This is a genomic window from Roseovarius aestuariivivens, from assembly GCF_004761875.1.
In the GTDB taxonomy this organism is placed as follows: domain Bacteria; phylum Pseudomonadota; class Alphaproteobacteria; order Rhodobacterales; family Rhodobacteraceae; genus Roseovarius; species Roseovarius aestuariivivens.
Genome location: NZ_SJEY01000003.1, coordinates 335937 through 389309, shown reverse-complemented (window position 1 = coordinate 389309; position 53373 = coordinate 335937). Strand labels below are relative to the sequence as shown.

The 53373-nt window shown below is 65.3% G+C and carries 61 protein-coding genes, 1 other RNA gene and 1 riboswitch (2 of these 63 running past the window's edge); of the genes, 33 read left to right on the top strand and 29 right to left on the bottom strand.

Features of this window, described 5'->3' with window-relative positions; translation table 11 throughout:
- On the top strand, nt 1-783 hold the 3' portion of the coding sequence (locus tag EZV60_RS07455; RefSeq protein WP_135503856.1) for a S8 family serine peptidase. It extends 510 nt beyond the left edge of the window; only the last 783 of its 1293 coding nucleotides appear in the window; its start codon lies beyond the left edge, outside the window; it ends in the stop codon at nt 781-783.
- 9 nt (nt 784-792) lie between these two features.
- Here EZV60_RS07455 and EZV60_RS07450 read toward each other — a convergent pair whose 3' ends face one another.
- Both EZV60_RS07450 and EZV60_RS07445 read right to left on the bottom strand, forming a co-directional pair.
- Nucleotides 793-2025 (bottom strand): mandelate racemase/muconate lactonizing enzyme family protein, encoded by a 1233-nt coding sequence (locus EZV60_RS07450; protein WP_135503854.1) that lies wholly within the window; start codon nt 2023-2025, stop codon nt 793-795.
- Between the two features lie 270 nt (nt 2026-2295).
- Nucleotides 2296-2616, bottom strand: a complete 321-nt coding sequence (locus EZV60_RS07445) for an ArsR/SmtB family transcription factor (protein WP_135503852.1) — start codon at nt 2614-2616, stop codon at nt 2296-2298.
- A gap of 50 nt (nt 2617-2666) precedes the next feature.
- Here EZV60_RS07445 and EZV60_RS07440 point away from each other — a divergent pair, with 50 nt between their 5' ends.
- Nucleotides 2667-3479: an alpha/beta fold hydrolase gene (locus EZV60_RS07440; protein WP_135503850.1), complete on the top strand. Its 813-nt coding sequence runs from the start codon at nt 2667-2669 to the stop codon at nt 3477-3479.
- Between the two features lie 25 nt (nt 3480-3504).
- On the opposite strand, the gene EZV60_RS07435 is transcribed toward EZV60_RS07440, so the two are convergent.
- The 4 genes from EZV60_RS07435 to EZV60_RS07420 form a co-directional block, all read right to left on the bottom strand.
- Nucleotides 3505-4590: a zinc-binding dehydrogenase gene (locus tag EZV60_RS07435; RefSeq protein WP_135503848.1), complete on the bottom strand. Its 1086-nt coding sequence runs from the start codon at nt 4588-4590 to the stop codon at nt 3505-3507.
- A gap of 56 nt (nt 4591-4646) precedes the next feature.
- Nucleotides 4647-5882: a TCR/Tet family MFS transporter gene (locus EZV60_RS07430; protein WP_245306244.1), complete on the bottom strand. Its 1236-nt coding sequence runs from the start codon at nt 5880-5882 to the stop codon at nt 4647-4649.
- 5 nt (nt 5883-5887) lie between these two features.
- Nucleotides 5888-6682 carry a 3-oxoadipate enol-lactonase gene (gene pcaD, locus EZV60_RS07425; RefSeq protein ID WP_135503846.1) on the bottom strand — a complete coding sequence of 265 codons (795 nt, stop codon included), beginning with the start codon at nt 6680-6682 and terminating at the stop codon, nt 5888-5890.
- Between the two features lie 561 nt (nt 6683-7243).
- Nucleotides 7244-7966: a THxN family PEP-CTERM protein gene (locus EZV60_RS07420; RefSeq protein WP_210115066.1), complete on the bottom strand. Its 723-nt coding sequence runs from the start codon at nt 7964-7966 to the stop codon at nt 7244-7246.
- A gap of 531 nt (nt 7967-8497) precedes the next feature.
- Between EZV60_RS07420 and EZV60_RS07415 the strand changes: the two genes are divergently transcribed.
- Nucleotides 8498-8812, top strand: a complete 315-nt coding sequence (locus tag EZV60_RS07415; RefSeq protein WP_135503844.1) for a hypothetical protein — start codon at nt 8498-8500, stop codon at nt 8810-8812.
- Between the two features lie 102 nt (nt 8813-8914).
- Here the strand turns inward: EZV60_RS07415 and EZV60_RS07410 are convergent, their stop codons facing one another.
- The 5 genes from EZV60_RS07410 to EZV60_RS07390 all read right to left on the bottom strand — a co-directional run bounded on the left by EZV60_RS07410 (nt 8915) and on the right by EZV60_RS07390 (nt 12450).
- Nucleotides 8915-9238 carry a 5-aminolevulinate synthase gene (locus EZV60_RS07410; protein WP_135503842.1) on the bottom strand — a complete coding sequence of 108 codons (324 nt, stop codon included), beginning with the start codon at nt 9236-9238 and terminating at the stop codon, nt 8915-8917.
- Between the two features lie 170 nt (nt 9239-9408).
- Nucleotides 9409-9945, bottom strand: coding sequence for a hypothetical protein (locus EZV60_RS07405; protein ID WP_135503840.1), 537 nt, complete (start codon nt 9943-9945; stop codon nt 9409-9411).
- Entirely contained in the window at nt 9942-10937 is a 996-nt protein-coding gene (locus EZV60_RS07400) for a threonine ammonia-lyase (protein WP_135503838.1), read from the bottom strand. Before EZV60_RS07400 ends, EZV60_RS07405 begins: the two co-directional genes overlap by 4 nt.
- A complete protein-coding gene (locus EZV60_RS07395) occupies nt 10934-11767 on the bottom strand; it encodes an alpha/beta fold hydrolase (protein ID WP_135503836.1) in 834 nt (277 codons plus the stop codon). The genes EZV60_RS07400 and EZV60_RS07395 overlap by 4 nt, the downstream gene beginning before the upstream one ends.
- Nucleotides 11767-12450 carry a haloacid dehalogenase type II gene (locus EZV60_RS07390; protein WP_135503834.1) on the bottom strand — a complete coding sequence of 228 codons (684 nt, stop codon included), beginning with the start codon at nt 12448-12450 and terminating at the stop codon, nt 11767-11769. Before EZV60_RS07390 ends, EZV60_RS07395 begins: the two co-directional genes overlap by 1 nt.
- Before the next feature lie 199 nt (nt 12451-12649).
- Here EZV60_RS07390 and EZV60_RS07385 point away from each other — a divergent pair, with 199 nt between their 5' ends.
- Together EZV60_RS07385 and EZV60_RS07380 are read left to right on the top strand one after the other, a co-directional pair.
- Nucleotides 12650-13078 (top strand): FKBP-type peptidyl-prolyl cis-trans isomerase, encoded by a 429-nt coding sequence (locus EZV60_RS07385; protein WP_135503832.1) that lies wholly within the window; start codon nt 12650-12652, stop codon nt 13076-13078.
- 106 nt (nt 13079-13184) lie between these two features.
- Entirely contained in the window at nt 13185-13817 is a 633-nt protein-coding gene (locus EZV60_RS07380) for a hypothetical protein (RefSeq protein WP_135503831.1), read from the top strand.
- Nucleotides 13818-13894: 77 nt separating this feature from the next.
- On the opposite strand, the gene EZV60_RS07375 is transcribed toward EZV60_RS07380, so the two are convergent.
- Nucleotides 13895-14878: an NADPH:quinone reductase gene (locus tag EZV60_RS07375; protein WP_135503829.1), complete on the bottom strand. Its 984-nt coding sequence runs from the start codon at nt 14876-14878 to the stop codon at nt 13895-13897.
- 3 nt (nt 14879-14881) lie between these two features.
- Nucleotides 14882-15316 (bottom strand): iron response transcriptional regulator IrrA, encoded by a 435-nt coding sequence (irrA, locus tag EZV60_RS07370; protein WP_135503827.1) that lies wholly within the window; start codon nt 15314-15316, stop codon nt 14882-14884.
- Between the two features lie 157 nt (nt 15317-15473).
- Here irrA and fabA point away from each other — a divergent pair, with 157 nt between their 5' ends.
- Both fabA and EZV60_RS07360 read left to right on the top strand, forming a co-directional pair.
- The gene (gene fabA / locus EZV60_RS07365) at nt 15474-15983 is read left to right on the top strand and encodes a bifunctional 3-hydroxydecanoyl-ACP dehydratase/trans-2-decenoyl-ACP isomerase (protein WP_135503825.1); all 510 of its coding nucleotides are present in this window, start codon (nt 15474-15476) and stop codon (nt 15981-15983) included.
- Between the two features lie 3 nt (nt 15984-15986).
- The gene (locus EZV60_RS07360) at nt 15987-16481 is read left to right on the top strand and encodes a P-loop nucleotide/nucleoside kinase family protein (RefSeq protein WP_135503823.1); all 495 of its coding nucleotides are present in this window, start codon (nt 15987-15989) and stop codon (nt 16479-16481) included.
- 501 nt (nt 16482-16982) lie between these two features.
- Here the strand turns inward: EZV60_RS07360 and EZV60_RS07355 are convergent.
- Nucleotides 16983-17219 carry a hypothetical protein gene (locus EZV60_RS07355; RefSeq protein WP_135503820.1) on the bottom strand — a complete coding sequence of 79 codons (237 nt, stop codon included), beginning with the start codon at nt 17217-17219 and terminating at the stop codon, nt 16983-16985.
- A gap of 104 nt (nt 17220-17323) precedes the next feature.
- Nucleotides 17324-18196, bottom strand: coding sequence for a sulfotransferase (locus EZV60_RS07350; protein ID WP_135503818.1), 873 nt, complete (start codon nt 18194-18196; stop codon nt 17324-17326).
- Nucleotides 18197-18503: 307 nt separating this feature from the next.
- On the opposite strand from EZV60_RS07350, the gene fabB reads away from it, so the two are divergent.
- The 5 genes from fabB to EZV60_RS07325 all read left to right on the top strand — a co-directional run bounded on the left by fabB (nt 18504) and on the right by EZV60_RS07325 (nt 22143).
- Nucleotides 18504-19733: a beta-ketoacyl-ACP synthase I gene (gene fabB, locus EZV60_RS07345; RefSeq protein WP_135503816.1), complete on the top strand. Its 1230-nt coding sequence runs from the start codon at nt 18504-18506 to the stop codon at nt 19731-19733.
- A 5-nt stretch (nt 19734-19738) separates the two neighbouring features.
- Nucleotides 19739-20530, top strand: coding sequence for an enoyl-ACP reductase FabI (locus tag EZV60_RS07340; protein ID WP_135503814.1), 792 nt, complete (start codon nt 19739-19741; stop codon nt 20528-20530).
- Nucleotides 20531-20605: 75 nt separating this feature from the next.
- Complete coding sequence (locus tag EZV60_RS07335; RefSeq protein ID WP_135503813.1) at nt 20606-20914, top strand: hypothetical protein; 309 nt, start codon at nt 20606-20608, stop codon at nt 20912-20914.
- 132 nt (nt 20915-21046) lie between these two features.
- On the top strand, nt 21047-21532 hold the full coding sequence (locus tag EZV60_RS07330) for a peptidase associated/transthyretin-like domain-containing protein (RefSeq protein WP_135503811.1): 486 nt from the start codon (nt 21047-21049) through the stop codon (nt 21530-21532).
- Between the two features lie 5 nt (nt 21533-21537).
- On the top strand, nt 21538-22143 hold the full coding sequence (locus EZV60_RS07325) for a ferric reductase-like transmembrane domain-containing protein (RefSeq protein WP_135503809.1): 606 nt from the start codon (nt 21538-21540) through the stop codon (nt 22141-22143).
- A 10-nt stretch (nt 22144-22153) separates the two neighbouring features.
- Here the strand turns inward: EZV60_RS07325 and EZV60_RS07320 are convergent, their stop codons facing one another.
- Nucleotides 22154-23023, bottom strand: a complete 870-nt coding sequence (locus tag EZV60_RS07320) for a hypothetical protein (protein ID WP_135503918.1) — start codon at nt 23021-23023, stop codon at nt 22154-22156.
- Between the two features lie 112 nt (nt 23024-23135).
- Between EZV60_RS07320 and miaB the strand changes: the two genes are divergently transcribed.
- The 4 genes from miaB (at nt 23136) to EZV60_RS07300 (ending at nt 26741) form a co-directional block, all read left to right on the top strand.
- Nucleotides 23136-24473: a tRNA (N6-isopentenyl adenosine(37)-C2)-methylthiotransferase MiaB gene (miaB, locus tag EZV60_RS07315; RefSeq protein ID WP_135503807.1), complete on the top strand. Its 1338-nt coding sequence runs from the start codon at nt 23136-23138 to the stop codon at nt 24471-24473.
- 221 nt (nt 24474-24694) lie between these two features.
- Entirely contained in the window at nt 24695-25273 is a 579-nt protein-coding gene (locus EZV60_RS07310) for an OmpA family protein (RefSeq protein ID WP_167853481.1), read from the top strand.
- A gap of 11 nt (nt 25274-25284) precedes the next feature.
- Nucleotides 25285-25590 (top strand): hypothetical protein, encoded by a 306-nt coding sequence (locus EZV60_RS07305; protein ID WP_135503805.1) that lies wholly within the window; start codon nt 25285-25287, stop codon nt 25588-25590.
- Between the two features lie 188 nt (nt 25591-25778).
- Nucleotides 25779-26741: a PhoH family protein gene (locus tag EZV60_RS07300; RefSeq protein ID WP_135503914.1), complete on the top strand. Its 963-nt coding sequence runs from the start codon at nt 25779-25781 to the stop codon at nt 26739-26741.
- A gap of 85 nt (nt 26742-26826) precedes the next feature.
- Here EZV60_RS07300 and EZV60_RS07295 read toward each other — a convergent pair whose 3' ends face one another.
- The gene (locus tag EZV60_RS07295; protein WP_135503803.1) at nt 26827-27597 is read right to left on the bottom strand and encodes a VPLPA-CTERM sorting domain-containing protein; all 771 of its coding nucleotides are present in this window, start codon (nt 27595-27597) and stop codon (nt 26827-26829) included.
- A 291-nt stretch (nt 27598-27888) separates the two neighbouring features.
- On the opposite strand from EZV60_RS07295, the gene ybeY reads away from it, so the two are divergent.
- From ybeY to trmB, 5 genes are all read left to right on the top strand, one after another.
- Entirely contained in the window at nt 27889-28377 is a 489-nt protein-coding gene (gene ybeY, locus EZV60_RS07290; RefSeq protein WP_135503801.1) for an rRNA maturation RNase YbeY, read from the top strand.
- 46 nt (nt 28378-28423) lie between these two features.
- On the top strand, nt 28424-29317 hold the full coding sequence (locus EZV60_RS07285) for a hemolysin family protein (protein ID WP_135503912.1): 894 nt from the start codon (nt 28424-28426) through the stop codon (nt 29315-29317).
- Nucleotides 29318-29349: 32 nt separating this feature from the next.
- A complete protein-coding gene (gene lnt / locus EZV60_RS07280; RefSeq protein WP_135503910.1) occupies nt 29350-30825 on the top strand; it encodes an apolipoprotein N-acyltransferase in 1476 nt (491 codons plus the stop codon).
- Nucleotides 30826-30856: 31 nt separating this feature from the next.
- Nucleotides 30857-30905, top strand: a riboswitch (SAM-SAH riboswitch).
- A 4-nt stretch (nt 30906-30909) separates the two neighbouring features.
- The gene (gene metK / locus EZV60_RS07275) at nt 30910-32076 is read left to right on the top strand and encodes a methionine adenosyltransferase (RefSeq protein ID WP_135503799.1); all 1167 of its coding nucleotides are present in this window, start codon (nt 30910-30912) and stop codon (nt 32074-32076) included.
- Between the two features lie 80 nt (nt 32077-32156).
- Complete coding sequence (gene trmB / locus EZV60_RS07270; protein ID WP_210115065.1) at nt 32157-32885, top strand: tRNA (guanine(46)-N(7))-methyltransferase TrmB; 729 nt, start codon at nt 32157-32159, stop codon at nt 32883-32885.
- Nucleotides 32886-32891: 6 nt separating this feature from the next.
- On the opposite strand, the gene argE is transcribed toward trmB, so the two are convergent.
- The gene (argE, locus tag EZV60_RS07265) at nt 32892-34052 is read right to left on the bottom strand and encodes an acetylornithine deacetylase (protein ID WP_135503795.1); all 1161 of its coding nucleotides are present in this window, start codon (nt 34050-34052) and stop codon (nt 32892-32894) included.
- 551 nt (nt 34053-34603) lie between these two features.
- Here argE and EZV60_RS07260 point away from each other — a divergent pair.
- Entirely contained in the window at nt 34604-35281 is a 678-nt protein-coding gene (locus tag EZV60_RS07260) for a hypothetical protein (protein ID WP_135503793.1), read from the top strand.
- 10 nt (nt 35282-35291) lie between these two features.
- Here the strand turns inward: EZV60_RS07260 and rnpB are convergent.
- An RNA gene (gene rnpB / locus EZV60_RS07255) (RNase P RNA component class A) lies at nt 35292-35652 on the bottom strand.
- A gap of 90 nt (nt 35653-35742) precedes the next feature.
- Here rnpB and EZV60_RS07250 point away from each other — a divergent pair.
- The gene (locus EZV60_RS07250) at nt 35743-36354 is read left to right on the top strand and encodes an isochorismatase family protein (RefSeq protein ID WP_135503791.1); all 612 of its coding nucleotides are present in this window, start codon (nt 35743-35745) and stop codon (nt 36352-36354) included.
- Here the strand turns inward: EZV60_RS07250 and EZV60_RS07245 are convergent.
- The 5 genes from EZV60_RS07245 to EZV60_RS07225 are packed head-to-tail and all read right to left on the bottom strand — an operon-like array spanning nt 36341 to nt 40243.
- A complete protein-coding gene (locus tag EZV60_RS07245) occupies nt 36341-37009 on the bottom strand; it encodes an N-acetylmuramoyl-L-alanine amidase (protein WP_135503789.1) in 669 nt (222 codons plus the stop codon). The genes EZV60_RS07250 and EZV60_RS07245 overlap by 14 nt on opposite strands.
- Nucleotides 37010-37018: 9 nt before the next feature.
- Entirely contained in the window at nt 37019-37762 is a 744-nt protein-coding gene (locus EZV60_RS07240; protein ID WP_245306242.1) for a hypothetical protein, read from the bottom strand.
- Nucleotides 37763-37776: 14 nt separating this feature from the next.
- Complete coding sequence (gene gatA / locus EZV60_RS07235; protein WP_135503785.1) at nt 37777-39261, bottom strand: Asp-tRNA(Asn)/Glu-tRNA(Gln) amidotransferase subunit GatA; 1485 nt, start codon at nt 39259-39261, stop codon at nt 37777-37779.
- The gene (gene gatC / locus EZV60_RS07230) at nt 39261-39548 is read right to left on the bottom strand and encodes an Asp-tRNA(Asn)/Glu-tRNA(Gln) amidotransferase subunit GatC (RefSeq protein ID WP_135503783.1); all 288 of its coding nucleotides are present in this window, start codon (nt 39546-39548) and stop codon (nt 39261-39263) included. The genes gatA and gatC overlap by 1 nt, the downstream gene beginning before the upstream one ends.
- Before the next feature lie 32 nt (nt 39549-39580).
- Nucleotides 39581-40243: a ceramidase domain-containing protein gene (locus EZV60_RS07225; RefSeq protein ID WP_135503781.1), complete on the bottom strand. Its 663-nt coding sequence runs from the start codon at nt 40241-40243 to the stop codon at nt 39581-39583.
- Between the two features lie 56 nt (nt 40244-40299).
- Here EZV60_RS07225 and EZV60_RS07220 point away from each other — a divergent pair, with 56 nt between their 5' ends.
- Nucleotides 40300-40992: a metal-dependent hydrolase gene (locus EZV60_RS07220; RefSeq protein WP_135503779.1), complete on the top strand. Its 693-nt coding sequence runs from the start codon at nt 40300-40302 to the stop codon at nt 40990-40992.
- 24 nt (nt 40993-41016) lie between these two features.
- Here EZV60_RS07220 and EZV60_RS07215 read toward each other — a convergent pair whose 3' ends face one another.
- Nucleotides 41017-41781 (bottom strand): helix-turn-helix transcriptional regulator, encoded by a 765-nt coding sequence (locus EZV60_RS07215; protein WP_135503777.1) that lies wholly within the window; start codon nt 41779-41781, stop codon nt 41017-41019.
- Between the two features lie 140 nt (nt 41782-41921).
- Nucleotides 41922-42377, bottom strand: a complete 456-nt coding sequence (locus EZV60_RS07210) for a nucleoside deaminase (protein WP_135503775.1) — start codon at nt 42375-42377, stop codon at nt 41922-41924.
- 63 nt (nt 42378-42440) lie between these two features.
- On the opposite strand from EZV60_RS07210, the gene EZV60_RS07205 reads away from it, so the two are divergent.
- From EZV60_RS07205 to EZV60_RS07195, 3 genes are all read left to right on the top strand, one after another.
- Entirely contained in the window at nt 42441-43250 is an 810-nt protein-coding gene (locus EZV60_RS07205; RefSeq protein WP_135503773.1) for a pseudouridine synthase, read from the top strand.
- A gap of 51 nt (nt 43251-43301) precedes the next feature.
- Nucleotides 43302-43739, top strand: a complete 438-nt coding sequence (dtd, locus tag EZV60_RS07200; protein WP_135503771.1) for a D-aminoacyl-tRNA deacylase — start codon at nt 43302-43304, stop codon at nt 43737-43739.
- A gap of 129 nt (nt 43740-43868) precedes the next feature.
- Nucleotides 43869-44390 carry a DUF2244 domain-containing protein gene (locus EZV60_RS07195; RefSeq protein WP_135503769.1) on the top strand — a complete coding sequence of 174 codons (522 nt, stop codon included), beginning with the start codon at nt 43869-43871 and terminating at the stop codon, nt 44388-44390.
- A gap of 8 nt (nt 44391-44398) precedes the next feature.
- Here EZV60_RS07195 and EZV60_RS07190 read toward each other — a convergent pair whose 3' ends face one another.
- A complete protein-coding gene (locus EZV60_RS07190; RefSeq protein ID WP_135503767.1) occupies nt 44399-44866 on the bottom strand; it encodes a GatB/YqeY domain-containing protein in 468 nt (155 codons plus the stop codon).
- A gap of 204 nt (nt 44867-45070) precedes the next feature.
- On the opposite strand from EZV60_RS07190, the gene carA reads away from it, so the two are divergent.
- Nucleotides 45071-46219, top strand: a complete 1149-nt coding sequence (gene carA, locus EZV60_RS07185) for a glutamine-hydrolyzing carbamoyl-phosphate synthase small subunit (protein ID WP_135503765.1) — start codon at nt 45071-45073, stop codon at nt 46217-46219.
- Nucleotides 46220-46269: 50 nt separating this feature from the next.
- Here carA and EZV60_RS07180 read toward each other — a convergent pair whose 3' ends face one another.
- Nucleotides 46270-47418: an AI-2E family transporter gene (locus EZV60_RS07180; protein ID WP_210115064.1), complete on the bottom strand. Its 1149-nt coding sequence runs from the start codon at nt 47416-47418 to the stop codon at nt 46270-46272.
- Between the two features lie 176 nt (nt 47419-47594).
- On the opposite strand from EZV60_RS07180, the gene EZV60_RS07175 reads away from it, so the two are divergent.
- The gene (locus EZV60_RS07175; protein WP_135503763.1) at nt 47595-49529 is read left to right on the top strand and encodes a glycosyltransferase; all 1935 of its coding nucleotides are present in this window, start codon (nt 47595-47597) and stop codon (nt 49527-49529) included.
- Here EZV60_RS07175 and EZV60_RS07170 read toward each other — a convergent pair.
- Nucleotides 49503-50153 (bottom strand): GntR family transcriptional regulator, encoded by a 651-nt coding sequence (locus EZV60_RS07170; RefSeq protein ID WP_135503761.1) that lies wholly within the window; start codon nt 50151-50153, stop codon nt 49503-49505. The genes EZV60_RS07175 and EZV60_RS07170 overlap by 27 nt on opposite strands.
- Nucleotides 50154-50278: 125 nt before the next feature.
- Here EZV60_RS07170 and EZV60_RS07165 point away from each other — a divergent pair, with 125 nt between their 5' ends.
- The 4 genes from EZV60_RS07165 to EZV60_RS07150 form a co-directional block, all read left to right on the top strand.
- Complete coding sequence (locus EZV60_RS07165; protein WP_135503759.1) at nt 50279-50926, top strand: pyrimidine 5'-nucleotidase; 648 nt, start codon at nt 50279-50281, stop codon at nt 50924-50926.
- Between the two features lie 93 nt (nt 50927-51019).
- On the top strand, nt 51020-51211 hold the full coding sequence (locus EZV60_RS07160) for a hypothetical protein (RefSeq protein WP_135503757.1): 192 nt from the start codon (nt 51020-51022) through the stop codon (nt 51209-51211).
- 22 nt (nt 51212-51233) lie between these two features.
- Complete coding sequence (locus EZV60_RS07155) at nt 51234-52436, top strand: UbiH/UbiF family hydroxylase (protein WP_135503755.1); 1203 nt, start codon at nt 51234-51236, stop codon at nt 52434-52436.
- Between the two features lie 112 nt (nt 52437-52548).
- Nucleotides 52549-53373, top strand: the 5' portion of a protein-coding gene (locus EZV60_RS07150) for a Hint domain-containing protein (protein WP_135503753.1). It continues 285 nt past the right edge of the window; 825 of the gene's 1110 nt are visible here — the first part of the coding sequence; its start codon is at nt 52549-52551; its stop codon lies off the right edge, out of view.

Below are 53373 nucleotides of genomic sequence, written 5' to 3'. Positions count from 1 at the left end.
GATGCGCCGGGGCAAAGCTGTCGGTTGTCCGGTGCCGTCCGGGTGGGTGTGATCGATGGCGCGATAAACCCCGGGCATCCCGCTTTGCGGGGGGTAGCCGTCACGCGGCAGAGTTTTCTTGGGCGTAGCGAGGCGGCGGACGCGCCGGGGCATGGCACAGCGGTGGCCGCGCTGATCGCCGGTGCCTCGAGCGCCGGACCGCTCGCGGGTCTCGCGCCGGGCGTGCAGCTCTATGCGGCAGAGGCGTTCGGCAAGGCGCGCAGAGGTCCCGGCGGGCGGCTGGAAGCGATCAGCGCGTCGCTTGACTGGCTTGTTGCGAACCGTGTGCGGCTTGTGAACATGTCGTTTGCCGGACAAAGCAACGTTGTCTTCGACCGGGTGCTGGCGCTCACGCAGGCGCGTGGAGTCGTCATGGTCGCGGCAGCGGGCAACGGCGGCAGCGGGGCCGCGGTTTTTCCAGCGGCCGCGTCCGGCACAATCGCGGTCACGGCTGTGGATGCGGCCGGCGCCATCTACGGTCGCGCCAATTTCGGGCCGCATATCGAATTCGCGGCTCCGGGCGTGGATCTATACGTGGCGTCCGGCGCCTCGGGCGGCAGCTATCGCTCGGGCACGTCCTTCGCCGCGCCGGTGGTCACCGCCATCCTCGCGCGGCAGGCGGCGCGCGGCGGGCTGTCGCTGCAGGGTGCACGCGGTTTCCTGCGGGCGCGGGCGCGTGACCTCGGGCCGGCCGGGCGCGACACGCGGTTCGGCTACGGGCTGGTACAGTCGGGCGGTTGCTGAGCGGCGGACTCATCCGATCTTGATCGGCGCACCGCCGGCAAAGCTGTTGCCGTTCACATAGTCGCAGGGCGCGTCCTGCATCTCGAGGTGCAGACCGACGCCGTCGAAGGGATGCGCGCGGGCGAGCTCCTCGTCGACCTCGATACCGAGCCCGGGCGTGTCGGGCGGTGTGATAAAGCCGTCCTTTATCTGAATTCCGTTCTTAATGAGCCCCTTGTGGAATTCGGTTTCGATCGTTTCGCACATCAGAAGATTGGGAATCGAGGCCGCGAAATGGATGTTGGCGGCCCATTCCACCGGGCCGGCATAGAGATGCGGGGCCATCTGTGAGTTATAGACCTCCGCCATGGCGGCGACCTTCTTCATCTCCCAGATGCCGCCCGCCCGGCCCAGGGCAGGCTGGAGGATCGTCGCCGCCCCCTGGCGCAAGACAGGGGCGAATTCGGCCTTTGTGCACAGGCGTTCGCCGGTGGCGATAGGGATTGAGGTGGCAGAGGCGACGCGGGCCATTTGCGCGACATTGTCGGGTGGGATCGGCTCTTCGAACCAGAGCGGGGAATAGGGCTCGATCGCCTTGGCCAGCCGGATCGCGCCGGCGGTCGTGAACTGACCGTGGGTGCCGAAGAGAAGATCTGCGCGGTCGCCCACCGCCTCGCGGATGGCCTTGCAGAAAGCCGCCGAGAGCGAGATGTCGGACATCGCGGGCATATGCCCGCCGCGCATGGTGTAGGGGCCGGCGGGATCGAATTTTATCGCGGTATATCCGCGACTTACGGCATCGAGCGCGGACTCGGCGGCCATCTCGGGCGAGGTCCAGAATTCGGTCAGATCGTGATGGGGCAGGGGATAGAGATAGGTGTAGGCGCGGATGCGCTCGTTCATCTTGCCGCCCAGGAGTGCCCAGACAGGCCGTCCGCGCGCCTTGCCGAGAATGTCCCAGCAGGCGATCTCCAGCCCCGAGAACGCGCCCATGACGGTCAGGTCTGGCCGCTGCGTGAAGCCCGAGGAATAGGCGCGGCGGAACATTTTCTCAATGTCTTCAGGGCTTTCGCCCTTCATGTGCCGCTCGAACACATCCTCGATCACGGCGCGCATCGCCTGAGGCCCGACGGAGGCGGCATAGCATTCGCCCCAGCCGCTGATCCCGTCACCGGTCGTGATCTTCACAAGAATCCAGTAGCGCCCGCCCCATCCCGGCGCCGGGGGAGAGGTGACGAGAATGTCGAGATCGGCGAGTTTCATGGGCGGCCTCCGAACGGTGGGTTAACCGGGCCGTGCGGCCCGGATCGGGTGTATGATTTGCGTGCACAACCTGTACACAGGCCGTACACCGCCGCGCGATGCGATCCGGGCCCTGCGAATCTTAATGCGAGCCGCGGGCGACCGGAAAAACGGATCGGTCCGCGCCGTGGCCGCGACGGGATCGGGCCGTACCCGCATCCTGCTGCGAGGCGGTCCGTTCGAGCCGTCCAAGGGCTTACAGTCGGGGTGCGAAGATCCGACATGGTCGAGTCAATCGCCGCCGATCTGCAGCGTATCGGACAGCCAGGCATGGTAGTCGGCCAGCGCGGCCTCGTCGCGCTTGCAATAGGACCATTTCTGTTTCTTGCGCACGGTGAGAAACCCCGCGCGACGCAAAAGGTCGATATGGCGGCTGATGGTCGGCTGGGTCACGCCGAGCCGATCCGCGATCATGCTCATGCAGACGCCCTCTGTCGCGGGGTCGGCGGATTGCTGGTCGGCGAATTCGGTTCCGGGATCGGTAAGCAAACGCAGGATATCGAGACGGCTTTCGGAGGAAAGCGCCTTGATCTGGTCGCTGCGATCTGCCATACGATTAGTCATTTAGCAAAATAGCGAAGTGACTATATGAGGATTGGCGAATGTTTTTGACCCTTGATCAGACGTTTCATTTTCGGGGCCAGCGCGTGGCGTGGGGACGCATGGGCGCAGGGGACCCGGTGATCCTGATACATGGCTTTCCATGGTCTTGCCAAGCGTGGCGCAGGATTGCGCCTTGGCTGGCGCAAAGCCGTACGGTCTATTACTTCGATATGCTGGGCACCGGGCAATCGGAAAAGGCGCCCGGGCAAGTCGTGTCGGAAGACGTGCAAAGCGATTTGCTGGCGGCGCTCGTGGATCATTGGGGCGTCGAGCGCCCGCAGGTGGTGGGCCACGATTTCGGCGGGCTGGCCGCGCTGCGCGGCCATTTCGTGAACGGGCTCGACTATGGTGGCCTTCATCTCTTCGACGCGGTGGCGGTGCTGCCCTCGGGCTCGCCCTTTTTCGCGCATGTGCGTCACCATACGGACGTGTTCGAGGGGTTGCCGGATTATGCGCATGAGGCGCTGCTCAAAGCCTATATTCAGAGAGCCGTTGCCGTGCCGATGCGCAGGGAGGTCTGCGAGATGTACCTGGAGCCTTACAGCGGGGAGACCGGGAAAGCCGCGTTCTATGCCCAGGCCTCGCAGGCCGATGACGGCAATATCGCCGAGCTGGAGCCGCTCTTTGCCAAGCCCGATTTCGAGGTGCATCTGGGCTGGGGCGCGCAGGACAGTTTCATCCCTGTGTCGCGTGGCGAGAGGCTGCGCGATGCGATCGGCGCGGACAGTTTCACGGTGATCGAGGACGCCGCGCACATGGTGCTGGAAGACGCGCCCGAGGCGGTGCTGGGTCTCTTGATGCACAACCTCTGAGCCTGGGGCGCACGCAGCGGCGGGGTCAGCGGAAAAGGATGACGTTGCGCCGGGCGGTACCAGACTTGGTGTCGGCGATGGCCTCGTTGATCTGGTCGAGCGTCCAGCGTTTCGAAATAAGCTCGTCGAGCATGAGCCGCCCTTGTGCGTAAAGGTCGATCATCCACGGAATGTCGCGCTTGATCACAACGTCGCCCATCTTGGAGCCCACCATCGACTGACCGGCGGCGGCGAAACTGGCAGGTTCATAGGTTGACGCGTCGCCGGTGGCGGGCATGCCGACCATGATCACCTTGCCGCCCGAGGCGATATAGCGGGGCGCGTCGTTATAGGCCCGCGCCGCGCCCACGGTGACGAAAACCGCGTCGGCGCCGCGCCCCATCGCGGCCTTGGCGACGCGCCAGGGCTTTTCTTCGGTGGCCAGCACGCCGTCGGTGGCGCCGAAGGCGCGGGCGTCGTTCAATTTATCCTCGTTCATGTCGACGGCCACGATGCGCCGTGCCCCGGCAAGGCGCGCGCCCTGAATGGCGTTGAGGCCGACGCCGCCCGCGCCGATCACCACCACGTCTTGTCCCGCGCGCAAGGCCGCCGCGTTCACGACCGCGCCCACGCCTGTCACGACGCCGCAGGCCAGCAAACTGGCGGCGTCCATCGCCATGCCGCCGGGGATCTTCACCGCCTGGCTGTGATGCACGACCACCGCCTCGGCAAACGCGCCGCAGGCCATGGCCTGATGCAGCTTGCCGCCTTGGGCGGTCTTGAGCGCGCCGTGATCGCCGTCGAAGGGCGTCTCGCAGCCCGTGGGCCGGCCCGCGCCGCAGCTTGGGCACTGCCCGCAGGCGCGGATCAGCGTGACGACCACCGGATCGCCGACGTCGAGGCCGGTGACGCCCTCTCCGGTGGCGGTGATATGGCCCGCCGCCTCGTGGCCGTAAACGGCCGGAAGGGACCCGCCCCAGGCGCCGTCGGCATAGGAGATGTCGGAATGGCAGATCGCGACCGCGTCGAGCTGGACCTCGATCTCGCCCGGTCCGGGCGCGCGCAGTTGCACGTCCTCGACCGTCAGGGGCGCGCCGAAGGCATGGCAGACCGCCGCTTTGATGGTTTTCATGGATCCTCCCTGATCCCGGTGATTTCCCGCAGACTGCGCGCGAAGCGGGGCGGGGTTCAAGACGGAAAGCGACCTTGGGGGTCGCGGGCCGGCCGCGGGCGGGGCCGGGCCTGAAACAGCGCCAGTGCAAGAAGGCAAAGCGCCAGCGCCGCGAGGAAGGGCGCCCCGGGCAGGAAGACCGGCCCGTCGGGCCGGGTGGCCCAGGCAAAGACCCAGGTCATCATCAGCGGTGACAGGATCATCGCCAGCGCGTTGGTTGACGAAAAGAGGCCCTGCAGCTCGCCCTGGGCGTTGGCGGCGGTGTCGCGCGACATGATCGCGTGCAGCGCCGGCACGGTCATCGCGGCCAGCGCGGCGATGGGCACGAAGGCCAGAGCCAGCGCCCCGTCGGTCACGAGCCCGAGAATGAGAAAGGCGGTGACCGCGAAGCCGAGGCCGAGCCGCACGGTGTGACCTTCGCCCAGCCGGTCGATCACCCGGCCGATCAGCCCGCCCTGCACCACGGCCATGCAGATGCCGAAGGCGGCGAGCGAGACGCCGATCATGGCCGGGTCCCAGCCGAAGGCGGCGGTGGTGTAGTAGGACCAGATCGCCGGGTAGACGTTGAACGCGAGTTGCGCGAGCAGAAGCACGGTCAGAAGGCGCGGCAGTGCGGGATGCGCGCGGATCTGCGCCAGCGCGCCGAACGGATTGGCGCGCCGGAGCGAAAAGGCGCGGCGGGTCGCGGGGGTGAGGGATTCGGGCAGCACCGCCAGCCCGAGCACCAGATTGGCAAAGGCCAGCGCCGCGGCGGCCCAGAAGGGCGCGCGCGGCCCGAGATCGCCCAGCACCCCGCCGATCACCGGGCCGAGCACGAAGCCCAGCCCGAAAGCCGCGCTGACGAGGCCGAAGCCCGCGCCGCGTTTTTCGGGCGTCGAGGTGTCGGCGATGAAGGCGGCGGCCGTGGAGTGGGTCGCGCCGGCGATGCCGCCGACGATCCGGCCCAGAAGCAGCAGCCACATGGAGCCCGCCAGCGCCATCACGAGGTAATCGGCGGCCATCACCGCCAGCGAGGTCAGCAGGATGGGCCGCCGTCCGAACCGGTCCGAGAGGTTGCCGATCAGAGGCCCGAAGAGAAACTGCATCACCGCGAAGCTTGACGCGAGGACCCCGCCCCAGAGGGCCGCGTTCGACAGCGTGCCGCCGTCGATCTCGACAATGAGCTGCGGCATGACGGGGATGATGATGCCGATGCCCATGGCGTCGATCATGACGGTGGTCAGAATGAAGACGAGCGGCAGGCGGGTGCGCACGGATCTCAGCCGGGGATATGGCCGGTTTCGCGCAGGAAGCCGGTGAGGAGTTTCGCGTAGCCTTTGGGATCCTCCGCCGGGGGGATGTGACCCACCCCGCGCATGATCTCGAGCCGGGAGCCGGGAATGAGCCCCACGGTTTCGCGCATGAGATCGGGGGGCGTGGAGCCGTCCTCGGTGCCGGCGATGCCCAGCACCGGCAGGCGCAGCCCGCTGGTGGGGGTGTAAAGATCGGTGCCGGAGATGGCCGCAGAGCATCCCGCGTAGCCCGCGTCGGGCGTGGAGACAAGAAGATCGCGCCAGCGCGCAAGCTCGGGCGAGGCAAGGAAGCGCTTGGAAAACCAGCGTTCGAGGATGCTGTCGGCGAGTGCCGCGACACCGCCCTCTTCGACAGCCTTGATGCGTTCGTCCCACATGTCGGGTGTCGCGATCTTGGTGGCGGTGTTCGACAGCACCATGCAGCGGATCAGATCGAGCCGTTTCACCGCCAGCCCCTGGCCGGTCATGCCGCCGATGGAAAGGCCCACGAAGCAGCACTCCTGCACGCCCAGATGGTCGAGCAGCATCTCGGCGTCGTGGATGAGGGTGCCCATGGAATAGGGCGGGGGCGGCACCTCGGACTGGCCATGCCCGCGCTTGTCGTAGCGGATAATGCGCAGGCCCTCGGGGAGGTGGGGCAGGGTGCTGTCCCACATGGTGAGATTGGTGCCGAGCGAGTTGGAGAAGACCACCACGGGGCCGTCGCGCGGCCCCTCGTCACGGTAGTGCAGGCGGATGCCGTCGAGATCGGCGAAGCTCATGGTGGTGTCCTTCCTGGGCTGGCACAGGTTTCCGGGATAGCAAGGTTGGCGGAGTGGGGAAAGCAAATGTCGGCTTCGCCCTGCGGTGGCCGGGGGATGAGTGTCTTGATCGCGGAAAAACAGGACTTCCGGAAAGGGCGCCCGTTTTGTCCAGCCCATGGCAGTGAGTGATGCATGAGAGACCCTGCGGCTGGCTTGGAGCGCAATGACGGCTTTGAGCCCAAAGTGGTCGTCGGTCAGTTTGCATCGATGGTCGAATTTCTCCATGTTTCCCGAAACCCGTCACCAGATTGAAGTTCTGGGAAGACAGTTTCGAGAGGTAGTATTGCGATGCAAAACTCGCCGAGTGAATGCCGTCTTTCCGCAAGAAGTATGAACATCGATTATCCCAATCTCGTTCTGTTGCATCCTCCCTATCACGCTCTGAAGCGCCGTAAGAAGACCGCACCTTGCAAAGCACTTTCCAAAAGAGTTTGTCTAAGCAGGCAATAATCGCGTTTAAGAAAAAAGGCAGCAACTTCAGTTGCTGCCTTCATCACCATAAATCCAATCGAGCGTGTTTCAGCCCGCTTTTTTCCGACGGCGGCCCATCGCAGCAAGGCCTCCAAGACCGGCGATCAGCATCCAGCCTGCAGCCGGTAGTGGAATCGCGGAGACGCGCGCGGTGAAGGTACCCTGCAGTTGCGCAGTGTTTGATTGACCTTCGAGTGTCAGGAAGCCCGTCCCGATGTCAAAGCCCGTAACGCTGATAAAGTAATCGACGCCACCGACGCTTACCGACTCAGACGCACCGATGTTGAGTGTCGGTGTCACTAGGTCAGGGCAGGGCTGTACTCCTCCAGCGGCGCACGGAGAGCCGTCGTTTGGTGTCTCGAAGTGATCGAAGTCGAACACCGAGGTGATCGAAAAGGCGGCTCCACCAACCGTCCCCGCCGTGGTCACCTCCAGTTCGGCGAAAGTGATAGATGGCGCAAAGATCGGGAAGTTAAAGTGCGTGAAACTCCCGAGATCGAAGACCTGGCCCTCCGAATACGGTCCTTGTGTCGGGGGTGCCGCACCATCGAACCTATATCCACTTTGTTCCCCGCCTGTAGTGGTTGGAGTACCCCAGCGGATTTCGTTCGAGCCGAGCCCGCTCACGGTAGCCCCCGACACAGCGGTCCATACGCCCGTCACGCTATCAATGAAAAGGTCACTGACCGGCATCGCCCGTGCGTCGGACGCAAAAACCGACGCGGCAACGATCGCGGCTGCGGCAGTTGTGCTTCTGAAATTAAAACTCACGTTATTTCCCCCTGATTGTGCAAATCAATTGCAATTATAGTTAAAGTTGATATGGTTTTTGCAAGGTCCAAACCAACTATGAATCAATAACTTCGCGGACTTTTATGCAATAATCAAGCCGCTTGCATCGTTGGGTGTGAGTTAGGACCCATGAAAAAACATTATTGTAATGATTTGATAAACTATAAGCTTTTTCTATTCATATTGTTCGTATTTTAGAAACGACGATTTTTGATATTCCGCTGATTCTCTGGAGTTCCGTAAAGTGACCGCTCTGGTTCAGCCGTTTTGCCCGAAATTCCTGGGAGCTCCATACGGGCTCCCACTTTCCCCAAACCAGGCCTTCACCAACCGACAGCTTTGTCCGCCAAGCCGACCTCCGTCACAACCGTCTCCCGAGGATGTCTTCGGGACATATTTGCGTGTCATTAGGCTGTTCTGAGCGGCTCTCATCTCCGAACTGCATGGTTTATTGCAGGGGCTGACCGCCGGGTCTCATTTTCGACAGGAACCGTCCCTACCAAAGCGGACATGCTGATCAGATTCGTGCGCCCGAATACCGTTGAAAACATGACCGCGCGGGAAGGCTTGTTTTGCGCGGAGCTTCCGATCCCCGACGCGTTCAGACGGTCGCGGGCCAAGGGCGCGGACCGCAAGGACGGCGTCGGCCTGAGCTGGTTCAAGCCCGAAGCGGAGACGGCGATTGCGAAAAGTTTCGAGCTGATCGCGCTTCTGGAGGAGGCGGGCTATCCCATCGAGATGCTGCGCACACGCAAGCCCGGTTTTGTCGTGTACGAGGACGCGTGGCAAATTGTGGCCGAACCGTTTTCGGACACGCCGAAATAGCCGTCTTTTCTATCGAGCCTCGCTACGCGTGGCTCTGGCTGGTTCGATCAGACGGGGCCCGCGACGGGCCCGTCATGCGGGGCAAGCGCGGCGCGGATCGCCTCAATGCGCGACGATGGCCAGCCCGGCGAGAATGACGAGGCCGCCCAGGGCCTCGCGAGGGCTGAGCCCCTCGCCGATGCTGTAGGCGAAGCCGAGCACCAGCACCGTCTCGACCGCGATGATCACCATGTAAAGCGCGCCCAGCGTCATGCCGCGCATCAGCACGATCTCGGCCTGCATGGCGGCGATGAAGCCGAGCCCGATGAGCAGCACGGCGATGGCCGACCAATTGGCCGAGGCGAGCTTCATGCCGATAGTCGCAAGCCCGTAGCCGAAGGCGGCCATCAGCGTCAGAGCGACCAGACGGGTGTCGATGGTATCCATGATCAATTTTCGGCGGACCGGAAAAAGGCACTGGGATCGGGACAGGCCGTCTTCGGGCCGCCGCCTCAAAACATCTTTGACAATACGCAGAGTGTAGCGGCGGGGTGGGGCGAGTGGAAAGTCAGGATTTCCCGCCTTTTCGCGGTTCGCCCGCCGGTCGCGCGGCCGGATCAGCCGATCAGCGCGCAGTAGGTTTGCACGTAGTCGGTATAGGCCGCGGTAAAGCGGTGCGCCTTTGCGACGGTGCCGGGGCCGTCATGCTGAATGAAGAACTTGGTGACCTTGGACAGCCGGTGCGTGGTGCCGTCGCCGCGCGGCGCGGGGACGCTGTTGGGCAGATGCCGCCGGAGGGCCGAGCGTTCGTAGCGCGCGGTGGTGCCGGGACGCATGCGAAAGGCGGTGATCCCGGTTTCTTCGGTGCCGTGACCGGCCTGATGCAGATCGCCGCCGCCGGTGCCGCGCGCGCGGGGCGTGGCGTCGGGCATGAAGACGGTGAAGCGCGACCAGAGCACCCAGCCCTTGGCCGGGTGCCTGTACTCGAACCGGGTCATGAGGGTACAGCCCGAGACGGTGACGGCGTGCCGCTTGGTGTCGGTCACGTTCCGGCCTGCGGCCTCGATCTCGGCGATGAGGTGCGCGCGGTCGCCCGCCAGCGCCGGGGCGGCAAGGCCGAGGCAGAGGCAGGCGAAGAGCGCGCGAAAGATCACGGCGTGCCTTCCGGGGGCAGGAGCGTGGCCAGAGCGCGGGCGAAGACGCTGGCGTCCACGTTGCCGCCGGAGATGGTGCAAATGACGGTGTCGCCCTCGATTTCGGACGCGCGGAAAAGGGCGGCGGCCAGAGCCACGGCGCCGCCCGGTTCGGCCACGAGTTTCAGCCGCTGGAAGGCAAGGCCCATGGCGGCGAGGCATTCTTCCTCGGAGACGACAAGGCCGGGGCCGCAGAGGCGGTGCATGATCGGGAATGTGATGTCGCCGGCCCGGGGACTGAGGATGGCGTCGCAGATATTGCCGGAGTGGGTGGCGTTGGTTTCGATCTTACCGGAGGCGAGCGAGCGGGTGACATCGTCGAAGCCTTCGGGCTCGACCGGGCGGACGGTGAGACCCGGCGCCTCGGCCTCGCATGCGAGCGCCACGCCGGAAGTGAAGCCGCCGCCGCCGCAGCAGACAAGGACGTCGGCGCGCTCGATGCCCATGGCGCGGGCGTCCTCGGCGATCTCCAGCCCGCAGGTGCCTTGCCCCGCGATGACCTCGGGCTCGTCGAAGGGTTTGATGAGCGTCAGCTCGCGCTCGGCCTCGATGGCGGCGCACACCTCTTCGCGGCTTTCGCCGCCGGCGCGGTCATAGGGGACGACCTCGGCCCCCTGCGCGCGGGTGTTGGCGATCTTGAGTTGCGGGGCGTCCATCGGCATGACGATCACCGCCGGCACGCCGAATTCCTTGGCGGCGAGGGCCACGCCCTGCGCGTGGTTGCCCGAGGAATAGGCCAGCACCCCCTTGGCGCGGGTGGCCTCATCGAGGGCGGAGAGCGCGGCGCGCGCCCCGCGATACTTGAAGCTGCCGGTGTGCTGCAGGCACTCGGGCTTGATGAGCACGCGCCGGCCCGCGATGCGGTCGAGGAAGGGAGACGACAGGAGCGGCGTGCGCCGGGCATGGCCGTCGAGACGCCTGGCTGCGGCGCGGATGCGGTCGATATCGCTCATGCGGCTTTCCTCAGAACCTGATGGATGGCGGCGACGGCTTCGGGCTCGTCGAGGAAGGGGACGTGGCCGCGATTGGGGACGATGGCGGTGATGAGATCGGGGTGCCGCTCTTGCATTTTTGCAAAGGTCTCGTCGCTGAGCAGGTCTGAATTGGCGCCTTTTATGGCAGCGGTCGGGAAATTTTGCAGACCATCGAAGAGTTGCCACAGGTCCGGCGCCTCGCCCGCGCCGGCCTGACCGACCAGCGCGTCGCGCAGCCGCGCGTCATAACGCAGGGCGATGCCGCCGCCCTCGGCATTGGCCCACATGAACTCGGCCTGTTCGCGCCAGCGTTTGAGCGGCACATCGGGAAAGGCGTCGGCCTGGCCCGTCATCAGCGCCCGCGCGGCCTCGTCGAGATTGGCGAAGGGCGGCGTTTTGCCGACGTAATCCATGATGCGCTCGATCCCGATCGACGTGACCTCGGGGCCGATATCGTTCAGGACCACGCCCGAGAGCCGGTCGGGGTTCGTCACGGACAGCGCCATGGCGATGAGGCCGCCACGCGAGGTGCCGATGAGCGTGACCTTGGGGATGTCGAGATGATCCAGAAGTTCGATCGCGTCGGCGCCTTCGCGCAGGATGTTGTAGGACATGAAATCGTCCGGGTAGCCCGATTGCCCGCGTCCGCGATAATCAAGCCGGAGCACGCGGTAGCCCCCCAGATGCGGCATAAGATACGTGAAATCGGTGCTGTTGCGGGTGAGGCCCGCAAGGCAGAGGACCGGCGGGCCGGAGCCCTCGTCCTCGTAGTGAAGCGTGACGCCGTCGGAGGTGGTGAAACTGGGCATTACTTGGCAAGCTCCGGGATGCGGGTGAGATCGGGCAGGATGTGCAGGGGGCGCGCTGCTAGCCGGTCGACGGGCAGGCCCGCGCGGTTCACCCACGCGGTGGTGAAGCCGTAGCCGGCCGCCGAGCCCACGTCCCAGCCGTTCGAGGAGACGAAGAGCACGTCGGCCTTGGCGCCGCCGAACCGCTGGATCACGAGGTCATAGACCAGATCGGCGGGCTTGAAGATGCCGACGCTGTCGACCGAGAGCACGTCGTCGAGCAGATCGCCGATGCCCGCGCTGTCGACCGCGCCCTTGAGCATGTCGCGCGAGCCGTTCGACAGGATCGCGGTGTTCAGCCCGCGGTCCTTGAGCGTGCGCAAAACCTCGGGCACCTCGGGGTAGGCTTCAAGCTCCCAGTAAAGCTGCAGCAGCCGCTCGCGCAGATCGGCGTCGCCGTCGAGGCCCTCGGCCTCGAGCGCGTAGTCGAGCCCGTCTTGGGTCACTTGCCAGAAATCGGTGTGGTCACCGGTGATGGCGCGCAGCCAGGTATATTCGAGCTGCTTGCGCCGCCATGTTTCGGCGATGGCGGGCCAGTGGTCCGCGAAGGTCTCGCGGCCCGGTTCGGCGGCGGCGGTGCGGGCGGCGGCGGCCACGTCGAAGAGTGTGCCATAGGCGTCGAAGATGCAGGTCGTGATCGGCATGGGCGGGCCTTTCGGATCGTTTCGCGGCCCCGCCAAGGTGGCACGTCCGGACCCGGCGGGAAAGCCCGTTTGCGCAGGCCCTGCGGTTTGCAATCCGCGCCTTCGCATATTAGGTTGCCGCCCAGAAACGGAAACCAAGTACCCGCGCGCGAGGCGCGGCCTTGAAAACTCACCCCCCCAAACACGATTGGATATTTTCATGACGGAAGTCAAAACGGGAGACACCGTTCGGATTCACTATACCGGTACGCTGGAAGACGGCGCGACCTTCGATTCCAGCGAGGGCCGCGATCCTCTGGAATTCACCGTGGGGTCGGGCCAGATCATTCCCGGTCTCGATCAGGCCATCCCGGGCATGACCGTGGGCGACAAGAAGAAGGTCGAGGTGCCCGCCGATCAGGCCTATGGGCCCAAGGACCCCAACGCGATGCAGCCGGTGCCGCGCAAGGACATCCCCGACAACATCCCGCTTGATATCGGCACGCAGCTTCAGGTGCAGACGCCGCAGGGTCAGACCCTGCAGGTGACCGTGGCCGAGGTGGGCGAAGAGCAGGTCGTGCTTGACGCCAATCACCCGCTGGCGGGCAAGGACCTGACCTTTGACATCGAACTGGTCGAGATCGCCTGAGGCGGCTCACCTGCGAAAGGACGGGGCGGCGCGGACCGAGGGGTCTGCGCCGCCTTCTTTTTGCGTGCAGCCCGCGCTAGGCTGACCCAAAGAAGGAGCCCGCCCCATGACCAGCCCCGTCGACAGCCTGCTGACCCGGATCCGCCAGCTTCAGGACGAGCTGGAGGAGGAGTTCCGTCAGCAGCGCGAGCGGTTCCGCTACTCCTTCCGCAACGGACGGGTGGTGTTCGAGGCGGAGATGAAGGCGCGGCACCGGGAGTTGCGGGTGCGGCTGTGGGCATTTCTGCGGCAGGCGCGGCCGATGGTGATCCTGACCGCGCCGGTGATCTATTCCCTGATCTTGCCCTTCGTGCTGTTGGATCTTTTCGTGACGATCTATCAGCGGGTCTGTTTCCCGGTTTACGGGATCGAGCGGGTGCGTCGCGCCGATTTCATCCGGGTGGACCGCCACCACCTGGCCTATCTCAACGGGCTGCAGAAATTGAACTGCATCTATTGCGGCTATTGCAACGGGCTTATCGGCTATGTGCAGGAGGTGGCCGGGCGCACCGAGGCCTATTGGTGCCCGATCAAGCATGCCGCGCGGGTGGGCGCACACCACGCCTATTACGCGCAATTTGTGGATTACGGCGATGCCGAACGTTTTGCCGAGGGGCTTGAGGAGTCGCGCCGGGCGATCACCAAGCCGGGGCTTTCGGGGATCCGGCCAGGGAGCGGGTCAGGGAACGCTGAAGGCTGAAAGGCTGTGGGCGTGGCGGCCCTGCGCGGTCGCGCGGTCGGGGTGAAGTGAGTAGGTTCGGTAAGAAGAAACGGGACCTAAGCGCAATCCAGCAGCACCGCGCCGTGGCGACCCGGGGTCATCACCATGTCATGGGCGCGGGCGCAATCCGAGAGCGGCAGGGTGGCGTGTATGGACGGTCTGAGCGCGCCATCGGCCAGAGCGCGGTGCAGCGCGTCGATGGCCACCCGGCGCGCGGGCGCGGGCAGGATGTAGATGAGCGAGATGTCGATCTTGAGCGCCTTGAAGAGGAACGGTCCGAAGGGAAATTCCGGCGTCATGTCCTTGCCCGAGCCGTAGGCGGCGATGGTGCCGAGCGGGGTCATCACCTCGGCCAGAAGTGCGGCGTTGGTGCCGAACTCGACCTCGACGGCGCGGTCGATGCCGCCAGAGGCATCCATGATCTGCGCCGCGAGATCCGGGTCGGCATAGTCGAAGACATGATCGGCGCCGGCGTCGCCGACATAGTCGGCGTCGCCGGCGGATGCGGTGGCCAGCACCGTGGCGCCCGCCCATTTGGCGAGTTGTACCGCCATGTGTCCGACAGCGCCCGCGCCGCCCGAGATCAGCAGCGTCTGCCCCTCGACCGGGCCGCCGCCCAGAACGGTCTGCGCCGCGGTCAGCCCCGGGATGCCCAGCGTCGCGCCGACCTCGGGTGTGACGCCGTCGGGCAGGGGGACTGCCTGTGCCGCGGGCAGGGCGATGTACTCTGCCGCGGTGCCGAAGGCGCGCTGCCACTGACCGTTCCAGATCCAGACGGGCGTGCCTTCGCGCGACGGATCGACGCCGTCGCCCACCGCCTCGATCACGCCGGCGCCGTCGGAATGGGGGATGATGCGGGGAAAGGCAGGTTTGGTCACGCCGGGCCGCGCGCCGGCGCGGGCCTTGGCGTCGGACGGGTTCGCGCCGGAATGGCTGAGCCGGACCAGCACCTCGCCCGGGCCGGGCGCAGGGGTGTCCATCTCGCCATGGGTCAGAACATCGGCGGGCGTGCCGAACCGCTCGTACCAGACAGCCTTCATCGTCTAGCGATCGGTGGCGGGGGTGCGGCGCAGGCGGATCACCACGTCGACCGAGGCGATCTCGGCGCCCTCGGGCGCATCGGGCAGGCGCGCGATCTCGAGCTGGTCGGCGGGTGCGTCGCTGAGGCGATTCTCGTCTTCCCAGAAGAAATGCGGATGGTCGTGGGTGTTGGTGTCGAAATAGCTTTTTGAGCCGTCGACCGTGACCTCTTGCAGAAGACCTGCGTCGCAAAAGGCGCGCAGCGTGTTGTAGACGGTGGCGAGCGAGACGCTTTCGCCGCTGTCCTGCACCGCGGCGAAAAGGCTTTCGGCGGTGACATGACGGTGCTGCCCGTCGCCCACCAGAAGTGCGGCGAGCGCCACGCGCTGACGCGTCGGGCGCAAGCCGGCGCGCGCCAGCCAGTCCGAGCCCGTGGTGAGTGCCTGCGAAGATGTCATGCGTGTTCCCTTACTTGAGGTACAATATAGGGGCCGGAGGGCGGGGATTTCAAATAAATTCCGTGCGCTGGGCCTTGCAGCACGGGCTTGCGCGGGGCTTTTGCGCGATGATATGGGCAGGCAACGCAACAGATGACCGAAGAAAGGGGCCGAGCCGATGGCCGACATGCCGACGAGCTTCGACAAGGACGATCTGCTGAATTGCGCGCGCGGGGAGCTGTTCGGACAGGGCAACGCGCAACTGCCCGAGCCGCCGATGCTGATGATGGACCGCATCACCGACATTTCCGGGGATCGCGGCGCGCATGGCAAGGGCCATGTGGTGGCGGAGTTCGACATCCATCCCGACCTGTGGTTCTTCGAGTGCCACTTCCCGGGCAATCCGATCATGCCCGGCTGTCTGGGCCTCGATGGTCTCTGGCAGCTCACGGGCTTCAACCTGGGCTGGCGCGGCTGGCCGGGGCGTGGCTATGCGCTGGGCGTGGGCGAGGTGAAGCTGACGGGGATGGTGCGGCCCGACCGAAAGATGCTGACCTACAAGGTGGATTTCACGAAGGCGGTGCAGACGCGGCGTCTGACCATGGGCGTGGCCGACGGCATCGTGGAAGCCGACGGCGAGGTGATCTATCAGGTCAAGGACATGAAAGTCGCGCTGAGCGAGAGCTGACCCATGGCGGGACAAAGCCCGGTGTTGCACCTGCTTTGTGGCAAGGCGGCGTCGGACAAATCGACCCTGGCCGGGGATCTGGCCCTTGCGCCGCTGACCGTTTATCTTGCCGAGGATGACTGGCTTTCCGGGCTTTATGGCGACCGGATGCAGACGCTGGCGGATTACGTTACCTGTTCGGCCAAGCTGCGGGCGGTGATGGGGCCGCATGTCGTCCGGTTGCTCAAGGCTGGATTGAACGTGGTGCTGGATTTTCCGGCAAACACGATCGAGACGCGGTCGTGGATGCGCGAGATCGCTGCAGAGGCGGACTGCGTTGCGCGGCTGCACTACCTGGATGTGTCGGACGATGTCTGCAAGGCGCGTGTCAGGCTGCGGAATGCGTCCGGCACGCATCCTTTCACGCTCAGCGACGAAGGGTTCGACCGGGTTTCGCGGTATTTCGTGCCGCCGTCCGGGGAGGAAGCGTTCGAGATCGTCCTGCACAGTTCCGGGTAAGGTGTGGCGCAGACTGCGCGCCTGGTCCTGGAGCAGGACGACATCGAACCCGTCGATGCGATGGGGCGGCACGTTGCCGTCCCGGTCCGTCTCCTGATTATCCCGGCCGACCTTACGTCTTGCCGCGGTCTGCACGGCGCCATTCACCGTATCGAGATGCGAATACCCGCGGATGCGCGATGCTGTGGGCCAGATGCTTGGCCGCCGCGATTTTGGCGGCTTGGCTGACGATGCTCAGACCGTTTGCGGTTTCGGAATAGAGACTCCGATTCGTCTGTCTTCAGGCATTGGAGTGGCTGCTTCTCAGGTGCACCGGGGCCACCGGTGCCGCTGACAGGTCTGCCGACAAGGTCATGCAAGGACCGTTGCCTGAACGAAAAACGCGTTTGCCCCGGTTGGAACCAGCATTTCACCCTCACAAGGGTTTTGGCCGCCAAAGACAGTCAAGGCCACGCAGGCAAGTGCGTGGCCTTGATCAGATCGAGGTCTTCCGGCGCCCGGTCAGAGCAACATGAAATCGAAACTGTCGGTGAAATCAGGCGGCACGTTGTCGTCCCATGTCGCCATGTCCGTGGTCTGCGCGACCTCTGTCTGGTCGACGATGTCGAGGGACGTCTCGCCGCTCTCCGTGCGGACATGCTGCAGCCGGGTCACTTCGCCGGCGAGTTGCAGGGTGGCGTCGCGGTCATAGGTGGTCTCGGCTTTGAAATCGAATCCGATGAGGCAATCTTCTGGCATGGTCTTCTTCCTTCCTTTGGCCCGCCGTGGCGGGGCTGCGTTGTACGGCTATGGGTGGGCCGGGCAGGCGGAAGGGTTCAAAATTTTTTTTGAGGGTCTTCGGATCAGCCCGCCCAGGCGTCGGGCACGCGGTCGCCGAACCGGTCGCGGCAGAAGGCGTATTGCGGGGCAAAGCCGCGGATCAGGGCGTGCCGCGCGGCCTCGGGCAGGGGGCACGTGTTGCGCGTTTTGTTGCGCGGGCCGGGTCGGGTCGCCGGCGCGCCGGTTCCACCGGCGAAGCGACACACCCGGTCGAGTGCGTCGCCGTCGAAAAGCGTTTCGTAGAAGAGATAAAGCAGGTCCTCGGGCGCAAATAGCGCATCGAGGGCTGTCACGATGCCCTTGTAGTCGGCGCGCGCCAGCAGCGCAGGGTCGCGGACGGCGTTCTGCCAGTTGGCGGTCAGGTGATCCTCGCCCCTGATCTGGTCGAGATGGCGGATCTGCGACCAGAAGCGGTCCACCGGGTCGCGCATCACAAACAGAACGCGCGGGCGCACGCCGCGGTCTGTGGAAAAGGTCTGCATGCGGGCAAAGCCCTCTGGACCAAGCGCCGAGTAGGCCGGGGTGAGGTCGGCGAAGCCGCGCGTGTCCGGCCCGCAGAGCCGGGCGAAATGGTCGAAATAGGCCTCGGGGTCATAGATCATCTGGGCGCGGTCGACGCTGGCCTGAAACGTGGGGCGGTCGCGCAGGTTCGCGGCCGCGTCACCGGGCTGCGCGATGTGAAAGGCCAGCCTTTCGAGCGCGAGCGCGTCCATGTCCGCGAGCGCGCGTCTGGGATCGCGGGGCTGAAAGAATTGCAGTTCCTTGAGGGGTGAAACCACGATTCCGGGAGTGGCGTCGAGACAGGCGTGCAGCCAGCTTGTGGCGCATTTGGCCGCGCCGATGCAGATCAGGAAGGTCTTGCCGCGCAGGCTGGCGTGGCGGGCTTTGAGATCCATGCGGGCTCCTTTCGCGGGCAGGCGCAGCGTAGCACAGCCTTGCGGCGTCGCAGCGGCGGAATTCACGGGGGGAACCTTTGGCGCGCGACAGGTGCACATGGCCCCTTCGGGCGGGGGCGGAATTTCCTATGCGAGGAGACGCGGGTTGTGGCCGCAGGTTTTTCCGAGGGGCCGCCGCGATGCATCGTTGTGCGGGGCTTTTCCCGACCTGCCGCAAAACTGGGCCGCCCCGCGCGGGCCTTAATGGTTGCGAAGCCCTGTCCCGCTGCCCTACACAGTCGAGGACAAACGGGAGAGGAGTGCGCTCATGCGCCGCGTCGTGGTGACAGGGCTCGGGATCGTGTCGAGCATCGGGAACACCGCCGAAGAGGTTCTGGCCTCGCTCAAGGCGGGCCGGTCGGGGATCAGGGCCTGCGAGGAGATGGCCGAGCATGGCTTCCGCAGCCGGGTGGCCGGCACCATCGATCTCGATCCGGCCGAGCATATCGACAAGCGCGCGCTGCGCTTCATGGGGCCGGGCGCGGCCTATGCGCATATCGCGATGCAACAGGCGATTGCCGATAGCGGGCTGGAGGAGGCCGACATCGTCAATCCGCGCACGGGTCTTGTCGCGGGGTCGGGCGGGCCGTCCACCAGTGCCATGCTGAGCGCGCATCAGACCGTGCTCAAGAGCGGCGCGACCAAGCGGATCGGGCCGTTTGCGGTGCCCAAATGCATGTGCTCGACGGTGAGCGCCAACCTGAGCACGGCGTTCAAGATCAAGGGCATCAATTATTCCATCACATCGGCCTGCTCTACGAGCCTGCACTGCATCGGCAATGCTGCCGAGCAGATCATGATGGGCAAGCAGGACGTGATGTTCGCCGGCGGCGGGGAAGAGCTTGACTGGACGCTGTCATGCCTCTTCGACGCGATGGGCGCGATGAGCTCGAAATACAACGACACCCCCGAGAAGGCGAGCCGCGCCTTTGATGCGGATCGCGACGGCTTCGTTATTTCGGGCGGCGGCGGTATCCTTGTGCTGGAGGAGCTGGAGCACGCCAAGGCGCGCGGCGCCCGGATCTATGCCGAGGTCACCGGCTATGCCGCCACCAGCGACGGGCACGACATGGTCGCGCCGAGCGGCGAAGGCGGCGAGCGGGCGATGCGCCTTGCGCTGGGCCAGCTGCCGGCGGGGCGCAAGGTGGGCTATATCAACGCGCATGGCACCTCGACGCCCGTGGGTGACGCGGGCGAGGTCGAGGCGGTGCGCCGGATCTTCGGCGAGGGCCAGGTGCCCCCCATCAGTTCGACCAAGTCGATGACCGGCCACAGCCAGGGTGCGACCGGCGCGCAGGAGGCGATCTACTGCCTGCTGGCGCTGCACCACGATTTTATCATCCCGTCGATCAATGTCGACACGCTCGATCCCGCCATCAAGCCGGGCGAGATCGCGACCGAGCGCGTCGACGATGCAGGGCTCGACACGGTGATGACCAACAGTTTCGGTTTCGGCGGCACGAATGGCTCGATGCTTCTGAGCCGGTTTGAGGGGTAGGACGCATGGGTAATTCGATGGAGGGCATGCGCGGCCTGATCATGGGCGTGGCCAACGAACGCTCGATCGCGTGGGGCATCGCCAAGGCGATGCACGAGGCCGGTGCCGAGCTTGCGTTTTCCTATCAGGGCGACAATTTCGCCAAGCGGGTCGAGCCGCTGGCGCGGTCGCTGGGGTCCGACATCCTGCTGGATGTGGATGTGACCGACGATGGCTCGCTCGACGCGGCCTTCAAGGAACTGGGCGCACGCTGGCCGACGATCGACTTCGTGGTGCACGCCGTGGCCTATTCCGACAAGTCGGAACTATCGGGGCGGTTTCTCAACACCAGCCGCACTAATTTCAAGCATTCGATGGATATCTCGGTCTATTCCTTCATCGAGGTCGCGCGGCGCGCCTATCCGCTTATGAAGGAAAAGGGCGGCACGATGCTGACCCTCACGTACCAGGGATCGAACCGGGTCGTGCCGAACTACAACATCATGGGCGTGGCCAAGGCCGCGCTGGAAGCGACGACGCGCTATCTGGCCAATGACCTTGGCCCGGACAAGATCCGCGTCAACGCGATCAGCCCCGGCCCGATGAAGACGCTGGCGGGTGCGGCCATTGGCGGCGCGCGGCGCACGTTCCGGCACACCGAGGAGAACGCCCCCATGCGCGCCAACGCCACGCTGGAGGCGATCGGCGGCACGGCGGTCTACCTTGCCTCGCCGGGCGGGGCCTGTACCACCGGCGAGGTCATCCATGTCGACGGGGGCTATCACGTGCTCGGGATGCCACAGCCGGAAAATCTTTAGACTTCTAGGGGCTTGCGCGGCTTTTGGTCAGGCTTTTGCCCCAGAATCGCCATCAACCGGGGCGATGGTCCGGGCATGGACTATACACGCACCCCCATTGACACCCGCGCCGACGCCACTCTGGCCCGGTCGAAGACCGCCAAGAGCCTTGCGCGCTGGGTGAAACTCGCACTGACCTGCGCCGTTCTGACGGCGATCTGGCAGGAACGCGCGCTGGCCCCGCAAGCGCACGACCGGATGAAAACCACCGTGGCAATGGCCGGCGACTGGCTTGAGAAAACGGAGGGCGCGAAGTCCTACCTGACGGCGATGTCCGGGCTCTCGGGCGGCAGTCAGAGCGAATACGGCCCGATCACCGACGCCCTTCTGAAAATGCGCCAGTAACGCGCGTATCCCGCGCGCCATGTTTCGCCGATCCGCGTTCACGACGCCGTGAGCGCGGTTTTTCGCGTGCGGGTTGTCTCCTAGTTTTAGTCGGTAACGTCATGTCACCCCGCACCACGAGGAGTCTCCGGAATGTCCCAGCGCCCGATTCCCCGCCGCCGTCTGCTTGCCACTGCCGCTGCCGCGCTTACCCTGGGACCGGTGTTGAGCGTGCCGGCGCGGGCCGCCGGCGTCGCCCCCACGCCGACGATGCGAGGCGGGGCCAACAATTACCTGCCCGGTGCGCCCATCGTCGAGCGCATCGGCGGCGGCGGGTTCTGGATGACCGGCACCGTGCGCCGGGCCGGCGATGGTGCGCCCCTGGCCGGGCAGCGCATTCAGATCTGGGCCCACACGACCGAGGGGCACGAGCGCGATCCGCACAGCCACGGCGCAACCCTGACCGATGCCGACGGGCGTTTCCGCCTTGAGATGCCGCAGATCGTGCCGGCCTTCGGCCAAGCGCACGGGCATCTGGCCTATGACAGCGGGGATTTCGAAACCGTGTTCCTGCGCCCGGTGATGCCCAGCCCCAAGGACACCACTCTGCACGCCGATTTCGTGCTGGTTCCCGCCTGAGCGGGTTGCGCGGACCTTCCGGAACACCGCGCGCCGTCCTTATCTGGGCGGCGCTTGCCCTTGCCGTGCTGGGGCCGCTCGGCCTTGCGGCGACCAGCCCGCTGCTGCAATGGCGGCAGCCGGTCTATATCGCCGCGGGCTTCGCGGGCGTTCTGGGACTGGCGCTGATGCTGCTGCAGCCGCTTCTGGCGGCGGGGCTGCTGCCCGGGCTGGGCCCGGTGCGGGGCCGGCGCGTGCATCGCTGGATCGGCGGGCTTCTGGTGGCGTCGGTGGTGCTGCATGTCTTGGGTCTCTGGATCACCAGCCCGCCCGATGTCATCGACGCGCTGCTTTTCCGGTCGCCCACGCCTTTTTCGGTTTGGGGCGTGCTCGCGATGTGGCTGATTTTCGCGACGGCCGTGTTGGCGTTGGTGCGGCGCCGGTTGGGCCCGAAACTGTGGCGGCGGCTGCACACCACCCTGGCCCTTTTCATCGTGGCGGGCAGCGCGCTGCACGCCTTGCTGATTGATGGCACGATGGAGGTGCTGAGCAAATGGGCCTTGTCGGCGCTGGTGCTGGCGGTGACGGCCAAGGTGATCGTGGACCTGCGGATCTGGGCGCGGCGGCGCTAACGGGGTGGGGTCAGAACCACTGCCCGGGTTCCATCAGGCCCAGATCGAGAAGCTGGCGCGAATGCCATTCGAACGGCGTGGAATTGTGCCAGCGGAAGCTGTGGATATCGAAGGTGGAGCCGGGATTGCGCTTGAGCGCCTTGGCCGCGCGGAAAGAGATGATCGATGCGGTCAGGTTATGATGCCACGGGCAGGCATATGTGTTCATCTCTTCGTCTGTGAAGGTGTGATCGGGCCGCAACTGCACCTTGTCGCGGGCGCGGAAAATCGAGATGCGGTCGATGCGGCGGCGTTCCTTGGGAATATGTTCTTCATAGCGCCAGCGCAGGCCGCCGAAGAAATCGAGTTGCCGTTCCTTGGGATGATTGTGGTTTTCCGGGTCCGGACGCGCAAGCGCGTAATAGCCGGACTTGTCCATATGCGCGTCCTCGAGGCTGACAGCATCGGGATAGGCGTTGAGATCGCCGGCGTAGACATCAACCACATAGGTCAGCATTGCGTCGCGCCGTTCCTCGGTGTGAAAGGCCAGCATCTCGCCGATGGTGCGCGTTTCGCAAAACGGAAAGAACAGGTATTCCGCGTTGAAGCAGTAATACATCCAGACACCAGGCGCGGCGGCGATGAGCCGGTTCACCGTGCCGGTCAGCGTGTCGCCCGCGCTCAGATCATGATCGACGCGCAGCACCATCGCCGCGACATCCGGAGCCAGGGCAAAGCTTTTCGGGAGGAAGGCCAGCACCGTCTTGAAGCCGAGATCGGCGTGGTGGCGCAGGGTGCTGTCAAGCTCGGTCTCGTCCTCGCAGAAGATCATCGCAAGCGGCCCCTTGGAAAGGGCGGCGCTTTGGGTGCGAAGAAGGGTGTCGAGATTGGGGTAGTGCATGCGGATCCTGCGGCGGTCGCGGGCAATGTCCGGCAATTCGGAACGCATTGCAAGTCACGCCCGCTTTGATGTAGGCAAGCGGCCTGAAACCGCGGGAAAGGCAGGGCCGAAGATGTCCGAGGCGAAGAAGCTATACATCAAGACCTACGGGTGCCAGATGAACGTCTATGACAGCGAGCGCATGGCCGAAGCCATGGGCGGCGCGGGTTATGTCGAGACGGACAGCCCCGAGGACGCGGACATGATCCTGCTCAACACCTGTCACATACGCGAAAAGGCTGCAGAAAAGGTTTATTCCGAACTGGGCCGCTTCAAGGGGCTGAAAGAGGCGCGGCCCGATCTCAAGATCGGGGTGGCGGGCTGTGTGGCCCAGGCCGAGGGCGAAGAGATCATGCGCCGCCAGCCGCTGGTCGATCTGGTGGTGGGCCCGCAAAGCTATCACCGCCTGCCCGAGCTGGAGGCGAAGGCGCGGGACGGGGCCAAGGCGCTCGACACCGAATTTCCGCTCGATGACAAGTTCGACACGCTGCGCAAGCGCGGCGGCAAGGCCAAGCGCGGCCCGACGGCGTTCCTGACCGTGCAGGAGGGCTGCGATAAGTTCTGCGCCTTCTGCGTGGTGCCCTATACCCGTGGGGCCGAGGTCAGCCGCCCCGTGGCGCGTGTGCTGGAAGAGGCGCGCGATCTGGTCGAGCGGGGCGTGCGCGAGATCACCCTTCTGGGGCAGAATGTGAACGCCTATCACGGGCAGGGCCCCGATGGCCGCGACTGGAGTCTCGCGCAGCTTATTTGGGAACTGGACAAGGTGGACGGGCTGGAGCGGATCCGCTTTACCACCAGCCATCCCAATGACATGGACGATGATTTGATCGAGGCGCACGGGACCTGCGCCAAGCTGATGCCCTATCTGCATCTGCCAGTGCAGTCGGGCAGCGATAGAATCCTCAAGCGGATGAACCGCAGCCACACCGCCGAAAGCTATTTGCGGCTGATCGAGAAGATCCGCGCGGCGCGCCCCGATATCCTGATGTCGGGCGATTTCATCGTGGGGTTTCCCGAGGAAACCGAACAGGATTTCCAGGACACGCTCGACCTGATCGAGGCGGTGAATTACGGCTATGCCTATTCCTTCAAATACTCCACCCGCCCCGGCACCCCGGCGGCGGAGCGCGATCAGGTCGACGAGGCGGTCAAGACCGACCGGCTTCACCGCTTGCAGGCGCTCATCACGCGCCAGCAGCGTGCGGTGCAGGACGCGATGGTGGGCCGCGAGGTCGGCGTGCTTTTCGAGAAGCCAGGGCGCCTGCCGGGACAGATGGTGGGCAAGTCCGATTACCTGCATGCGGTGCATGTCAGCGATTCCAATTTGCAGCCCGGTCAACTGGCGCGGGTGGAAATCGTGGAGAGCGGCGCCAACTCTCTGGCCGGGCGTCTGGTGACGGCCACGGCCTGAGCCCCCGTTTTATTAAGCCAAGGATTTGCAACGCATTTTGGCCGCGCGTTCAAGGCGGGCGTCCAATTAGCGATTGTTTCGCAATCGTCCACAATATGTGGTGATTATGGCTTCACAAGTGGTCTAAACTTGCTAAACTCAAAGGATAATTCGGCTTTTGCCTGTGCAATTTCTTTTTGCGGCATGGGTAACTGGGGGAAATCATAAAGAGGACAGTGGCTGTGACCGAAGGTATTTCGAAAACAGTGCGCAACGTTCTGAGCGGTCTGGCTGCCGCCGCTCTGAGTGTTGTGCTGACGGCGGATGCGGGGCTTGCGCAAAGCGGCCAGCGCACGGTCGTGGGAGAGCGGTATATTCCGACAATCTGGGTCGATCCGGACGGGTGCGAACACTGGGTGATGGATGACGGGGTCGAAGGCTACATGACCCCGCATGTGACCCGCCAGGGCATTCCGGTCTGCCGCCGGGGCAACCTGTGCGGCGTGATGAACACGGACCAGATGTTCGCCACCGACAGCGCGCGCATCTCGACCGCCGGCAAGCAAAGCCTTGCAGAGTTCTTCCGTCAGGCGAACGCCACGTCCTACATCATCACCGGTCACACCGACAGCCGTGCCTCGGACGAGTACAACATGAACCTGTCCCTGCGCCGCGCCAATTCGGTGGCCCGCGTCGCGGCCGGTGTCGGCGCGCGGATCGCGGATGTGCGCGGCTATGGCGAGCGGATGCCAAAGGCGCCCAACAACACGGCCGCGGGCATGGCGCAGAACCGCCGCGTCGAAATCATCTGCATTCGCTGAGGGGACATTCCATGAAACTCATCAAACTGGCAGCGGTCCTGCCCCTCGTGGGTCTTCTGGGCGCCTGCGACGAGCTGGGCGACAAGACCGACAAGACGGTCGACCGCGGCTTTGACAGCAAGCATCTGAGCACGCTGCAGGCCGGGATCTGGGTTGACCCCAACGGGTGTGACCACTGGATCATCGACGACGGCGTCGAGGGCTATCTTTCGCAGCGGCTTGACAAGTACGGCAAGCCGGTCTGCTCCGGAACGGCGCCGCCGACCGTGGCGACCGGCCCATTCAAGGAAGGTTCGACGTTCCCGGACTCGATCTGATTGCCGCATCGTGCATCATACCGATGCCGCGCGCCCCGGGCGCGCGGCATTTTTCGTGTCAGCACGATGACATTCCGGCGCGGCCTCTTGCCCTTCCGCGTGCCGCTTGGCACGATCCGAAAAACCTATCCAGACAGGAGAGCTGATTGGTCACCAACGTGCTGACGCCCTCGGGCGACCCGCAGGACATGCAGGAAATCGCGGTCGAGTTTCCCGACAATTTCCTGTTGATCGATCTGTGCGGCGAATATGACCGCAACCTCGCCGAAATCGAAAAGACGCTGGGCGTACAGATCCTGCGCCGCGGCAATCAGCTTGCCATCATTGGCGAGGCCGATGCGGCCGCTGCGGCCAAGGGCGTGCTCGAGGCGCTCTACCGCCGGCTGGAGGAAGGCCGCAGCGTCGAGCGGGGCGACGTGGACCGCGAGCTGCGCATGGGCAGCGGCGAGGCGCAGGTCGAGGACACCGGTGACCAGCTGGAAATGTTCAAGGGCGGACGGGTCGAGATCAAGACACGCAAGAAACCCGTCGAGCCGCGCACCGACGCTCAGAAGGCCTATGTGCAGTCGCTCTTCCACAACGAACTGGCGTTTGGGATCGGCCCGGCGGGCACCGGCAAGACGTATCTCGCCGTCGCCGTCGGGGTGTCGATGTTCATCGAAGGCCACGTGGACCGCATCATCCTCAGCCGCCCGGCGGTCGAGGCGGGCGAGAAGCTTGGCTATCTGCCGGGCGACATGAAGGACAAGGTCGATCCCTACATGCAGCCGCTTTACGACGCGCTGAACGATTTTCTGCCGGGCAAGCAGGTGGCCAAGCTGATCGAGGAAAAGCGAATCGAGATCGCACCGCTGGCCTTCATGCGGGGGCGGACGCTGGCCAATGCCTTCGTGGTGCTGGACGAGGCGCAGAACGCCACCTCGATGCAGATGAAGATGTTCCTGACCCGGCTGGGCGAGGGCAGCCGCATGGTGATTACCGGCGACCGCAGCCAGGTCGACCTGCCGCGCGGTGTCACCAGCGGGCTGCACGACGCCGAGCGGCTTTTGACGGGAATCCCAAATATCGCCTTCAACTATTTCACCGCCAAGGACGTGGTGCGCCACCCGCTTGTGGCCAAGATCATCGAGGCCTACGACGCGGATCAGTGACGACCGCCGAGACACAGAAGACGACGCAAAAGAAGAAGGGCACCCGACGGGGTGCCCTTTCGACGATTTAATGGGGGTAGGGTGTTCAGGCTTTCTGACGCCGCCGCATCAGGCCGAGTGCCCCGAAACCTGCCAGCAGAAGCGGCAGCGACGCAGGCAGCGGAATGCTTGGCGCGATATCCTCGGTGATGCCGGCATATCTCACGCGCTCTTGCGAGAAATTGTAGAAGCCGAAGGACCCGTCGGTGAAGGCCGAGCCATGCTGCGCCGAGGTCAGTTCAAGTTCGACATTGCCGTCCACGATCACCTTGATGAGCGACGCCGTGAATTCGAGGCTGAAATTGTAGGTGGTGTTGTCAGCCCAGCCGACATTGCCCAGCTTCGTTGCGCGCTGTTTTTCAACGATTGGCGCGCCGTGCTGCCACCACTCGCCGCTGGTGCTCGTCTGCGTGCTGGTCAGGTCGCCGGTCACGTGACTAAGCGCCAGGCCCTTCGTGCGTCCTGCCTGATCGCCCTGCTTCCAGTCGATCAGCCAGAAATCCGCGACGGCGCTTGTGATCTCGCCATCCTGATAGCCGAGGACAAATCCGACAAAATCATCGTCAATGGTCGTCTCAACGGTGATCTGGCCGGCAAGCTGCTTGCCCTGCGCGTTATTCCCGTTGTCGAAGAAGATGGTGGGCGTGCCGTTCTTGCTCTGAAGCACGGAATCGTTGTTCACGCCCTGAACGGTCCAAGTGCCCGCGTTGTTGTTCGGGTACCCGTTCTCTTTCCATGTGGAAAGGTCCACCGACGCGGCCTGTGCGGAAATCGGAATCAGCAACGCGAAGGCGCAACTGGCAAAAAACTTCTTCATGAGTTCCCCCATTTGACTCTCTCTTTGAGCATAGCGAAAAGACCTGTACAGAGCAAAGGCTTCGATGACGATTTTTCGAATTTTTAATACCGGTTGTGATGACTGTTTGCATAGCGTCGACAAAGCTTTGAATTGTGAGCCAATGTGTTGATTCCGGACCCAGGACGCGTGCCGCGCCGCATCCTCCGGTCGAGAATTTGCGGCGCGTTCGCGTCTGACTCTGGTATCGCGTGGAAAATCTGCGCATTTGCGGCGGATGATTCTAATCTTCTTTGCAAGCCGGCCCCTGCCATGACGACCGACACCATTCTTGAAGACGCCCGCTGGCAGCCTCTGGAGCTTGATCGACTGGCCGACCGGGCCGCGCGTGTGACGCTGTCGCATCTGGGCCTCGATCCCGCGGCGTGGGAGATCGCCGTGCTGGGCTGTGACGACGCGCGCATCGCGGCGCTTAACGCCGATTTCCGGGGCAAGCCCGTGCCCACCAATGTCCTGAGCTGGCCGAGCGAGACGCGCGGCGCGGCACAGGACGGCGAAACGCCCGCGCTCCCTGCGTCGGGCGGCGACCCCGAGCTGGGCGATATCGCCATCGCTTATGACACCTGCCTTCGCGAGGCCGAGGCCGGCGCGCGTCCGCTGGGTGACCACGTGACGCATCTTCTGGTACACGCCATTCTGCATTTGCTGGGGTATGACCACCTGCGTGACAAGGATGCCACGCTGATGGAACGCACAGAGGTGGCGATACTTGGCAAGATGGGTCTTCCTGACCCATATTGAGACAGTTTGCGGCGCGGGTGACCGCGCCTTTTCGGAAAAAGGGACCATGGGCGACAGTAACGACGAATCCTCTAGCGCGGCGCAGAGCGCGCTGTCCGAGGACCAGGATACGGACCAGACCGAAGGCGGGTTTTTCCGCCGGTTTTTCGGGGCCTTCAGCCCCGACGAAAACGAAGAGGGCGACGCGGACGATATCGCGCGGGAGGCCGTGTCGAGCGGTCTTGGCCTAGGCAACCTGCGGACCATGACGGTCGAGGACGTGGCCATCCCCAAGGCCGACATCGTTTCAGTGCCCGCCACGATCTCCAAAGACGAGCTGGTGCAGACCTTCCGCGACAGCGGGCTGACGCGCTTGCCGGTCTATGACGGCACGCTCGATACGCCGATCGGCATGGTGCATCTCAAGGATTTCGCGCTCAAGCACGGGTTCAACGGCACTGGTGGGCGATTCTCGCTCAAGAAAACGTTGCGGCCGCTGCTTTATGTGCCGCCCTCGATGTCGATCGGGGTGCTTTTGCAGAAGATGCAGGCCGAGCGCCGGCACATGGCGCTGGTGATCGACGAATACGGTGGCGTTGACGGGCTTGTGACCATCGAGGACCTGATCGAACAGGTCATCGGCGAGATCGCAGACGAGCACGATGTGGACGAGGGCCGCTACTGGACCGAGGAAAAGCTTGGTTCTTACGTCGTACAGGCCAAGACACCGTTGGAAGAATTCGAGGAAGAGATCGGCTTTTCGCTCACCGATTTCGAGGAGATCGACGAAGAGGAGATCGACACGCTGGGTGGTCTGGTCTTCATGCTTTTGGGCCGGGTGCCCGTGCGCGGCGAACTGGTCGAGCATCCCAGCGGCATCGAGATCGAGGTGATGGACGCCGACCCGCGCCGCATCAAGCGGCTTCGCGTGCGCCTGCCGGACAGCCAGGCCGAGGCGTGAGCGGCCCGAACGTGCCGGTGCGACTGGCCGGGATGAGCCTGCGGCGACGTCTGTTTCTGGCCGGTGCCTGCGGCGCGGCGGCCGCGTTGGGGCAGGCGCCCTGGGGGCTCTGGCCGCTGAGCCTGCTGGCGCTGGGCGCGCTTTACGGGCTTTTCGGAGCCGAGACCGGCTGGCGGCGCGCGGCGCTTCTGGGGCTGGTGGCCGGCACCGGGCATTTCCTCATTGCCTTAAGCTGGATCGTCGAGCCGTTTCTTGTCGACCCGGTGCGCCATGGCTGGATGGCGCCCTTCGCGCTGGTGTTCCTGAGCGCGGGCATGGGCCTGTTCTGGGCCTTGGCGCTTGGGATTGCGCGCGCAGCCGGGGGCGGCGCGGCGGCGGTTCTGGGCGCGTTCGTGCTGGCCGAGGCGTTGCGTGGCTGGCTTTTCACCGGCTTTCCCTGGGCGCAGGTGGGGCATGTGCTGATCGACACCGATCTGCGATTCTGGTCCTCGCTGGGCGGCGCACCGGTCTTGACCGTTTTGGCGTTGGTCGGTGCGGTGGCGGCCTGGCACGTGGCTTTCGGGCGGCGCGGGGCAGGGGCGCTGGGGCTGGTGGCGCTGGCGGCGCTCTACATCGGGGGCGGCGCGCTGATGCCCGTGGCGCAGGCGGACCCAGAGGCGCCGGTGGTGCGCCTGATCCAGCCCAACGCGGCGCAGCATGAAAAATGGGACCCCGAGATGATGCCGGTCTTTTTCGACCGGCAGCTGCGGTTCACCGCCGCCCCTGGCGGGGGCGGGCGGCCCGACCTGATCGTGTGGCCGGAAACGGCGGTGCCCACGCTTTTGAACCGTGCGGGCCCGACGCTGTCGGCCATCGCGGCGGCGGCGCAGGGCAGCCCGGTGATGCTGGGGCTGCGCCGGGTGGAGGGCGCGCGGATCTACAATTCGCTTGTTGTGATCGACGATCTCGGCCTTGTGACGGCGTCCTACGACAAGCATCACCTCGTGCCCTTCGGCGAATACATGCCCTTTGGCGCGCTTTTGGGGCGGCTGGGCATTCACGGCCTCGCCGCCGAGGAGGGCGGCGGATACTCCGCCGGGCCGGGCCCACGCCTCATCGACCTCGGGTCTCTGGGGCAGGGGCTGCCGCTTATTTGCTACGAGGGGGTCTTCGCGCGCAACGTGGCCGGCGCGGCGGCACGGCCGGATGCCATCTTCATGATCACCAACGACGCGTGGTTCGGGCAGGTCTCCGGCCCCTATCAGCACCTCGCGCAGGCGCGGCTGCGCAGCGCCGAGCAGGGCCTGCCGATGGTGCGGGTGGCCAATACCGGCGTGTCGGCGGTGATCGACGCGGCAGGGCGCGTCGTGGCGCAGATCCCGCTGGGCGAGGCGGGCTGGCGCGACATCGCACTGCCCGGCGCGCGCGCCCCCACGCTTTATGCCCGCACGGGCGACCTGCCGCTTTGGGCCTTGGCGTTTCTGGCACTGCTTGCGGCACGTCTGCATGCCGGCAGAGTTAAAGATTGACGGCGACTCGCGACCTGCCTATGCAGTCCGAAACCCGTCACAACGGCTTCCTGGCGTGGCGGCGCAAATCCAATGGAGCAATCAATGTCCCGAAAGAATTACGTCTTCACCTCCGAATCCGTGTCGGAGGGTCACCCGGATAAGGTCTGCGACCGGATTTCCGATGCCGTGCTCGACGCGTTCCTTGCCGAGGAACCGACCGCGCGCGTGGCCTGCGAAACCTTCGCCACCTCCGGCATGGTGGTGATCGGCGGCGAGGTGGGCCTGTCCGACCAGGAGCGGCTCAAGAACTATATGGGCCGGATCGGCCAGATCGCGCGCGACTGCATCCGCGACATCGGCTACGAGCAGGACAAGTTCCATTGGAATACCTGTCACGTGCTGAACTTCCTGCACGAGCAGTCCGCGCATATCGCGCAGGGCGTCGACAAGGACGGGGCGGGCGACCAAGGCATCATGTTCGGTCACGCCACCAACGAGACCGACGCGCTTATGCCCGCGCCCATTCAGTTCAGCCACGCGATCCTGCGGCGTCTGGCCGAGGTGCGAAAATCCGGGGTGGAGCCGACCCTGCGCCCGGATGCGAAAAGCCAGATCTCGCTGCGCTACGAGGACGGAAAGCCGGTCGAGGTGACGTCGATCGTGCTCTCCACGCAGCACGAAAGCGAAGACCAGACCAGCGACGATATCCGCGCCATCGTGGAGCCCTATATTCGCGAGGTGCTGCCCGCCGAATGGATCTCGGACAAGACCGAATGGTGGGTGAACCCCACTGGAACCTTCGTGATCGGCGGCCCGGATGGTGATGCCGGCCTCACGGGCCGCAAGATCATCGTGGACACCTATGGCGGGGCCGCCCCGCACGGGGGCGGGGCGTTTTCCGGTAAGGATCCCACGAAGGTGGACCGGTCTGCTGCCTATGCCGCGCGCTATCTTGCCAAGAACGTGGTCGCCGCCGGCATGGCCGAGAAATGCACGATCCAGCTCAGCTATGCCATCGGCGTGGCCAAGCCACTCTCGATCTACGCCGAGACCTACGGCACCGGCGAGGTCGACCCGCAGGGCATCGAGCGGGCCATCGCCAAGTCGATGGATCTTACCCCGCGCGGCATCCGCGAACATCTGGACCTGAACAAGCCCATCTATGAACGCACCGCGGCCTATGGCCATTTCGGGCGCGAACCGGATGCCGATGGCGGCTTTAGCTGGGAAAAGACGGATCTGGTCGACGCGTTGAAGAACGCCGTCTAAACCTTTGACAGACGTGCAGGAAAGGCCGTTCCCGGTGCCGGGGCGGCCTTCCGTGTTTAGAGATGAAGATCGGGGAGCACATGCCTGAGAAAAAAGGGAAATCCCCTCATCATGGATCGGGCGCGCCTTGGCGGAACTTCTACGGGCGGCTAAAGGGCAAGCACCTGCGCCCCTCGCAGAAGACCTATCTTGACGAGGATCTCGCCGCGTTGTCGCCCGGCCCGGTCGACTGGGACGCGAACCCCGAGCGGAGGAACCTGGACCTCAAGGCGCTTTTCGGTGACCGACCTCTCTGGCTTGAGATCGGGTTCGGCGGCGGCGAACATCTGGTTCATCAGGCCGAACAAAACCGCGAGGCAGGGTTCATCGGGTGCGAGCCCTATATCAACGGCGTCGCCATGCTTTTGGGCAAGATCCGCGCGGCCAAGTGCGACAACATCCGCATTCACCCCGGCGATGTGCGCGATCTTTTCGATGTGCTGCCGGATGCCAGCGTGGCAAAAGCGTTCCTGCTCTACCCTGATCCCTGGCCGAAGAAACGCCACCACAGGCGGCGCTTCGTGACGGCCGAACACATGGAGCCGCTGGCGCGGGTGATGCGGCCCGGCGCGATTTTCCGCGTGGCGACAGATATTCCCGATTACGTGCGGCAGACGCTGGAAACCGTGCCCAAACATGGGTTTAAGTGGCTTTGCGAAGGCCCCGAAGATTGGCGTCAGCCGTGGGATGACTGGATCTCCACCCGCTACGAACAAAAGGCGCTACGCGAGGGGCGCGTGCCGCATTACCTGACGTTCCAGCGCGACTGAGCCCGCTCAGGCGGCAAGCTTGTCGCCCAGCCGTTCGAGCATGGTCAGGCATTGTTGCATCTGGTCGACCGAGACGAACTCGTCGGCCTTGTGCGCCTGATCGATCGACCCCGGTCCGCAGACCACCGCCGACATGGAAAGGTTCTGGAAAATCCCCGCCTCGGTGCCGAAGGGGACGACGTCGGCGGCATTGCCGCCGGTCAGTTCCATCAGGATATCGCGCGCCTCATTCGGATCGGTCGGGATCAGGCCGTCGACTTCGCCCAGCGTTTCTGTGGTGATCTCGGCCTCGGGCCAGACCTGCCGCATCGCGGGCAGCAGCGTGTCCTCGATATAGCCGCGCAGATCGGCCTTGACGAATTCCGCGTCCGAATGCTGGACCGGCCGCATTTCCCAGTCGACCCGCGCCTGGCTGGGGATCACGTTATGTGCCACGCCGCCGGTCAGCCCGCCGGTGTTGATCGTGGTCCAGGGCGGCTCGAACCGGCTGTTTTCCGGGGCGCGCTCGCGCAGCGCGTCCTTGAGACGCAGAAGCCGCGAGACATAGCGCACGGCGTATTCGACCGCGTTCACGCCCCGATCGGGCGACGAACCGTGCCCGGCAAGCCCGGTGAAATGGGTCGAGTATTCGTAACAGCCTTTGTGGCCTTCGATAATGCGCATCGAGGTGGGTTCGCCGATTATGGCCACGCCCGGACGGATCTGTTTCTCGCGCAGGGTGTCGGCCAGCGCGCGTGCCCCGAAACAGCCCACTTCCTCGTCATAGGTGAAGGCGAAGTGCAGCGGGCGGCGGGTCACGCGGGGCGCCAGATCGGGCGCCATGGCGATGGCGGCGGCGATGAAGCCCTTCATGTCGCACGATCCCCGGCCATAAAGCTTGCCGTCCTTTTCGGTCAGCGCGAAGGGATCGAGGCTCCAGACCTGATCGGAGACCGGCACGACGTCGGAGTGCCCCGACAGCACGATGCCGCCGTCGATCTCTGGGCCGATGGTGGCGAAAAGATTGGCCTTCTGGCCGGTCTCGTCATGGATGATATCGACACGCGCGCCGGCCTCTTCCAGACGTCCGGCCATATAGGCCATCATGTCGAGGTTGGAATATTCCGAGATTGTGGGAAAAGCGATGAGATCGCCCAGAACCGACAGGGTGTCGGACAGCCTGTCCATGCCCAGTATACCTTTCTCTTGCGACTTCCGGAACATTGAGAGCGCGAGCCGGATGCGTCAAGCAGGTTTGTCGGTTCGCGCCGGGTAAGGGCCGCTAAACCCCTGCCAGACCTGTGTGCGGGCCATCGGCGAGGGGGTCGTCATCGGGTTTAGAGCTCTGGAAAGATTGGATTATCTTGCGGTTCGTGACATATTTGCACAGGTGGTTGTGGTCGGAATGTGATATCCAAAGGCTTAGACGATCAAACCTGCGCAGAGAATGCGGGGTCTTTGAGATGCGTGGTAGATACCGTGACAGCGATTGATCACGTCGTCCGTACGGCGTGGCCTGTGTTTTGTGCACCGAGGTCAGAGACGCGCCGGAGACGGTGGCGATTTAAATGGCCAAGACGCCTGGGGCAAACCCTGAGCCCGTCGGTCCCGGGTCAGGGGGATATCGCCCTGGCCCAATCCGTGCGAGGCTGGCGTATCATGACCCGCAACATGCCACTCCGATGCCACAGCCAGAACCTGCGCGGTCCTTCTCTCGCGTCGTTGGGGTGGGGCGGCTGATGCCGGGGTCCGCCGCCTGGTCGCCCCGCCGGCTTTTCCGGGCCTTGCTTCGGCTCGGGATGGTGATCGTGCTGGTCATCGCAGCCAATCAGCTGCTGCAAGGCCTGCAGGCGCGTTTGGATCTGGAGCTGAGCCTGGCCAATGCCGACAGGCTTCGCTCGATGGTCTGGGTGGCAGCGGGGCTTTATACCCTGGCGCTGGCGGTGCCCTTCGTGCCGGGGGTCGAGATCGGCCTCGCCCTTATGGCCGTGCTCGGGCTCAAGGTGGTGCCGCTGGTCTATCTCTGCACCATCGCGGGGCTTTGCCTTGCGTTTCTTGCCGGCCGCTCTATCCCGCTGGCGTCTCTCGCGCGGCTGGCACGGGACGCGCATCTGCGCCGCACAGAGGATTTGCTTTGCCGGTTCGACCGGGTGCCCGCCGCGCGCAAGCTGGCGTTTCTGCTGCGGATCGTGCCGGGACGGGTTTCGGCGGTGCTGCTGCGGCACCGCTATCTGGCGCTGCTGGTGCTGATCAACCTGCCGGGCAATGTTCTTATCGGCGGGGGCGGGGGCATTGCCCTTATGGCCGGGGCAAGCCGGATCTTCACCTGGCCGCGGTTCCTTCTGACCGTGGCGGTGGCGGTGTCGCCGGTTCCGCTGGCCCTGATGCTGGCCGGTCCGCGCTTTCTTGCGCCCTAACACGGCCTTGATGCGCGGAGGGCCTGTAAGCCGGATTCTGTCGGGGATGACCATTCATCTGGGCACGCGGTCGCCCGCGCGCTCGTGCTGCCTACCCGGATCGCGGGCCAAGGCGGCCCGTGCGCGATCCCTATTCGGCATTGCTCCCGGTGGGGCTTGCCGTGCCGGTCCGGTTGCCCGTCCCGCGGTGGGCTCTTACCCCACCGTTTCACCCTTACTCGTGCGGTTTGCGTCAGCGAACTGCAGAGCGGTTTGTTTTCTGTGGCGCTTTCCCTCGGGTTGCCCCGGCCGGGCGTTACCCGGCACCGTCGCCTTGTGGAGTCCGGACTTTCCTCGGCACCTTTCGGTGCCGCGGCCATCCAGCCCTCCGCGCCCGTTGCAGGTAAGCGGCGCGGACCGCGTGGTCAAGCGCCGCCTGCCGATGCTAGAATATCCGCACCGGGGCGAGGGAGGCCGCGATCATGGAAGATGCGCATGTCTACGAGGATCAGGAATTCGGCCATGTGATCGGCCCGGGGCGCAGGATCGCGCTTCTGGTGGTCGATTTCGTCAACGGTTTTCTGGACCCGGCGCTGTTCGGCGGCGGCAACATCTCCGAGGCGGCGGCGCGTACCGGCCCGGTCCTGCAGGCCGCGCGCCGCGCGGGCGCGCCGGTGGCCTTCACCCGCATCGTCTATGCCGGGAATGGCGCCGATTGCGGAGTCTGGTGCGAAAAGGCGCCGCGCCTGCGCGAGCTGACCGACGACAACCCTGCCAGCCACGTGATCGATGCACTGCGGCCCGCACCGGGCGAACTGGTCCTGCGCAAGACGCAGGCCTCGGGCTTTTTCGCGACCCCGCTTGCGGGATGGCTGACGGGACAGCATGTGGACACGGTGCTGGTCACCGGCTGCACCACCTCGGGCTGCGTCCGCGCCACGGTGGTCGACGCGATGAGCCATAATTACCGGCCCCTCGTGGTGCGCGATTGCGTGGGCGACAGGGCGCTCGGGCCGCACGAGGCCAACCTGTTCGATATGGAACAGAAATACGCGGATCTTGTGACGGCCGAAACGGCGATCAGTCTTCTCTGACCGGAAAGCGCTTTGCGAGATCGGCGATCAGGGCAAGGTCGACATCGTCCTGCGGGCCCGCCTTGCCGGGACGAAACCGCAGGCGGAATGCGGCCAGAAGGCTGTCGGGCTCTGTTTCGGCAGTATAGCCGAAGGTGCGGGCATGCGCCTCGAACGTGCCGGTCACAGCACCCTGCGGCGCGGGCCAGACCGACAGATCCGCGCGCGCCAGCCGCGCCCAGTCGAAGCGCGGGCCGGGATCGTTCTTGCGGTCAGGGGCCATGTCGGAATGCGCGATCACCCGCTCGGGCGGGATCGCATGCCGGTCAAGGATATCGCCCAGCAGAATTTCCAGCGCCGCCATCTGCGGGGCGGGATAGGGATGCGCGCCGGTATTGGCCAGCTCGATCCCGATGGAGCGGGAATTGACGTCGTCGACCGCGCCCCAGCGGCCGGTCCCGGCGTGCCAGGCGCGCTGAACCTCCTCGACCATCTGGATCACGTCGCCGGTCTCCGAAATCAGGTAATGCGCGGAAACTTCGGCCTCGGGGCAGCACAGCCGGTCTCGCGCCGCGGCACAGCTTTTCATCGCGGTGTGATGCAGCACCACCAGATCGGGGCGCGCGCCCTTGCGCCTCGGGCCGAAATTCGGAGAGGGATGCCAGGCCGGCCCCATGCGAAGGGGCTAGCCGCGCACCGCCGCGCGGAAGGGGCGCGGATCCCAGCCGCAGGCATAGCCGTCGCCGTCGGGATCAAGGCCCAGCCGGTCGCGCTGCGGGCCGCCTTTGTCCAGAAAGTCGAGCTGCGCCTGATCGGGCGAGGCGTAGCCCGCGCACGCGCGCTGGGCCTTGGCATCCTTGTTGATGCCGACGCGGCTGTAGACCTGTGTGCCGATGGGGTGCTTGGTGGACAGCGCGTAATCGACGATATTGGGGCCTGAACTGGTGCGCGAGGGCAGGGCGGTCGGCTGAACCACCTGGTATTGCGCCCGGTTGCGCGCGATAAGTGCGGCGTCGTCGTCGATGGACCGCACATCGCCCACGGCATTGAAATCGTTCTCGTCCGAGATGCCGGTCGCGGTGGTGACCGTGCGCGGCGCGGGGTTCGACGGGCTGGCGTTGACCACCGTCTCGCCGGAATTGGCGCGTGTCTGGTTCAGGCGCGCGGTCGCCTCTGCCGCAAGCTCTTCGGCGCTGGACGCGCCGCTGCGCGGGGTTTCGTCGGAAATCGCGCCGGAATTCGGCACGGCGTTGCCGGCCAGTGCCGCATCGCGGGCGCGCTGCGCCTCAAGGTAGCTGTCGTAATTGCCAAAGCCGACGCCGGTGCCCGGGTCGGGCGCGCCGCTGTCGGGCACGGCGGGTGCGCAGGCCGTCAGGGCGGCCAGCGCCGCCATGCAAAGGATCGGTTTCATCTGGATCACATGCCTCATGGTTCGGGCCGGTCTTACCACCATTTCGCGGGCTTCGCCACAAAGCCGGCGGCCTGCTCCAGCGCATAGGCGGTGTTGAGCAGATCGCCCTCTTCCCAGGGCCGCCCGATCAGCTGCAGCCCCAGCGGCAGGCCCTGCGCATCGAGCCCCGCCGGCACCGAGATCCCCGGCAGACCGGCCAGGTTCACGGTGACGGTGAACACGTCGTTGAGATACATCTCGACCGGGTCGTCGCTTTCGCGGCCCAGCTCGAACGCGGCCGACGGCGTGGCCGGCGTCAGGATCGCATCGACGCCCGCGGCGAACACCTCGTCGAAGTCGCGCTTGATCAGCGCGCGCACCCTGCGGGCGCGGTTGTAATAGGCGTCATAAAAGCCCGCCGACAGCACGTAGGTGCCGATCATGATGCGGCGCTTGACCTCGTCGCCAAAGCCCTCGGCGCGGGTCTTTTCATACATCTCGGTGATGCCGTCGCCCTGCGCGAGCTTGGCGCGGTGGCCATATCGCACGCCGTCATAGCGCGCGAGGTTCGAGGACGCCTCGGCAGGTGCGATCACGTAATAGGCGGGCAGGGCGTATTTCGTGTGCGGCAGCGAGATATCGCGGATCTCGGCCCCGGCGGATTTGAGCATCTCGGTGCCGTCCGCCCAAAGCTTCTCGATCTCTTCCGGCATGCCGTCCATGCGGTATTCCTTGGGAATGCCGATCACCTTGCCCTTGATGTCGCCTGTCAGCATCGCCTCGAAATCCGGCACAGGGATATCGGCGCTGGTGCTGTCCTTGGGGTCATGGCTGCACATGGTGCGCAGCATGATGGCCGCGTCGCGCACGTCCTTGGTCATCGGCCCGGCCTGATCGAGCGACGAGGCGAAGGCGACGATCCCCCAGCGCGAACAGCGCCCGTAGGTCGGCTTGATGCCGGTGATGCCCGTGAAGGCCGCCGGCTGACGAATGGAGCCGCCGGTGTCGGTGCCGGTCGCGGCAAGGCAGAGATCGGCAGCCACCGCAGCGGCCGAGCCGCCCGAAGACCCCCCGGGGGTCAGCGCGGTTTCTTCGTTGCCGCGCCGCCAGGGGTTCACGGCATTGCCATAGGTCGAGGTCTCGTTCGAGGAGCCCATGGCGAACTCGTCCATGTTGAGCTTGCCCAGCATGACCGCGCCCGCGTCGAATAGGTTCTGCGTCACGGTCGATTCGTATTCCGGACGGAACCCTTCAAGGATCGCCGAGGCCGCCTGGCTCGCCACGCCCTTGGTGCAGAAGAGATCCTTGATCCCCAGCGGCACGCCGCAGAGATCGGGCGCATCGCCGTCCTTCAGCCGCGCATCTGCCGCCTTGGCCTGTTCGCGCGCGAGATCCGGCGTGGGATGTACGAACGCCCCGAGCGCGCCCGCGCCCTCGGCGGCCTTGAGACAGGCCTCGGTCAGTTCGGCTGCGCTCGTCTCGCCGGTGCGCAGCGCGTCGCGCGCCTGCGCGATGGTCAGCGTGTTCAGATCGGTCATTATTCCACCACCTTCGGGACGGCAAAGAACCCTTCGCGCGCGTCGGGCGCGTTTGACAACACCTTGTCCTGCTGGTCGCCCTCGGTCACCACATCCTCGCGCCGCTTGAGGCGCATCGGGCTGACCGAGGTCATCGGTTCCACGCCCTCCACATCCACCTCGGACAGCTGTTCGATGAAGCCGAGGATGGTGTTGAATTCCTGCGCCAGCGCCGGAAGATCGTCCTCTTCCACGCGGATGCGGGCGAGCTTGGCCACCTTGGCGGCGGTGTCGGTGTCGATCGACATGGGGCGGGTCTCCTGCGTCTGTCGCGTGTCGTTTAGCGCCGGGGGGCAAGCGGCGCAAGCATGTGGGCGCGGTAGGTCTCGATCATCCAGGCCAGCATGACCGCGTTGAGCAAATGCCAGGCGAAATGCGTGCCGACGGGGAACGCGGCGCAAAGCGGCGCGTCGAGCCCCCGGAAGGTGAGCGAGACCAGCAGGATCGCCGCCCCAATGCCGAGGTTGCGGGCGGTTGTCGGGGCCGAACGGCGCAGGATAAGGGCGTATGCGGCGATCAGCACGGGCAGGATCAGGTAAGGCCCGGACGGCCCGTAGACCGGCACGCCCGCCAGAAGCGCCGACATCACCGCCGCGCCGGGCACGACGCCCGCTGTGATCAGCGCGGAGACCGGCCAGGAAAGACCCAAGAACGCCCTGCTGGCGGCATAGGTGTAAAGCAGCGCGAACAGGGCGATGGGCAGCACGTCGGCCAGCGCCGCCCATGGCTGCGCGAACGTGTGGAACAGGAACGAACCGATCCCGATCAGCGCCAGAAGCGCCGTCAGCGCCCAGGCCACCGGCAAGCCCGTCCCGCGTAAACGCCGCGCGATGATCCCTGCGGCCAGCAGGAAGGCCAGGTTGGTCACCGCATTGATCGGCTCGGCCCAAAACCCAGGCGCGAGCCGTTCGCAATAGCCATCGACGGCCGCTGTCCAGTCCATGCTTTTCCTCAAGGCTCCATGCGCTAGGATCAGGCCAAACAGATAGGAGAGGCGACATGAAAATCACCTGGCTTGGACACGCAAGTTTCCGCATCGAGATCGGCGGGCAGGTTCTGCTCATCGACCCGTGGCTGACCGGCAACCCGATGCTGGCCGAGGATCAGCACGACGCGGCCACGCAGGGCGCCACGCATATTCTGCTTACTCATGCGCATTTCGACCATGCCAGCGACCTGCCGGGGCTGGCGAAAACGCTTGGCGTGCCGGTCGTGGGCCAGTTCGACCTGATGTCGTGGTGGGAAGAAAAAGAAGGGCTCGAGGTCGTGGGCTTCAACAAGGGCGGCACGGTGGACCTGAACGGCGTGAAGGTCACCATGGTTCATGCCACCCATTCGTCGAGCTTTGGCGGCGAGGGCGGCCCGCATGTACCGGGCACCGAATGCGGCTTCATGATCGCGGGCGAGGGCAAGACGATCTACGTCTCGGGCGACACTGACGTGATGGCCGATATGAAGGTTTTCCACGACCTGCACAAACCCGAAATCGGCATCCTCTGCGCCGGCGGGCATTTCACCATGGACATGACCCGCGCGGCCTATGCGGCCAAGACCTTCTTCGACTTCAAGACGGTCATCCCCTGCCACTACAAGACCTTCCCGATCCTCGAACAATCCGCCGAGGCGCTCAAATCGGGCCTGCCCGGCGTCGACGTGATCGAGCCTGAGGTGATGCACCCGATCGAGCTCTGATCGCCTCGGGCGGGCGGCGGCGCGTCAGGGCGCGCCGCCCTCGCGGGCAAGGAACAAGGCCGCCTCGGCCCGGTTGCGCAGGCCCAGCTTCCGATAGGCGGATTTGACGTATTCCGCGACTGTGTGCACCGAGATGTTGCACATCCGCGCACATTCCTTCCGGCTTAGCCCGCGCGCCACGAGGTAAAGCACCTCGCGCTCGCGCGGCGACAGGTCCTGCAGTTGGCCCGACGGGTCGTCGCCCGCCACCATCAGCCTGCGAAACCCGTCCTCGGCTTGGATATGCGCCGGCGCATCGAGGCCAAGCTCTTCGATGCGGCGATGCACCAGCAGGCACAGCAGCCGAAGGTCGCCCGCCATGGGGACGATCCGGTCGCAAAACGCCGCGCGGTCCAGCCCGGTGCCAAGGTTGAACCCGCCATAGCGCTCCGACCCGGTCAGCCGTACCGGAATACCCAGCCCCGAGCGAAAGCCAAGCCGCCCGGCGCGGGTGATGAACGCCTTCGCCTCGGGCGGCAGATAGGCGTGATCGGCCATGAATTCCTGCCCGGTGCGCGTTGGCGTATAGGTGTTGCAGCACCATTCGAGGAATGGATCGGCCTCTGGCCTGAAATCGTCGTAGAGGCCGGGCAGGGTGCACAGAAGAAACGGGTTCCGGCGGGCCGCATCCACGGTCACATAGATGACGTGCTCGATACCATGCGCCGTCAGACCGGCGCAGAGACGGGTCCAGATCGCGCGGATCTCCGTCAGGTCCTCGATCTCTTTCGCCAGAGCCAGAAGCGTCACATCATCCCCCCGGCAAGGGGGATAGGCAGTGCCTGCGCGGCTGCTGTAAACAGGAATGGTCGACCGGCTGGCGCTGTTTTCCTATCGTGTGTCGTGAGTGGTGCGCGGACAATTTCAGTACGAACTCCTTTCCGCACGCGTCAGCCGGCGCGGCGCCCTTGGAAAAACTCCTGCAACAGCGCGGCGGCCTCGTCTGCGGCGATTCCGTCATAGATTTCAGGTTTATGGTGGGATTGCGCGTGGGTAAAGATCCGTGCGCCATGGGCCACCCCGCCGGATTTCGGATCCTCCGCTCCGTAATAGAGCCGCGCGATGCGCGCCGCCGCGATGGCCGCCGCGCACATCGCGCACGGCTCCAGCGTCACGGTCAGGGCGTAGCCCGTCAGGCGCGCGCTGCCCGCCGCGCGGCATCCCTCGCGCAGCACCAGGATCTCGGCATGGGCGGTGGGGTCGTTCAGTTCCTGCGTCCGGTTGCCGGCCCGCGCCACGATCCGGCCCGCCGGATCGGCCAGCACGGCGCCCACCGGCACCTCGCCGCGCTCTGCGGCCTTGCGCGCCTCGGCAAGCGCGGCGTCCATGTGGCTTTTGAACGTCATGGCCCTTCCTGCACGGCAAAGCGCGCTTTCGCAAGCCCGGGCGATGGGCTATGGCCCTTGGCCATGACAGAGAAAACACCTCCCGGCGAGCGTATCGCCAAGGTCATCGCCCGCGCCGGGCTGGCCAGCCGGCGCGAGGCCGAACGCCTGATCGTGGCGGGCCGGGTAAGCGTGAACGGCAAGACGATTGACCGTGCCGCGCTCAACGTGACCGACAAGGACCGGATCGAGGTCGACGGCAAGCGCCTCGGCGCGCCAGAGCCGCCCCGCCTTTGGCTCTATCACAAGCCCACCGGCCTTGTGACCACCACCCGGGACGAACAGGGCCGTACCACCATCTTCGACGAGTTGCCCGAGGACCTGCCGCGCGTGATGACCGTGGGCCGGCTGGACCTGAATTCCGAGGGGCTGCTGCTTTTGACCAACGATGGCGGTATCAAGCGCAAGCTGGAACTGCCCGAGACGGGATGGGTGCGCAAATACCGCGTTCGACTCAAGGGTCGGCCCGAGGACGCCACCTTCGAGCCGCTGCGTAAGGGGCTCGATCTTGACGGCGAACGTTTCCAGCCGATGCAGATCACGCTCGATCGCCAGACCGGCGCCAATGCGTGGGCCACCGTAGCGATCCGCGAGGGCAAGAACCGCGAGATCCGCCGCGCGATGGAGGCCGTGGGCCTTTCGGTCAACCGCCTCATTCGCGTGTCCTACGGGCCGTTCCAGCTGGGTCAGCTCAAGCGCGGGGAGGTCGAGGAGATCCGCCCGCGCGTGCTGCGCGACCAGCTCGGGCTGGCAACCACGCCGGGAGAGGCGCCGCGCCAGACACCGGGCAAGCCCAGGCCCAAGAAGGTCCAGCGCCGCCGCCGTGACAGCTAGGCCATGCACCACCCGCCGATCACCGCGTCACCGAGAAGGATCTAAGATATCATGCGCGCGCTTTTGCAACGGGTGACCCGGGCCGAGGTCACGGTCGAGAACGACGTCATCGGGCGCACTGGCCCCGGTCTTCTGGTGCTGGCCTGCGCGATGCAAGACGATGACACGGCGAGCGCCGAGGCTCTGGCCGCAAAGGTGGCCAAGCTGCGGATTTTCAAGGACGAGACCGGCAAGATGAACCGCTCGGTCCGGGACGTTTCGGACAGCGCGCTTGTCATCAGCCAGTTCACCCTGGCCGCCGACACGCGCCGGGGCAACCGCCCGGGCTATTCCGACGCGGCCCCGCCCGAGGAGGCCCGCCGCCTCTTTGATCGTTTCGCAAGCGCCCTCGCGGATCTGGGCGTGCCGGTCGAGACCGGGCGGTTCGGCGCGCAGATGCAGGTCAGCCTGGTCAATGACGGACCTGTTACGATCTGGCTGGAAAGCTGACCGGGGCGTCTTCTTGGTCGAAACATTCCGGGGGTGATCGCGCAGGGCGAGGGGGCCGCGCCGCCCTTTTTTGCGACCTGCGCCATTTGCCGCCCTTTCCGCGGCGCAAGAGCACGTTACAATAGCGCCATGCCTTACGAATGGTCTGCCATACCCGATCCCGGCGGCGACATGCACCGTCTGCGGCTCTGGCCGCACCGGTCGCTGCCGCGCCGGGGATTTGCCATCTTCATTCTGATCACCTGCGGCATGCTGACCCTGCCGCTCTACCCGCTGTTGGGCACGGTCACGCTCTGGGGGCTTCTACCGTTCCTCGTGCTGGCGGTCGGCGGGGTCTGGTGGGCGCTCGAGCGCTCGTATTCCGATGCCGCGATGGGTGAGGAACTGACGATCGACCCCGAGCAGGTCCACCTGCGGCGCGTCAACCCGCGTGGACGCGCCGCGCAGGAATGGGATTGCCAGTCTTACTGGGCGCAGGTGCACATGCACCCCAAAGGCGGGCCGGTGCCGCATTACATCACCCTGCGCGGCCATGGCCGCGAGGTCGAGATCGGCGCGTTCCTGTCAGAGGATGAGCGCAAGGCGCTTTATGGCGAGATCGCCGATGCGCTCAAGGCCGCCGCCGCACTCCCGGACACGCCGGATCCCTAGGGCGGGCCTCAGCCCGCAGCGCTCAGCCTGTCCTTGACGCGCGGGCCCACCGCGCCGAAATCCATCTGACCGGTATAGCGAGTCTTCAGATGGCCCATGATCTTGCCCATGTCCCGGATCGAACTGGCCCCGGTATCGCTGATCGCCGCGTCGATCGCTTCGGAGATTTCCGTTTCGGAGAGCTGGCGGGGCAGAAATTCTTCGATCACCTCGATTTCCGCTCGCTCGCGCTCGGCGAGATCCAGCCGTCCGCCTTCCTCGTAGGCGCGCGCGCTCTCCTGCCGCTGCTTTGTCATCTTGCCCAGGATGGCGAGGATATCGCCATCGCCCACGCCGGCATCCGAGTCGCCGCCGCGCTGGGCTATGTCCTGGTCCTTGATCGCCGCGTTGATCAGCCGCAGCGTGCCCAGACGCGCGGTGTCTTTGTCCTTCATGGCCTGTTTCAACGCGCTGTTGACGCGGTCGCGCAATCCCATGTGTCCTGCATCCCCATGCTATGTCACAAGTTCGTCACCCTAGCCGATCATTCCGGCCTTCGCAATGCTGCGCCGGGGACGTCCGGGCCCTTGTTTTGCGGCGCCTTGGGCAGGTTCGATCCTGCGCCAAGCCCCCCTTGACCCCGTGGCGGGCGGGGCATAGGAACGGGACAATTTGCGCCCCCAGCCCCGGAGCCCGCCGCGATGCCCCACGCCCCAGACCCGCACCCCACCGCCTGCCTCGCCCTCGCTGATGGATCGGTCTTTTACGGGCGCGGATTCGGTGCGACCGGCACCGTCGCCGCCGAGCTGTGCTTCAACACCGCGATGACCGGGTATCAGGAGATCATGACCGACCCCAGCTATGCCGGGCAGGTGGTGACGTTCACCTTCCCCCATATCGGCAATGTGGGCGTCAATCCCGAGGACGATGAAACCGCCGATCCTGTGGCAGATGGCATGGTCGTGAAATGGGACCCGACCGAGCCGTCGAACTGGCGCGCGGTCGAGCATCTGGGCGCTTGGCTTGCGCGGCGCGGGCGCATCGCCATCGGCGGTATCGACACCCGCCGCCTGACCCGCGCGATCCGGCAGCAGGGCGCGCCGCATGTGGCGCTCTGTCACGATCCCGAGGGCAAGTTCGACGTGGCCGCCCTGGTTGAGACCGCGCGAGGCTTTGCGGGTCTCGAAGGCATGGATCTCGCCAAGACCGTCACCTGCGCGCAGTCCTACCGCTGGGACGAGATGCGCTGGGCCTGGCCCGACGGCTACACCCGCCTGACCGCGCCAAAGCACAAGGTCGTGGCCATCGACTACGGGGCCAAGCGCAACATCCTGCGGTGCCTGGCCAGCGCGGGCTGCGACGTGACCGTCATGCCCGCCTCCGCCACGGCCGAGGATGTGCTGGCGCAGAACCCCGACGGCGTATTCCTGTCGAACGGTCCGGGCGATCCGGCGGCCACGGGCGCCTATGCCGTGCCGATGATCCGGGGGGTGCTGGACAAGAACCTGCCGGTTTTCGGCATCTGCCTCGGGCACCAGATGCTGGCGCTCGCGCTTGGCGCGAAGACGGTGAAGATGAACCACGGTCATCACGGCGCGAACCATCCGGTGAAGGACATGGAGACCGGCAAGGTCGAGATCACCTCGATGAACCACGGCTTTGCCGTCGATAGCCAAACCCTGCCGCAGGGCGTGGTCGAAACCCATGTGTCGCTTTTCGACGGGTCGAACTGCGGCATCCGCATCGCTGACAGACCGGTCTTCTCGGTACAGCACCACCCCGAGGCCAGCCCCGGCCCGCAGGACAGCTTTTACCTTTTCGAACGCTTTGCTGCGTCGATGAACCGCTAGGTTAACACACGTTCAAAAGCGTAAGTAGCGGAGGCAGCCGTGGCCCGGATCTAGGTTTTGGCGGGGGGCTTTCTGTCCGATAAGCTCTCGGCCCCGCGGGCCGACACGAAATGCCCTAGTCCCGACAGTGCTGGCACGTGTGCGCAGAAGGTCCGCAAGGTGACCAGAAGCGGCATCGCCACCAGCATGCCCACCACCGACCAGAGCCAGGCAAAGAGCGTTACAGATAGGAACACGACCACGGTGTTCAGGCTAAGGTTGCGGCTGACGAAATAAGGCGTGACCAGTTGACCCTCGATCGAGGTCAGCGCGAAATAGACCGCGCCCACGATCAAGGCCTGTTGTGCCGTATCAAACGTGATGAGCGCCACGACCGTCGCGATACCTACACCCGTGAGAGCGCCCAGATAGGGCATGTAATTCAGCAGGAAACCCAGGATACCAAACAGCACCGGATTGGGCATGCCAAGCCCCCACATCACGAGGCCGATTGCGATCCCCAGCCCGGCATTGATGAGTGTGATCGTGAAGAGATAGCGCGATAGCTCGCGCTCGATGCTGTAGGCGATCCGTATCGCGCGCCGCTTGTCCCGGAATGTCGGTATCACGTGGACCAGCTTTTCGTAGAACATGTCGCCAGACGACAGCAGGAAGAACAGCAAAACCAGTGTGAAAACGATTTGGCCGGCAAGCCAGGGAAGGCCGGTCACGTAGTCGATCAGCCCGCTATTCTCCTCGACCTGAACGCGCTGGACGCCCGGTTCGGTCTCTTCCTCGTTGCCATCGGCGATGTCGTCGACCTCTTCGGCGGCCCTTTGTACGTCCTCGGTTGCTACGCGCAATTGGTCGATTTTGCGGCTTACCTCGTAGCCGATCATCGGCGCGCGATCGATCCATTTGCTGACCGGCCCCGAAAGCCCGAGGCTACCCACGACCAAAAGCGAGAGCAGGGTGCCGACGATGAGCGTCGCGGAGATGCCAGACCCGATGCCCCAGCGTTCCAGTCGGCGGCGCACGGGTGTAAACACGAGGTGCAGCAGCAGGCCAAGGACCACCGGCATGAGAAATGCCCGAGCATAGGCCAGACCCGCCACAAGCAGCATCAGGAAAATCCCGATCACCGCCCATCGCGGCGCAAGCACCGGTTGGGATGGTTCGGGGGATATGGGCGGTTCGGTTTCAACGGTGGTGTTGCTCACCGTGGCCTCCTTTGGTCCGTCGTGCCAAAAGACTTAACGCAGCTCGGGCCGGTTTGGTTGCCGTTGATGAACGCTGACCAGACCGCGACAGCGTTCGTCGCGTTAAGAACTTGTTTACGGCTTGTTAACCTTGGCGGGCGCAAGGTGCCTTTGTTACAGGGACGAAGGGACAGGCCATGGGCATCTCGGAACTGCGCCAACTGGGGGCGCAGGGGCAAGAGATATTCGACGGACCGGGGGCGCTCGATGGTGACCTCGTTCGACGTGGCGTGCTCGATGCCGACTCCGCCGCCCTTGCGCGCATGGTCCAACGGCATTGCGCCGCGCCGCTTGACCGGATCCTCGTGTCCGAAGGGGTGCTGGACCGCGAGACCGTACTGGCCGCACAGGCGCGTCTCAACCGATCGCGTTCTCTCTCTGACGCGGACCTTGCCGATCTCGCGCCGCTCGATGCGGAGTGCGACCCACGGATCTTGATCAAACATGCGGTTTTGCCGGTGCGGGACCGCGACGGCAAGCCGGCGCTGGTGTGCGGCGCCCTGTCAGAGCTTGCGGCGGCCCGTTCCCGTCTGCCCGAGGAGCTGGCGCAGGCGCGTGTGCTGGTGACGGACCGTGAGACGGTACAGGTCCGGCTGGCCGCGCTTTACCGCGAAGAGCTGACCGAGGCGGCGGAAGCGCGTGTGCCCGAAAACGAAAGCTGCCGCAGCTGGGGTCACATGCCGCGTCGACGGATCGCGCTGATCTCCGCCGGGCTTCTTGGCGTGGCGCTTTTCGCGGTGGTATTTCCGACCTTGTGCTTGAGCCTTATGGTGGGCTGGGCAGTCCTGACGCTTTTGGTGTCGAGCGGGCTCAAACTCCTGTCTTTTCTCGCCCGTACCGCTGGCGGGCCAGTCGTGTCGGTCACAGGGCCAGCCGGGTTGAAACCGCCGCTGCCGCGTGTGTCGATGCTGGTGCCGCTTTTTCGTGAAACGGAAATCGCCCATGCGCTGATCGCGCGTCTCACGCAGCTGACCTATCCCAAATGCCTGCTGGACGTGGTGCTTGTGCTGGAAGAAGAAGACGCGCTCACGCGGCAGACACTGGCGCAGATCGACCTGCCGCCCTGGATTAGGGTTGTCGTGGTGCCCGACGGGCATCCGCGGACCAAGCCGCGTGCGATGAACTATGCGCTCGATTTTTGCGAGGGCGAGATCGTCGGCATCTTCGACGCCGAGGACGCGCCCGAGGCCGACCAGATCACCCGCGTCGCCCGGGCGTTTCAGGCCGCCCCGGCCGACGTGGTCTGCCTGCAGGGCGTGCTGGACTACTATAATTCACGCCAGAACTGGCTCGCGCGGTGTTTCACCATCGAATACGCGGCGTGGTTTCGCATGATGCTGCCAGGCATGGCGCGGCTGGGGCTCGCGATCCCGCTGGGCGGCACGACGCTCTATTTCCGCCGCAACGCTCTGGAAGAGCTGGGTGGCTGGGACGCCCACAATGTCACCGAGGACGCCGATCTGGGCTTTCGGCTGGCGCGGCACGGCTACCGGACGGACATGGTCGCCACCGCCACCTTTGAGGAGGCCAATTGCCGCCCCTGGCCCTGGGTCAAGCAGCGCTCGCGCTGGCTCAAGGGGTACATGACCACCTATCTAGTGCATATGCGTCGCCCGCGGCTGCTCTATCGGCAGCTTGGCGCGCGCAAGTTCTGGGGCTTTCAGGCGCATTTCGTCAGCGCGGTCAGCCAGGTTCTGCTGGCGCCGGTGCTGTGGTCCTTCTGGCTGGTGTTCTTCGGGTTGCCGCACCCGCTCGATGCGGCGGTCCCGCCGGTGGTGCTGATGGGGTGCGCGGGGCTTTTCCTTGCGTTTGAGGCGATCAACATGACGGTCAATGTCGCCGCCATCTTCGGCTCCGGCCATCGCCACCTGATCGCCTGGGTTGCGACCATGCCACTTTATTGGCCGCTGGCCTGTATCGCAGCCTACAAGGCGCTTTACGAGCTGATCGTGAACCCGTTCTTCTGGGACAAGACCAGTCACGGGCTGTCGCTGACGCATGCGCCGCCGCCACCGCGGCGCGACGGTCGCGCGGCGAAAGGCCCCTCAGCTCACGCTGCCAAGCTCACCTGAATCAAGTTTCAGCCGCGTGACGAAGGCCTTCGAGATATGCGCCCGCAGCGCCTCTCCGGCCGCCTCGGCGTCGCGCGCCTCGATCGCGCTGACGATCGCGTCATGCTCGGCCAGCGCATCCTCGGGCCGGCCATCGGCGGCCAGCGACGTGGTCGCCATCAACGCCATCGAGCGATGCACGAGATCCAGTTGCTGCACCAGAAACCGGTTATGCGACGCCAGATGGATCTGCTTGTGAAACCGTCGGTTGGCGCGCGCCATCGCGGTCGGATCACCCTTCAGCTTTTGGTCGTCCTCCACCATGTCGCGCAGCACGCGCACCTCTTCCTCGGTGGCGTGACGCGCCGCGAGATTGGCCGCCAGACCTTCCAGCTCGGCGCGCACCACGTAAAGTTCGGCCAGCTGGTTGTGATCGAGCGACGCCACGATCAGGCTACGCCCGTCGCGCGTCAGAAGCGATTGCGTCTCGAGCCGCTGCAGCGCCTCGCGGATGGGGGTGCGCGACACGCCGAAGCGCTCGGCCAGATCGCTTTCCACAAGCCTGTCGCCGGGCTTGTAGGTGCCCATGTCGATCGCCTCGAGAATAAGCGAGTAGGCGTCTTTTTGCGGCGCGGCTATGGTCATCGCGGGTCCTGTCCTTACATTTTGTGGATACGCGACGGTACTCATTCCAGAAGATGGGAATCAACCCAGAACATTTGTATACAATGCCAAGGCAAGGCGCCGGATCGGAACAGGAAGACCAGAGGATGCCGAAACAGGATTTCGCCCACGTCACCGACTGGGTGTTCGATCTCGACAACACGCTCTATCCCCCTGCGGCGCGGCTCTTTGACCAGATCGAGCAGCGCATGATTGCCTATGTCATGGACTTTCTGCGCGTCGATCGGGCCGAGGCCGACCGGCTGCGCGATCACTACTGGCAAGTGCACGGCACGACCCTCGCCGGGCTCATGGCCGAACACGGTCTCGACCCCGAGCCGTTCCTCGACGACGTGCATGACATCTCGCTCGACCATCTCGCCCCCGATGCCGATCTTGCCGCATGCATCCGGGCGCTGCCGGGCCGCAAGATCGTTTATACCAACGGCACAGGCCCCTATGCCGCGCGGGTGGTCGACAAGCGCGGCCTCGCCGGCGTGTTCGACGACATCTACGGCGTCGAGCATGCCGGCTTTCGCCCCAAGCCCGAGCGGGCGGCCTTCGACCGCGTGTTCCGTCAGAGCGGTATCGCGCCGGACCGCGCGGCGATGTTCGAGGACGAACCGCGCAATCTCGCCGAACCTCATGCGATGGGAATGCGCACCGTGCATGTCGCGCCCGCACCGGCCCTGTCGGCGGCGCATATCCATCACCATACCGACGATCTGGCCGGCTTTCTCGCCCGGCTGGTCTAAGCGGCGTCTTGGGCGCACTGCGGCGAATTGCGGCTTTGCAGCTTGCCCGCCGGCGGTGTCTACATCGCGGCGACATAACAGAAGGGATCACATATGTCCGCAGCTTCCGACGAAGACAGGGTCGCCGAAACCAAACGCGCGCTGCGCATCCTGCTGGTGGTGCTCGTCGCGCTCGTCCTTTGGGGCGTCAGCGTGGCGATATGGGGCGTGCCCGGCCTTTACATCCCGGCGCTTGTCATGGTGCCGGTGCTGATGGGCATGCTGATCTGGATCTCACGCGGCTAAGGCCGCACAGGCGGGGGATGACGTGACGGCGCAGGACTGCGATATCGTGATTTCCGGGGGCGGCGTCGCCGGCCTGTCGGCGGCGGCGCTCTTCGGGCAGGCCGGGTTCCGCGTGGTCTGCGTTGATCCTGCCCCGCCCATCACCGACCGCGAGGCCGAAGGCGCCGACCTGCGCACCACCGCCATTCTGCAGCCGGCACAGGCGCTGCTGGCCGAGGCCGGGATCTGGCCCCGGCTGGCCGAGCATGCCGCGCCGCTGCGGGTGATGCGTATCGTCGACGCGGGCGGCGACACGCCAGAGCCACGCGTCGTCAAGGATTTCGAGTCCTCCGATATTTCCGACAAACCCTTTGGCTGGAACCTGCCCAACTGGCTGCTGCGGCGCGAACTCGTGGCGCAACTTGACACGCTGAGCCATGTCGAGTTCCGCCCCGGTGTCGCCGCCAGCACGCTTTTCACTCGCGAGACCGAGGCGCGCGTGGGTCTTGACGATGGCACCCGACTACGCTGCCGGATGGTGATCGCCGCCGATGGGCGCAACTCTCCCATGCGGCAGGCCGCTGGCGTGCCGGTCAAGACGACGCGCTACGGGCAAAAGGCGCTCGCCTTCGCCGTCACGCACCCGATCCCGCACGACAATGTCTCGACCGAGATCCACCGGTCGGGCGGGCCCTTCACCCTGGTGCCGCTGCCCGATCACGGCGGGCGGCCGTCTTCGGCCGTTGTGTGGATGGAGGAGGGCGCCGAGGCGCAGCGCCTCGCGGCGCTTGACGAGACCGCATTCGAAGAGGAGATGAGCACGCGGTCCTGCCATCTCTTCGGGCCGCTCACCCTTGCCTCGCGCCGTACTGTCTGGCCGATCATCAGCCAGATCGCGGACCGCATGTGGGCTGAACGCGTGGCGCTTGTGGCCGAGGCCGCGCATGTGGTGCCGCCCATTGGCGCTCAGGGCCTCAACATGAGCCTCGGCGACATGCACGTGTTGCTGGATCTGGCGCTCGCCGCACCCGACCAGCTGGGCGAGGCGGAGATGCTGAAGGCCTACCACCGTCGCCGTCACTGGGAAGTCGCGGCGCGCGTGAAGGGGATCGACCTGCTCAACCGCACCTCGATGCTTTCGGCACCCGCCCTGCGCGACGCCCGCGCGATGGGGCTTCAGGCGCTCTACGCGCTCGGTCCGGTCCGCAAAACCCTTATGCAGCTGGGACTTGGCGCGCGCGGCTGACCCGGGAAAGGGTTAATATTGCCTTATTTCCGCCACAATTCCGCACGATAAATGCCTCAAAGTTTAAGGGACCCGGCGCCAAGACCGGGCCAGAGGCATTGGCGGGACAGGCATGGCAGACACCACGCTGCTGTTGAATGGATTCAGCATCATCGGCGATCCTAAGACCAACTCGAATGCCAGCAATGGCGGCGAGCTGATGATCCACGACGGCACGGCGGTCTTCGAGAACGACGACGTCGTCGTCATGGTGGTCGAAAACGTCACCGTCGACGGCGTGCTGACCGACCAATCGGTGGTCACGAAAATTATCGTTTATGAAAATGCCGGCGATTACTTCAACGACGTCCCGAAATACACCTATGACGCGGCCCCCGGCGGGGGCGGTGACATCGAAACCGGCCGCAATACCATGGGCGACCGCTACCTTGAATTCGATGCCAGCACTCTGACCTCCACCGATGCGGGCGCGCCAATTTTGGGCGACCTGGCGATGGTGGCCGGGGTCGACATCCTCGGCACGCTGGCCTCGCAGAACGGCCCCTTCGAGGTGCCGACGAACGAGGATATCGACCTGAACGGCGATGGGATCATCTCCGGCGACGAGATCGCCGACGGTGCGTTCACCAGCGCGCTCAACATTCTGACCGAGGAAAGCCTGATCTGCTTTGCCGCCGGCACGCTCATTGAAACCCCGATGGGCCCGCAGCCGATCGAAACGCTGTGCGTGGGCGACCGGGTCAACACGCTGGATGACGGACCGCAGAAGATCGCCTGGATCGGTGGCGCCGCGGCGCGCGGGACCGGCGCCAATGCGCCTGTGCGCATCCGGCGCGGCGCCATCGGCAATGTGCGCGATCTCTGGGTTAGCCAGAATCACCGCATGCTCGTGCGCGGCCCGCAGGCCGAGCTTCTCTTCGGCGAACCCGAGGTGCTG

Bases quoted from the DNA above. Each gene is read 5' to 3' on its own strand.
- pcaD (WP_135503846.1), bottom strand. From the start codon at position 6,682: ATGAGCTTCGCCGATCTCGACGGCATCCGCCTGCACTACCGTGACGAG.
- EZV60_RS07195 (WP_135503769.1), top strand. From the start codon at position 43,869: ATGCCTTACGAATGGTCTGCCATACCCGATCCCGGCGGCGACATGCAC.
- EZV60_RS07410 (WP_135503842.1), bottom strand. From the start codon at position 9,238: ATGGATACCATCGACACCCGTCTGGTCGCTCTGACGCTGATGGCCGCC.
- EZV60_RS07400 (WP_135503838.1), bottom strand. From the start codon at position 10,937: ATGAGCGATATCGACCGCATCCGCGCCGCAGCCAGGCGTCTCGACGGC.
- EZV60_RS07245 (WP_135503789.1), bottom strand. From the start codon at position 37,009: ATGGGGCCGGCCTGGCATCCCTCTCCGAATTTCGGCCCGAGGCGCAAG.
- metK (WP_135503799.1), top strand. From the start codon at position 30,910: ATGTCCCGAAAGAATTACGTCTTCACCTCCGAATCCGTGTCGGAGGGT.
- EZV60_RS07240 (WP_245306242.1), bottom strand. From the start codon at position 37,762: ATGAGGCATGTGATCCAGATGAAACCGATCCTTTGCATGGCGGCGCTG.
- EZV60_RS07165 (WP_135503759.1), top strand. From the start codon at position 50,279: ATGCCGAAACAGGATTTCGCCCACGTCACCGACTGGGTGTTCGATCTC.
- EZV60_RS07250 (WP_135503791.1), top strand. From the start codon at position 35,743: ATGGAAGATGCGCATGTCTACGAGGATCAGGAATTCGGCCATGTGATC.
- EZV60_RS07360 (WP_135503823.1), top strand. From the start codon at position 15,987: ATGGCGGGACAAAGCCCGGTGTTGCACCTGCTTTGTGGCAAGGCGGCG.
- EZV60_RS07305 (WP_135503805.1), top strand. From the start codon at position 25,285: ATGAAACTCATCAAACTGGCAGCGGTCCTGCCCCTCGTGGGTCTTCTG.
- fabA (WP_135503825.1), top strand. From the start codon at position 15,474: ATGGCCGACATGCCGACGAGCTTCGACAAGGACGATCTGCTGAATTGC.
- EZV60_RS07335 (WP_135503813.1), top strand. From the start codon at position 20,606: ATGGACTATACACGCACCCCCATTGACACCCGCGCCGACGCCACTCTG.
- EZV60_RS07330 (WP_135503811.1), top strand. From the start codon at position 21,047: ATGTCCCAGCGCCCGATTCCCCGCCGCCGTCTGCTTGCCACTGCCGCT.
- EZV60_RS07295 (WP_135503803.1), bottom strand. From the start codon at position 27,597: ATGAAGAAGTTTTTTGCCAGTTGCGCCTTCGCGTTGCTGATTCCGATT.
- dtd (WP_135503771.1), top strand. From the start codon at position 43,302: ATGCGCGCGCTTTTGCAACGGGTGACCCGGGCCGAGGTCACGGTCGAG.
- EZV60_RS07225 (WP_135503781.1), bottom strand. From the start codon at position 40,243: ATGGACTGGACAGCGGCCGTCGATGGCTATTGCGAACGGCTCGCGCCT.
- fabB (WP_135503816.1), top strand. From the start codon at position 18,504: ATGCGCCGCGTCGTGGTGACAGGGCTCGGGATCGTGTCGAGCATCGGG.
- ybeY (WP_135503801.1), top strand. From the start codon at position 27,889: ATGACGACCGACACCATTCTTGAAGACGCCCGCTGGCAGCCTCTGGAG.
- EZV60_RS07160 (WP_135503757.1), top strand. From the start codon at position 51,020: ATGTCCGCAGCTTCCGACGAAGACAGGGTCGCCGAAACCAAACGCGCG.
- EZV60_RS07320 (WP_135503918.1), bottom strand. From the start codon at position 23,023: ATGCACTACCCCAATCTCGACACCCTTCTTCGCACCCAAAGCGCCGCC.
- gatA (WP_135503785.1), bottom strand. From the start codon at position 39,261: ATGACCGATCTGAACACGCTGACCATCGCGCAGGCGCGCGACGCGCTG.
- EZV60_RS07220 (WP_135503779.1), top strand. From the start codon at position 40,300: ATGAAAATCACCTGGCTTGGACACGCAAGTTTCCGCATCGAGATCGGC.
- EZV60_RS07210 (WP_135503775.1), bottom strand. From the start codon at position 42,377: ATGACGTTCAAAAGCCACATGGACGCCGCGCTTGCCGAGGCGCGCAAG.
- EZV60_RS07440 (WP_135503850.1), top strand. From the start codon at position 2,667: ATGTTTTTGACCCTTGATCAGACGTTTCATTTTCGGGGCCAGCGCGTG.
- EZV60_RS07190 (WP_135503767.1), bottom strand. From the start codon at position 44,866: ATGGGATTGCGCGACCGCGTCAACAGCGCGTTGAAACAGGCCATGAAG.
- EZV60_RS07380 (WP_135503831.1), top strand. From the start codon at position 13,185: ATGACCAGCCCCGTCGACAGCCTGCTGACCCGGATCCGCCAGCTTCAG.
- EZV60_RS07170 (WP_135503761.1), bottom strand. From the start codon at position 50,153: ATGACCATAGCCGCGCCGCAAAAAGACGCCTACTCGCTTATTCTCGAG.
- EZV60_RS07375 (WP_135503829.1), bottom strand. From the start codon at position 14,878: ATGAAGGCTGTCTGGTACGAGCGGTTCGGCACGCCCGCCGATGTTCTG.
- EZV60_RS07355 (WP_135503820.1), bottom strand. From the start codon at position 17,219: ATGCCAGAAGATTGCCTCATCGGATTCGATTTCAAAGCCGAGACCACC.
- EZV60_RS07395 (WP_135503836.1), bottom strand. From the start codon at position 11,767: ATGCCCAGTTTCACCACCTCCGACGGCGTCACGCTTCACTACGAGGAC.
- EZV60_RS07175 (WP_135503763.1), top strand. From the start codon at position 47,595: ATGGGCATCTCGGAACTGCGCCAACTGGGGGCGCAGGGGCAAGAGATA.
- EZV60_RS07445 (WP_135503852.1), bottom strand. From the start codon at position 2,616: ATGGCAGATCGCAGCGACCAGATCAAGGCGCTTTCCTCCGAAAGCCGT.
- gatC (WP_135503783.1), bottom strand. From the start codon at position 39,548: ATGTCGATCGACACCGACACCGCCGCCAAGGTGGCCAAGCTCGCCCGC.
- EZV60_RS07390 (WP_135503834.1), bottom strand. From the start codon at position 12,450: ATGCCGATCACGACCTGCATCTTCGACGCCTATGGCACACTCTTCGAC.
- irrA (WP_135503827.1), bottom strand. From the start codon at position 15,316: ATGACATCTTCGCAGGCACTCACCACGGGCTCGGACTGGCTGGCGCGC.
- EZV60_RS07340 (WP_135503814.1), top strand. From the start codon at position 19,739: ATGGGTAATTCGATGGAGGGCATGCGCGGCCTGATCATGGGCGTGGCC.
- trmB (WP_210115065.1), top strand. From the start codon at position 32,157: ATGCCTGAGAAAAAAGGGAAATCCCCTCATCATGGATCGGGCGCGCCT.
- EZV60_RS07435 (WP_135503848.1), bottom strand. From the start codon at position 4,590: ATGAAAACCATCAAAGCGGCGGTCTGCCATGCCTTCGGCGCGCCCCTG.
- EZV60_RS07350 (WP_135503818.1), bottom strand. From the start codon at position 18,196: ATGGATCTCAAAGCCCGCCACGCCAGCCTGCGCGGCAAGACCTTCCTG.
- EZV60_RS07415 (WP_135503844.1), top strand. From the start codon at position 8,498: ATGCTGATCAGATTCGTGCGCCCGAATACCGTTGAAAACATGACCGCG.
- EZV60_RS07205 (WP_135503773.1), top strand. From the start codon at position 42,441: ATGACAGAGAAAACACCTCCCGGCGAGCGTATCGCCAAGGTCATCGCC.
- EZV60_RS07300 (WP_135503914.1), top strand. From the start codon at position 25,779: ATGCAGGAAATCGCGGTCGAGTTTCCCGACAATTTCCTGTTGATCGAT.
- EZV60_RS07260 (WP_135503793.1), top strand. From the start codon at position 34,604: ATGCCGGGGTCCGCCGCCTGGTCGCCCCGCCGGCTTTTCCGGGCCTTG.
- EZV60_RS07285 (WP_135503912.1), top strand. From the start codon at position 28,424: ATGGGCGACAGTAACGACGAATCCTCTAGCGCGGCGCAGAGCGCGCTG.
- EZV60_RS07385 (WP_135503832.1), top strand. From the start codon at position 12,650: ATGACGGAAGTCAAAACGGGAGACACCGTTCGGATTCACTATACCGGT.
- carA (WP_135503765.1), top strand. From the start codon at position 45,071: ATGCCCCACGCCCCAGACCCGCACCCCACCGCCTGCCTCGCCCTCGCT.
- miaB (WP_135503807.1), top strand. From the start codon at position 23,136: ATGTCCGAGGCGAAGAAGCTATACATCAAGACCTACGGGTGCCAGATG.
- lnt (WP_135503910.1), top strand. From the start codon at position 29,350: ATGAGCCTGCGGCGACGTCTGTTTCTGGCCGGTGCCTGCGGCGCGGCG.
- argE (WP_135503795.1), bottom strand. From the start codon at position 34,052: ATGGACAGGCTGTCCGACACCCTGTCGGTTCTGGGCGATCTCATCGCT.
- EZV60_RS07450 (WP_135503854.1), bottom strand. From the start codon at position 2,025: ATGAAACTCGCCGATCTCGACATTCTCGTCACCTCTCCCCCGGCGCCG.